45 protein-coding genes (2 of these 45 only partly in view) are annotated in these 57,671 nt (G+C 38.6%); 29 read left to right on the top strand and 16 right to left on the bottom strand.

Going from position 1 to position 57,671, the window contains the following annotated elements; translation table 11 throughout:
• Both AC570I_RS04685 and AC570I_RS04680 read left to right on the top strand, forming a co-directional pair.
• Positions 1-3,105 carry the 3' portion of an AAA family ATPase gene (locus tag AC570I_RS04685; RefSeq protein ID WP_497404575.1) on the top strand. Its footprint begins 1,485 nt before the window's first position, so the window shows 3,105 of its 4,590 coding nt (coding positions 1,486-4,590); its start codon lies beyond the left edge, outside the window; the stop codon is at positions 3,103-3,105.
• Positions 3,106-3,236: 131 nt separating this feature from the next.
• Positions 3,237-3,521, top strand: a complete 285-nt coding sequence (locus AC570I_RS04680) for a hypothetical protein (protein WP_497404574.1) — start codon at positions 3,237-3,239, stop codon at positions 3,519-3,521.
• Positions 3,522-3,566: 45 nt separating this feature from the next.
• Here AC570I_RS04680 and AC570I_RS04675 read toward each other — a convergent pair whose 3' ends face one another.
• Entirely contained in the window at positions 3,567-4,697 is a 1,131-nt protein-coding gene (locus AC570I_RS04675) for a DUF3800 domain-containing protein (RefSeq protein WP_497404573.1), read from the bottom strand.
• Positions 4,698-5,214: 517 nt separating this feature from the next.
• Between AC570I_RS04675 and AC570I_RS04670 the strand changes: the two genes are divergently transcribed.
• The 4 genes from AC570I_RS04670 to AC570I_RS04655 all read left to right on the top strand — a co-directional run bounded on the left by AC570I_RS04670 (position 5,215) and on the right by AC570I_RS04655 (position 10,518).
• Positions 5,215-5,679, top strand: a complete 465-nt coding sequence (locus tag AC570I_RS04670; protein WP_497404572.1) for a hypothetical protein — start codon at positions 5,215-5,217, stop codon at positions 5,677-5,679.
• Positions 5,680-5,865: 186 nt separating this feature from the next.
• Positions 5,866-6,513, top strand: a complete 648-nt coding sequence (locus tag AC570I_RS04665; protein ID WP_497404571.1) for a hypothetical protein — start codon at positions 5,866-5,868, stop codon at positions 6,511-6,513.
• Between the two features lie 394 nt (positions 6,514-6,907).
• Positions 6,908-9,445: a sacsin N-terminal ATP-binding-like domain-containing protein gene (locus AC570I_RS04660; RefSeq protein ID WP_497404570.1), complete on the top strand. Its 2,538-nt coding sequence runs from the start codon at positions 6,908-6,910 to the stop codon at positions 9,443-9,445.
• Entirely contained in the window at positions 9,442-10,518 is a 1,077-nt protein-coding gene (locus AC570I_RS04655; protein ID WP_497404569.1) for an AlbA family DNA-binding domain-containing protein, read from the top strand. Before AC570I_RS04660 ends, AC570I_RS04655 begins: the two co-directional genes overlap by 4 nt.
• Before the next feature lie 275 nt (positions 10,519-10,793).
• Here the strand turns inward: AC570I_RS04655 and AC570I_RS04650 are convergent, their stop codons facing one another.
• Positions 10,794-12,074: a hypothetical protein gene (locus AC570I_RS04650; protein WP_497404568.1), complete on the bottom strand. Its 1,281-nt coding sequence runs from the start codon at positions 12,072-12,074 to the stop codon at positions 10,794-10,796.
• A 91-nt stretch (positions 12,075-12,165) separates the two neighbouring features.
• On the opposite strand from AC570I_RS04650, the gene AC570I_RS04645 reads away from it, so the two are divergent.
• On the top strand, positions 12,166-12,855 hold the full coding sequence (locus AC570I_RS04645; protein ID WP_497404567.1) for a hypothetical protein: 690 nt from the start codon (positions 12,166-12,168) through the stop codon (positions 12,853-12,855).
• 170 nt (positions 12,856-13,025) lie between these two features.
• Here AC570I_RS04645 and cobA read toward each other — a convergent pair whose 3' ends face one another.
• Positions 13,026-13,805 (bottom strand): uroporphyrinogen-III C-methyltransferase, encoded by a 780-nt coding sequence (cobA, locus tag AC570I_RS04640; protein WP_497404566.1) that lies wholly within the window; start codon positions 13,803-13,805, stop codon positions 13,026-13,028.
• 264 nt (positions 13,806-14,069) lie between these two features.
• Here cobA and nirB point away from each other — a divergent pair, with 264 nt between their 5' ends.
• From nirB to AC570I_RS04605, 7 genes are read left to right on the top strand one after another with little or no spacing between them, the layout of a single operon-like run.
• Positions 14,070-16,577 carry a nitrite reductase large subunit NirB gene (gene nirB / locus AC570I_RS04635; protein WP_497404565.1) on the top strand — a complete coding sequence of 836 codons (2,508 nt, stop codon included), beginning with the start codon at positions 14,070-14,072 and terminating at the stop codon, positions 16,575-16,577.
• Between the two features lie 48 nt (positions 16,578-16,625).
• Positions 16,626-16,970: a nitrite reductase small subunit NirD gene (gene nirD / locus AC570I_RS04630; RefSeq protein WP_497404564.1), complete on the top strand. Its 345-nt coding sequence runs from the start codon at positions 16,626-16,628 to the stop codon at positions 16,968-16,970.
• A gap of 57 nt (positions 16,971-17,027) precedes the next feature.
• Positions 17,028-17,423 carry a hypothetical protein gene (locus AC570I_RS04625; protein WP_497404563.1) on the top strand — a complete coding sequence of 132 codons (396 nt, stop codon included), beginning with the start codon at positions 17,028-17,030 and terminating at the stop codon, positions 17,421-17,423.
• Between the two features lie 32 nt (positions 17,424-17,455).
• Positions 17,456-18,823 carry an MFS transporter gene (locus AC570I_RS04620; RefSeq protein ID WP_497404562.1) on the top strand — a complete coding sequence of 456 codons (1,368 nt, stop codon included), beginning with the start codon at positions 17,456-17,458 and terminating at the stop codon, positions 18,821-18,823.
• Positions 18,824-18,855: 32 nt separating this feature from the next.
• Positions 18,856-22,404, top strand: a complete 3,549-nt coding sequence (locus AC570I_RS04615; RefSeq protein ID WP_497404561.1) for a molybdopterin-dependent oxidoreductase — start codon at positions 18,856-18,858, stop codon at positions 22,402-22,404.
• A 7-nt stretch (positions 22,405-22,411) separates the two neighbouring features.
• Complete coding sequence (locus AC570I_RS04610) at positions 22,412-22,921, top strand: nitrate reductase associated protein (protein ID WP_497404560.1); 510 nt, start codon at positions 22,412-22,414, stop codon at positions 22,919-22,921.
• Position 22,922: 1 nt separating this feature from the next.
• On the top strand, positions 22,923-24,404 hold the full coding sequence (locus AC570I_RS04605) for a rubredoxin (protein ID WP_497404559.1): 1,482 nt from the start codon (positions 22,923-22,925) through the stop codon (positions 24,402-24,404).
• Here AC570I_RS04605 and mobA read toward each other — a convergent pair.
• The 4 genes from mobA to AC570I_RS04585 all read right to left on the bottom strand — a co-directional run bounded on the left by mobA (position 24,399) and on the right by AC570I_RS04585 (position 28,515).
• Entirely contained in the window at positions 24,399-24,983 is a 585-nt protein-coding gene (mobA, locus tag AC570I_RS04600) for a molybdenum cofactor guanylyltransferase (protein ID WP_497404558.1), read from the bottom strand. The two genes, AC570I_RS04605 and mobA, sit on opposite strands and share 6 nt — an antisense overlap.
• Before the next feature lie 3 nt (positions 24,984-24,986).
• Positions 24,987-25,667 carry a Crp/Fnr family transcriptional regulator gene (locus AC570I_RS04595; protein ID WP_497404557.1) on the bottom strand — a complete coding sequence of 227 codons (681 nt, stop codon included), beginning with the start codon at positions 25,665-25,667 and terminating at the stop codon, positions 24,987-24,989.
• 1,006 nt (positions 25,668-26,673) lie between these two features.
• The gene (locus AC570I_RS04590; protein ID WP_497404556.1) at positions 26,674-27,546 is read right to left on the bottom strand and encodes an RteC domain-containing protein; all 873 of its coding nucleotides are present in this window, start codon (positions 27,544-27,546) and stop codon (positions 26,674-26,676) included.
• 93 nt (positions 27,547-27,639) lie between these two features.
• Positions 27,640-28,515, bottom strand: a complete 876-nt coding sequence (locus tag AC570I_RS04585; protein ID WP_497404555.1) for a DUF8464 domain-containing protein — start codon at positions 28,513-28,515, stop codon at positions 27,640-27,642.
• Between the two features lie 579 nt (positions 28,516-29,094).
• Here AC570I_RS04585 and AC570I_RS04580 point away from each other — a divergent pair.
• From AC570I_RS04580 to AC570I_RS04565, 4 genes are all read left to right on the top strand, one after another.
• Positions 29,095-30,234, top strand: coding sequence for a hypothetical protein (locus AC570I_RS04580; RefSeq protein ID WP_497404554.1), 1,140 nt, complete (start codon positions 29,095-29,097; stop codon positions 30,232-30,234).
• Positions 30,235-30,347: 113 nt separating this feature from the next.
• On the top strand, positions 30,348-30,797 hold the full coding sequence (locus AC570I_RS04575) for a cyclic nucleotide-binding domain-containing protein (RefSeq protein WP_497404553.1): 450 nt from the start codon (positions 30,348-30,350) through the stop codon (positions 30,795-30,797).
• 78 nt (positions 30,798-30,875) lie between these two features.
• Positions 30,876-31,442, top strand: a complete 567-nt coding sequence (locus AC570I_RS04570) for a Crp/Fnr family transcriptional regulator (protein WP_497404552.1) — start codon at positions 30,876-30,878, stop codon at positions 31,440-31,442.
• Between the two features lie 389 nt (positions 31,443-31,831).
• The gene (locus AC570I_RS04565) at positions 31,832-32,167 is read left to right on the top strand and encodes a hypothetical protein (protein WP_265835946.1); all 336 of its coding nucleotides are present in this window, start codon (positions 31,832-31,834) and stop codon (positions 32,165-32,167) included.
• A 34-nt stretch (positions 32,168-32,201) separates the two neighbouring features.
• Here the strand turns inward: AC570I_RS04565 and AC570I_RS04560 are convergent, their stop codons facing one another.
• The 3 genes from AC570I_RS04560 to AC570I_RS04550 are packed head-to-tail and all read right to left on the bottom strand — an operon-like array spanning position 32,202 to position 37,384.
• Positions 32,202-33,560 (bottom strand): RagB/SusD family nutrient uptake outer membrane protein, encoded by a 1,359-nt coding sequence (locus AC570I_RS04560; RefSeq protein ID WP_497404551.1) that lies wholly within the window; start codon positions 33,558-33,560, stop codon positions 32,202-32,204.
• The gene (locus tag AC570I_RS04555) at positions 33,560-36,739 is read right to left on the bottom strand and encodes a SusC/RagA family TonB-linked outer membrane protein (protein WP_497404550.1); all 3,180 of its coding nucleotides are present in this window, start codon (positions 36,737-36,739) and stop codon (positions 33,560-33,562) included. The genes AC570I_RS04560 and AC570I_RS04555 overlap by 1 nt, the downstream gene beginning before the upstream one ends.
• Positions 36,740-36,754: 15 nt before the next feature.
• The gene (locus AC570I_RS04550; RefSeq protein ID WP_497404549.1) at positions 36,755-37,384 is read right to left on the bottom strand and encodes a thioredoxin domain-containing protein; all 630 of its coding nucleotides are present in this window, start codon (positions 37,382-37,384) and stop codon (positions 36,755-36,757) included.
• A 631-nt stretch (positions 37,385-38,015) separates the two neighbouring features.
• Here AC570I_RS04550 and AC570I_RS04545 point away from each other — a divergent pair.
• The gene (locus AC570I_RS04545; RefSeq protein WP_497404548.1) at positions 38,016-38,387 is read left to right on the top strand and encodes a helix-turn-helix domain-containing protein; all 372 of its coding nucleotides are present in this window, start codon (positions 38,016-38,018) and stop codon (positions 38,385-38,387) included.
• Between the two features lie 72 nt (positions 38,388-38,459).
• Complete coding sequence (locus tag AC570I_RS04540; RefSeq protein WP_497404547.1) at positions 38,460-39,191, top strand: LytR/AlgR family response regulator transcription factor; 732 nt, start codon at positions 38,460-38,462, stop codon at positions 39,189-39,191.
• Positions 39,192-39,208: 17 nt separating this feature from the next.
• Here the strand turns inward: AC570I_RS04540 and AC570I_RS04535 are convergent, their stop codons facing one another.
• On the bottom strand, positions 39,209-39,352 hold the full coding sequence (locus AC570I_RS04535) for a hypothetical protein (protein WP_497404546.1): 144 nt from the start codon (positions 39,350-39,352) through the stop codon (positions 39,209-39,211).
• Positions 39,353-39,441: 89 nt separating this feature from the next.
• Here AC570I_RS04535 and AC570I_RS04530 point away from each other — a divergent pair, with 89 nt between their 5' ends.
• The 3 genes from AC570I_RS04530 (at position 39,442) to AC570I_RS04520 (ending at position 43,708) form a co-directional block, all read left to right on the top strand.
• Entirely contained in the window at positions 39,442-40,551 is a 1,110-nt protein-coding gene (locus AC570I_RS04530; protein ID WP_497404545.1) for a sensor histidine kinase, read from the top strand.
• A gap of 466 nt (positions 40,552-41,017) precedes the next feature.
• Positions 41,018-41,467 (top strand): DUF417 family protein, encoded by a 450-nt coding sequence (locus AC570I_RS04525; RefSeq protein WP_497404544.1) that lies wholly within the window; start codon positions 41,018-41,020, stop codon positions 41,465-41,467.
• Positions 41,468-41,641: 174 nt separating this feature from the next.
• On the top strand, positions 41,642-43,708 hold the full coding sequence (locus AC570I_RS04520; RefSeq protein WP_497404543.1) for a GAF domain-containing sensor histidine kinase: 2,067 nt from the start codon (positions 41,642-41,644) through the stop codon (positions 43,706-43,708).
• Positions 43,709-44,291: 583 nt separating this feature from the next.
• Here the strand turns inward: AC570I_RS04520 and AC570I_RS04515 are convergent.
• From AC570I_RS04515 to AC570I_RS04500, 4 genes are all read right to left on the bottom strand, one after another.
• Entirely contained in the window at positions 44,292-45,458 is a 1,167-nt protein-coding gene (locus AC570I_RS04515) for a PepSY-associated TM helix domain-containing protein (RefSeq protein ID WP_497404542.1), read from the bottom strand.
• Entirely contained in the window at positions 45,458-47,929 is a 2,472-nt protein-coding gene (locus AC570I_RS04510) for a TonB-dependent siderophore receptor (protein ID WP_497404541.1), read from the bottom strand. The genes AC570I_RS04515 and AC570I_RS04510 overlap by 1 nt, the downstream gene beginning before the upstream one ends.
• 708 nt (positions 47,930-48,637) lie before the next feature.
• Positions 48,638-49,522 carry a hypothetical protein gene (locus AC570I_RS04505; RefSeq protein ID WP_497404540.1) on the bottom strand — a complete coding sequence of 295 codons (885 nt, stop codon included), beginning with the start codon at positions 49,520-49,522 and terminating at the stop codon, positions 48,638-48,640.
• Positions 49,519-49,914 (bottom strand): hypothetical protein, encoded by a 396-nt coding sequence (locus tag AC570I_RS04500; RefSeq protein ID WP_497404539.1) that lies wholly within the window; start codon positions 49,912-49,914, stop codon positions 49,519-49,521. Before AC570I_RS04500 ends, AC570I_RS04505 begins: the two co-directional genes overlap by 4 nt.
• Before the next feature lie 456 nt (positions 49,915-50,370).
• Here AC570I_RS04500 and AC570I_RS04495 point away from each other — a divergent pair, with 456 nt between their 5' ends.
• The 5 genes from AC570I_RS04495 (at position 50,371) to AC570I_RS04475 (ending at position 55,107) form a co-directional block, all read left to right on the top strand.
• Positions 50,371-51,390, top strand: a complete 1,020-nt coding sequence (locus AC570I_RS04495; protein ID WP_497404538.1) for a DUF4365 domain-containing protein — start codon at positions 50,371-50,373, stop codon at positions 51,388-51,390.
• A 199-nt stretch (positions 51,391-51,589) separates the two neighbouring features.
• Positions 51,590-52,504, top strand: coding sequence for a hypothetical protein (locus tag AC570I_RS04490; protein ID WP_497404537.1), 915 nt, complete (start codon positions 51,590-51,592; stop codon positions 52,502-52,504).
• Positions 52,505-52,650: 146 nt separating this feature from the next.
• The gene (locus AC570I_RS04485) at positions 52,651-53,349 is read left to right on the top strand and encodes a hypothetical protein (RefSeq protein WP_497404536.1); all 699 of its coding nucleotides are present in this window, start codon (positions 52,651-52,653) and stop codon (positions 53,347-53,349) included.
• Between the two features lie 96 nt (positions 53,350-53,445).
• Positions 53,446-54,183: a DUF2971 domain-containing protein gene (locus tag AC570I_RS04480; protein ID WP_497404535.1), complete on the top strand. Its 738-nt coding sequence runs from the start codon at positions 53,446-53,448 to the stop codon at positions 54,181-54,183.
• A gap of 9 nt (positions 54,184-54,192) precedes the next feature.
• Positions 54,193-55,107, top strand: a complete 915-nt coding sequence (locus AC570I_RS04475; RefSeq protein WP_497404534.1) for a DUF5677 domain-containing protein — start codon at positions 54,193-54,195, stop codon at positions 55,105-55,107.
• 120 nt (positions 55,108-55,227) lie between these two features.
• On the opposite strand, the gene AC570I_RS04470 is transcribed toward AC570I_RS04475, so the two are convergent.
• Positions 55,228-57,234 carry an FUSC family membrane protein gene (locus AC570I_RS04470; RefSeq protein ID WP_497404533.1) on the bottom strand — a complete coding sequence of 669 codons (2,007 nt, stop codon included), beginning with the start codon at positions 57,232-57,234 and terminating at the stop codon, positions 55,228-55,230.
• Positions 57,235-57,621: 387 nt separating this feature from the next.
• Here AC570I_RS04470 and AC570I_RS04465 point away from each other — a divergent pair, with 387 nt between their 5' ends.
• Positions 57,622-57,671: the start of a hypothetical protein gene (locus tag AC570I_RS04465; RefSeq protein WP_497404532.1), read on the top strand. The gene runs 304 nt beyond the window's last position; 50 of the gene's 354 nt are visible here — the first part of the coding sequence; the start codon lies at positions 57,622-57,624; its stop codon lies beyond the right edge, outside the window.

Here is a 57,671-nt window from a genome sequence, read left to right as displayed (position 1 = left end):
GAACTTTGGAAACAAAAAGTCACAGCCTTGCCAAAGGATGGTCCAAGGGGCAGGATAAAGATCAGGGCAATGCTTTATCATCTCTCAGAGCTGATGTTTACCCAGCAGCAGATCTCGGTCAGCGAATTTCAATTGGAAGATTATACTGAGGAGCTTAGTTATCTGGAGAGCGAAAGGTTGGTTAAGAAAGATGAATCCCAGATCCAGTTTTTTCACCAGACCTTTTATGACTTTGTTTTCGCAAAGCAGTCCATCGAAAAGGGAAAACCCTTGAATGAGTACATCAAAGAAAACGGACAGTCCATACTGATACGGTCAGCAGTGAAAATGATGATCGGCTATCAAAGAGACTATAGCCCTAAGGTCTACATCACCATGCTGGATAACCTGTTCAGTGACCCTGATATTCTCTTTCACCTTAAACATTTGGCACTCTCGACGATCCTGTTTCATGATCATCCAAGCAAATCAGAGGAGCTTGTGGTCAAAAAGGCAATAAGCGAATCTTATTATCTTTACGTTTTATTTTTTCAGCATGCCATTTCCAGCCAATGGTTCAAATTCTCCCTCGATCATCATTTACTTCATGCACTTAAGGGAGAAATAGGAACAATTATTCAAGCCCCACCTGTCGATCCCCGGGAACTACAGATTGTTAAAGAAGCTGCATTCTTCTTTCTGCGCAACGCCTGCCTGTCAAACCACCCAGGGGCATGGGAATATCTGTTGAATCATAACGATCAGCAGACTACAAGAAACATAGTCTCATTTAACCAGGATTGGAGTAACCCTAAATCATTTCAGGCCTTTGAGGAATGCATTAATTTCGAGGCTACTGCCCCATATGAGTACTATCAAACCTTAAACAGTATTGCGATGGTCAACCCTGATTATGTGTTAAAGCTTCTGGAGGTACATCTTAGAAATCACCACAAAAAAGAAAAGTCCGACCGGCAATATCAGGAACACCAGGTACTCAAAACACTGACGAAGAAAACACCCGAAAAACTCATTCCTGTTCTGCTGAACGCTATATATGATGACTTTGATCAGCCCTTCAATGATAAGATACTGGTTGGTGATTACCGGTACATGCAGGTAGACCTAACTGATAAAGATACCCTTAGCGGTAAATATTACCTATACAGGCTTCTGGGCGTATGTCTAAAAAGATGTGCAGCAGGCAAAGAAAGAGATTTCTTAATTTTCTTCAATCAATATAATCGCAGCCGGTATAAACCCATGCTAAGATTACTCATATTTGCGATGGAGGGTAATGAGGAAGAATACAATAAGCAGATTTTTGGAATGTTTGAATATCTCCTTGCATGTAACGAGGTTGGATATGATACCAGGCTTGCCATTATTTTCAGGAAACTCTTTGAAACTACGTTCCCTACATTTACTCCAGAGCACAAGCAAAAAATAATTGATTTGATCTCTCGGATGTCAAATAGCGAAGAATACATCCATTACAATAAAGAGCGAGAACCAGAAAAAAGACTATTCTGCAATCTGGGGATTTCCAAATTTACCTGGCTCCGAAAAATCCCTGCTGCTTATCTAAGGAAAGATCCAAAGCTCTGGAGAACTTTCACATGGATGGAGAGAAAATTCGGGCTGTATCAAGAGCAATTACCAGGAAGACCGCTAATGGCGAGTATGGTCGGAACACCAATTCCTTCCGGGGCATATCAAAAAATGAGCAATGAGCAATGGCTAGCCTCCTTTAAAAAATACGATGGCAGCAAACGCGAATATAAAAACAACCGCCTAAAGGGAAATATTTTTGAACATGCAAATGCATTTAAAGGCGCGGTAAGGCAGCAGCCAACCTGGAAAAGAAATGAGCTGATCAAACAGGCCTGGACGGATGCTGAAGTAAACCCACTCTATGCAATATATGGACTTTGGGGCTGGTCGGAAAGTAACGCCGATCCTAATGACATCCTCCCATTGTTCAAAGAAATCATCAGTAGCGGAATTCATGAAAGCCTTCTACGCGACTGCCTTTATGTGGCCAAAAATCTAATTGGAAATAAACATGATGATCGCTCGGTGGTAGAATTTCTATGTCAAAAGGCTTTAGACTTTAAGCACGAAGATCCGTTTTATGAGGATGAAGAGCGCGAGGAAAAGGAAACCTCGACAGGCGGCCTAATCTCCAGAGGCATCAATACCTCAGACGGAAGCGCTGCGGAGGCATTGGTACATATTAGCGATAAAAGCTATAGCGATTTGGTATTTTCCACACTGGAAAGCGTGTTGGCCTCAGGACCTAAATCAAGCAAATCCGCCGTGCTCTTTCATTTTGCCTACCTGATGAACATGGATAAGAAGCGTGCTTTTGATCTTTTTTTAAAACACTTGCTCATTGAAGATGATATCTACGTTATCGCATCATCCATATGGTCGCTGCAATACATGGGGAATTATGACTTTACCAGCCTAGTTCCAGTATACGAAAAATTGGTAAGTGCTAAAAACCTGGGATCAGACGATAGCCGTTGGCTCTTTACTATATTATATGGATCATATCTACATCAAGAACCCGAATCCGGGCGATTGATCAACAAATTGATTACCAACAATAAATATGCATGCAGAACCGCAATACACGATATCATGGACCACTATTATCTGATTGAAGGGACAAAGCAGCTGAACGATGAATTACTTGACTTTATCGTTTCCAAAGCGAGCGAAGAAGATTTTGAAAGCCTTTCATGGAACATCAACGCCTCCTCACAAGTTAAGCTCGAAGATATCAGCCCATTTTTAGATAAGTATATCCGCTCCCCTTTCTTTAAGATAACAGACGGTTTGATTGAATACCTTTCTTTTCAGTGCAGGTTATATCCAATGCTGGCGATACAAATGTTTGAACTTAGTCTGCAAAGCAATAAGTTTGAGAAAACAGGCAGATATGGCCTTTACACCAATGACTCGGGAACAAAGTTCATCATCAGCGCCTTTAATGCCCTGATCCACAATGATCAGGCGAGTAAACTGGAGCGGGAAAAATTAATGAAGGCGTTTGATCTGGTCTTGAAGGACTATAGGTTCCGCGCTGACACCGATAAGCTTATTGATGACTTGGCTTAAAAATAATCGGGTATTATAGCATGCAAAAGAGGGCAAAGAGGCCATCAAAATATCAGTTGACCGGAAAGTTAAATGTTTATAAGATACACTGACTTTTTTTGGTTGCCAAATATTTCATTAATTTAGAAATTTTGAGAAATATATCAACAAATATCATCGAAGAATTCGCCACAAAGCATTCCCGGAAATGCAATCATATCAATTTTAGAATTCATGTGACCGAATCCAACCGCAGTAACATATTGACTGAATTGACACCATTTCTGCCCATCGTTACCACAGGTTCAGATTTGAATATCTTTGGATCGATTGCCAGAAAGAATGCACCAAAATTAGCGAGGTTGACTGGACGCTGTTCATCGATGGACCAGTTGTACCGCATTTCCAGGCAGATGAAACCATCAGAGCTGGTCTGAACCATTGCTGGACTTCAAAGAACCTGTAGTGGGATGCCCTTAGAGTTATTTTTTGATTCTTTTATTATTGCTATTGAACTCCTCAACTTGCTTAAGCATGTGGTTCGCAAATTTTTTACCAATCCCAACGGTTGATTCACGAGAGAATTGGAGTAATCTGTTCAAGGCTGTTACGCCGAAATCAAATTCATGAGAGTACGGTTGTAAATAAACGTTAGGCTCAGGAATTATACAAAGATTATTTGGTGAAGGGATAAATTTATTCCAATGCTTTTTAATCTCGATGGAAAGATCATCATTTGGATTCTTTAATGTCCAATAAATTGATGATGCAAAAAGATCGGCCATCTGGAGTCCTTTAAGATCTCTGGATTTTCTAAATTCAAGTGGTTTACTCAATGAAAAATTCATTGCCGTTTCCCCATATCCAAAAGGATCCCAATATTTGATCTCTGCATCAACTTGGTGAAAGAGCATGTTGTCGGCAACAGCTTCCCTTAATGGCACCGATTCGTCGGCTATGACTTCTAAAGCGCCTTTTTCCATACTCCAAAGACAAAGCAAACCATGTAAGGCCGTCTGAGCTAGATCCAGTATCCAGTAATCAAATTCCCCATTGATTGTGATTTCGTTTAAAATTGTTTCCCGATGCAAAACAGTAAATTCCGCTATCATTGAAATCAAATCACCTGGGGTGTTCTTAGTCTTTAAAAATTGAAACAGGCCATTTTGGTTGTTTCCCCTGATCAGTTCCTGAAACGTCCAAAAGACATCTTCCGCTTTATTCTGGTTAGTTTCGAAAGCAACATATACCAAATTCGCGATAAACCGATGAAATTGAAACCGGTAAAATGCAGAATTATAGTCTGAAACCGTTGGTTCAAATACGTATTCATAGTATTTACAAGCTAAAGCATATTTCTTGTGGTGAAAAACAATTTTCACTTGATTTGAAAAACCTTCAAATAATTCAATTATGGCCTTTTTGCCATAGGGGCTGCGTACCCAGTTCGCTCCTTTAGGCTCACCTTGCAGCCGATATTTAGCTTTTGCCTGATCAATGAAGTCACAGGCATCCTTCTCCTCGATATCTAAGGCAGCATAAACAAAATAGGGTTGATTTTCTTCCAGAAGGTTATAACCGGTGTATCCAGCTTCATCACAATAGATGGGCATAATAGATCATCATAATTAGTAACAGAGTTTTTTTAAGGACATGAACTAATATAATCCGTTTTACTCAACCCTTCAAATTAAAAAAGAAAAAGCATCAGTGATCGGAAATTCTATGACATACCTAAATGTTCCAAGACATTAATAAAGTAAGTCATTGTAACATTAGATTATTATTGACATATAACCAAAGCAAAGGCATAAAATCTGCCATCAATCACATATTGAGACCGTTCACTCACATTAAAAAGAATGCAACAGCGCGTGTTGAATCATTTTAATGTTGACATGGTAATTAAATTCGTTAAACACTTAATACCTTTCTTGATACATTCTGCAATTCCGCAGAAATATACAGAAAAGACTAGGTTAACTTACCATATATCTACACGCCTTTCTAAGGCGCTCAGACGAATGGATAAGGGGATTTCTCAAGATAAATTTCTAAAGAAATCCGTTTAATCGATAATAGTGCTTTTCCAATTTAAATCCTTAAACTTGCAACACAACGCTCCCACACATGAACAAAACAATTATTGCCATCTATGGAAGACAGGCAGAGGGCAAATCCTCAACCATCAAGCTAGCCTTTCAATTTTTAACCTCTAAATACCCTAACGCTATCTTCACCAAGAACCTAGACATGTCTGGTGACATTTTAACGGTGGTAGACCTTAATGGAATTAAAATTGGCTTTGAAAGCCAGGGAGATCCCAATTCCAGAATAATCACACATGATACCTTGCGGCGACTTGCAGATCTGGATTTCGACCAGGAGATGGGAGGTTGCGATATTATCATATGCGCAACAAGAACAGAAGGCAAGACTGTAGAGAAAGTCGACCACATCGCAGCTACCTTTGATTATTTCACTTTATGGATGAGCAGCTTTTGGTCACCCGGACTAAATCATAAGATCCTAAATGAAAAGGCAGCATGGAATATCATCGATATGATTACCTCGCTTATGCTTGGTCAACTCTAGCAACATTTTAGAACTTATAATTTCGCAAGTAACTAAAGCTAAATATTGGATGGCATGCCCATTCCAATCATAACGTACCATTCCTCATTTGCGCTAAAAAAAGCTTCCATACAAGCAGATTAGCGATGCTTTGAAACGAAAAACTCCCAAACAACCTAGTACTAAAAAAATAATAATATTTATCCCATGTACGCCAAAAAATACCTAAACCTGATTCCCCAAGAGAGGGAACTTTGTCTCCAGGCTTCCTATCATGAGGCGGGACATGCCCTTGCTGCCTATCTCGTAGGATGGAAAGTCAAGCATTGCCGGTTGGATATAGACAGTTACGGCCTGCTAAAGCGTGGTGCAACACCATATATCAAGGACGAGGATGAAGATGTATTTCAAGCGGTATTGGATTATAAAGCTTATCCTTACCTATTTGATAATCTGTCACCAGAACAAAAAGAAACCATTAGCGAAGTAATTACCAAAAGATTGGCAGTGTTAATTTCAGGACCGGCAGCCCAGGTAAGGTATACAGATGATCGTGAGGTGAATTTTACCGACCTTGTAAATAGCGAAGGAGACTACAGAATCTTTCAGATCATAACTGAATTCACCAAGCTAAAGCCAGAATACAATGGTGATTCAATCGAAGAGATAATTAAAACGGCAAATACGATCTTCTCAGATCGAAAATTCTGGCTAAACATCTGCGTTCTCCAAAATGCGCTCCTTGAAGATGATGATCTTTATCTTAGTAAAGACGAAGTGGAAGAGGTATTCGAAGCCAATGGCCTATTTGAGATCATCGAAAATGTGGATAGGGAAAATGATGTTGAAGATTAATCCAATCGCCTTTGATCGCTGACATAACGGTCCAACCTCAAGATAGATTGAAGCTATTAAGGTAAAAAAAATGCTAATCCACCGTAAATGTCAAATGTATTTTAATGTGCACTTCCAAAATTCAGACCAGTTAAAAGTAAAACTGTAGAGGAGTAGTTCAAGATTTCTTGGAAGAGAAATTTCGATGTGAGAAAAATTAGCGTAATTTAGAAGAGAATTAACGTATCCTCAAAATGAATTGCCAACTGCAAACAAAATCCTGCATTTTTCTTGCACTGTCAACTGGCTTGCTGCATTCAGGTAACATCAAGCTGTCTATTCAAGATACTGTCAGTTCCAAACAGTCCCATTTTTAGTAATAGTTATTAGAATAAATTTAAACCGCTCCAGTTCAATGACCAGTTATAAGCAAAAATTACAAGATTCCGAAAACCGGGCTCACGACAAAAATACAGCAACTAAAATATCCAAAGAGCTTACAGATCTTCAATCAACAGCTGAGGAATCTCCGCTTACCCCAAGAAGATGGGTATGGGAGCTTATTCAGAATGCGAAAGATGTACATCACGATCAAGGGGTAAATATCCAAATTGATTTCAATCCACACGGTAAAGAACCTGCTCTGATATTCAGGCACAACGGAAAACCTTTCACAGCCGAAGACATCAGATTTCTTATAGAACAGACATCAAGTAAGGATCGCAAGATAGGCGAAAATGGCCGTAGAGATGTAACTGGGAAATTTGGAACAGGTTTTCTTGCCACTCACCTTCTATCTGAAATTGTCGACATTGAGGCGGTGGCGAAAGAGCCGGAACTTGATTACCGAAAATTCAAACTCAGGCTGGATAGGAGCAACTATAACGATATCGATTATATCATGGATGCAGTCAGAATTGCGCTTCAATCGGTAGCAGACCTGGACACCCTACCAATTCTGGAAAATTATGAGAAAAACGATCTCAATACCTCTTTTACTTATCACCTAATCGATCCCTTAAGTATTAATACGGCCAATAAAGGGATCGCAGATCTAATCAAAACCATTCCATACGCGCTTGCATTTGTAGCAGATATTGAATCCGTTGAACTCACTCAAACAGGAGACGTTTATCTGAATGAAAAACCAGAAAATCTGGATCTGGATACCATCATAGAAACCATAACCATAAAACATGTGGATTTTACTGGCTCAGTTGAAGAATACAAAATAGCAAAGCTTTCCAAGGGGCATACCAGCATTGCTATTCGCATTGAGGAAAAAGATGATTGCATCTACGTACGACCCTTTGAAGAAGGCATCCCAAAACTATTTTGCGACTTCCCATTAATCGGGACAGAGGTCTTCGAATTCCCGGCCATAATCAATAACCCCAACTTTACCCCAACCGACCCTAGGGATGGCGTATACCTAACACAAAACACTAAAGGATTACAGCACATTGAGGAGAATAAAGCTATTATTAAAGACGCTATCCAACTGTACTATCAATTACTGGACTTCGCTTCCAAAGCCAAATGGAAGGATATACACCTTCTGGCAAAAGTGAAGAGTGTTTCTGAACAGGTAAAATGGCTTTACAAAGACTGGTATAACCAGTTTGTGCTGGAACCGATCAGAGAAAAACTATTATACCTTCCGATCGTAAAAAACGCACAGCATGAACTCAAATCCATCCTGACGGAGGAAGATGGACACTACATGTGGTTCCCTTCCTCTTTAAAAAAAGAAATCAGGCAGCAGTTATGGGAGATTGGGTATTACTGGTTTCCAAATTGTCTACCAGAAAAATCCGAGATCGATCTATGGTACAATCTAATCTGGAAAGAATGCGGAAGGCTGACATTGGAACAATTGGCAAAGTTTATCAAAACCCATCAGACATTATCGCAGCTCCAAAAAGTGCTTACTGATATTGAGGCTACCGCATGGCTGAATCTTTTTTATGAACTGCTAAATTTAGATGAGAGCGAGAAATACAGCATATTGGATAAATATCCAATTGTTCCAGATCAAAATGGTGAGCTCACAAAAAAAGCCCTTTTATCAGAAGAGGTTGGCGATATCCCAGAAACATTTAAAGATATACTCTCATTATTCAGAAATGATATCCGTTCGGAGTTAAAACATCCTGAGGTAGAGATGGATCTGGATGAACGCGCTATTGATTTAGCACACGTTGTGATGTTAATAAACAAAGAAGTAGAGGAAAAAACCAATGATAGGGCGACTTCTAAAAATTATAGGGAAGCTTTCAACAAACTTCTGATCTACTTTAAAAATTCTCCTGAAACTGCCAGGACATTATTTCCACGACTTTACTCCAGCAAGCATATCCTTTATGACGATGAGCAGATTCTTGAAAATATCGATAAGGCAGAACAGCTTACCAACCTTCTGGCCGAATTCAACCTCGAATCCCCTGATGCGATAAGAGACATTCTGATTGCCCAACAGGGGCCATCAACAAGCTTTCCTATTTTACCTGTTACGCAGGAAATATTGGCCAGCATGGGAATAAGCTCACCAGAAGAATGGGCAATAGCGCTGCAAGACAAGGATATCAAAATGATATTTGATCATGAATCTGTCCCTACAACAGACATGTATCTCTGGGCCCAGTCTCACATCAAAAACGCAAAACGAAGTGTAGTGGACCATTTAGAATCTTTGGATGACTATGATTGTACCTTCATGGAAAATGAAACAGCCGATACGGTGCTATCGGGGATAATGAAGAACGGTAGGGAAATTTATGTTGTCTTCAGACCTGCCTACAAAGGAGAAGTGATTATCTATTCACAATCGGAGCGATCAACCTTACTTGAAATAGGTGCGGAACTGTGGGTTGATGATGGAGAGAGCGTTTTTGAGGTAACATTAGGCCAATTGATACATGCCACAGAAATTAAGAAGTTTCCCATCCTATGAACATCGATACATTAAATTTAGCAGAAACATTAGGTCAACCAGAAAGCGATCACCTGGCCTACCAAGCCGTTCTGCCACCGGCAAGAACATTGGCTAAAATCGTAAGCGCTTTCGCCAATTCCAATGGAGGCACTATTGTTTTAGGCGTATTAGTACATCCTAAATTTAGGGTTATCGGTTTAAGCGATGATTTCAGAGCCAATGAGGTATTAAAAAAGGCTTTAGGGATGCTTTCGTCCATGCCAGATATCAAATTTGGATACCGGGAATATGAGCAGGTACAGCTTTATGTGATTTTAATTGGGCGTTCTTCGCAGCCCATAAGCATTGATGAGAAAATCTTCATCCGTAAAGACCATAACATTATCCTTTCTAACCCTTCTAAGATAACACTGATTAGCGCCCATCCAAGCATTAAAGCATTTTCGCAAACGCTACTGGGATTTGAGCGATCCTGCTCAGATTCATTTTCCAGATTAATAGATCATTATAAAAGCGTGACGATCCTCTTAGCCGATATGGAAAACAAATTATATCCCAGTGGAATTGAAAACCTCACGGATAACAAAGAAGGCAAAATTCTAATCAAAATGCTGTTTTCCTCCTGTGCAGATAATTTTGAGAATTACCTAGCCGACTTACTCTATGAAATTTATCTGGGTAATTCATCGGTTCTTAAATCGGCTGACAATGTAGTTTCGGTAAAGGAAGTATTGGAATGTGAAGATATTCCGGACTTCATCGCAACCTTCGCCAGGAAAAAAGTAGGTAAGCTGCAAAGAGGAAATGTGAAAGGTTTTTTAACAGATACCAAACAGATCAGCGACCTGGAGGCATTGACAAAGATACAAATCAAGCAAATCGAGGAGATTTTACAAATACGACATCTCTATGTGCACAAGAACGGAATTGTTGATGACAAATTTTTGGAATATTTTCATGGAAAATACACGCTCCATCAACCGCACCAGATCAGTATTAAAACATTTTTATTTTATTTCGATTATTTGATAACAGTTGGGTACGATATCGACAAGGCCGCGATAAAAAAATACAACCTATCCAACAGTTAAAAAAACGCCATACACCAAGGCTATTTTTGTATTTACAAAAAAGCTTTGATCCAAATATCAGAATCAGCATGTCAGGTAAATAATAATAAATAACTTAAAAATAAACTGCAATCAAGTTCATTTATTAACAACATCAATGATGCAGAAACATTGCATTGAGCAGAGGAAAGATCCTAATTACCGGCCAACCGATATTACTGACCATTTTACTGACGAGTGAAAGGGAAATTAAAGATACTTCTCTAATGAGGCAGTCTATGGCCGCCTTGTTACTTCTAGGGAATGAAAGTCTTATCCGCAAGCTTCCAATAGCTCATGCCGGCTTTAAAAAGACAGGGTATCTGCTTATCCCATTGTGTTCCGGCACAGTTTTCCTCAATTAAATCAATGTTTTTAATTCTAGAGATCCTGTCACAAATCGGGAATCGGATACATTGTTTTTCTCCATTCTCTTCTTTCAATCTGGCATGAATCAGTTCCAGGGATAAAAGAATTCCTGTTTCCGTCAATGGCTTACCATCCCTACCCAAGGGTACCACTAGATCATTATCCGCTGAATCAATCGCCGGGTAGCTATAAAATTCCAGCAGTTCGTCCAGATCCTCTAGCTTACTCAAATCACGTTCATAAATAAAACCCAAAAGCGTCGAATCGCCCGCCTCCGCTTCGTACTTACAATTATCGATCACTTGGTTCATGTGCACCGGTCTATACCCTAGCAAGGCTTCCAGGCGTTCAATAAAATCATTCATCAGAATCTGCATCATCTTTGCATGAGTCATTTGCACACTGTTGAACGTTCTAGTATATTGAGTCATGTACCTTCGAAATAGTGGAATACCATGATCTTGCGCATCGACAGACCTGAGAATATCAAAAAACGCAACACCCGGATTATCAAAGAACAAAGCGATATAGCAGATCGAAATCAATAACTTTTTATTTTCTCTGATTTCAGGCCTGATCTCGTTACAGATTAACTGCGCCGCCTGGTAAGGGACTTCACTATGAGATAAGTCTGGATTGAAGAGCGATTGGACAAGGTGGGCCATGCTTTCCATTACACAGGTATACCCAAATTTGAAACCATCATTTAAAGCTCTTTGAAGCGTAAAATCGTATACACCGATATTAACCGAACAATCATTTGTTCTGGCTGATTCAATATCTGCAAGGTTGACATTTACCGCATCGACGCTGGCGTCCTGATAGAATTTGCTGCCGGCTTTGGCTTGTAATTCGTTTCTAAATTCAACCTCGCCCACCGCCGCTTCGTGCAGGACAGGTAACGAAAGAGTTGAATGGGAATCAACATAGCCTCGGTATAAAAACAGATTATTTAAAAAATACCAATTGGTTTTCAGACCATAGGGTGTGGTGATCTGCTGCAGATAGTGAATATACTCATGTATGAATGAGGCATGATCTCTTTTGTTGAGTTGTTTAAGTGTGCCATTCTGGACGGGGGAATGGCCTTTCAAATACATATGGAAGAACCTTGTTTCATATTTGTTGGTCCTCCCGTTAATCAGGCTATCATATTCGCTATTACTCATTTTTCAATTTAAAGATAATCTTAAAGATTTGCGGAAATTAACTGTTTTGTAGTAAAATAAAGGTAGAATTTTTAGCAATTTTGCTATTTGTATGGAAATTATCAAAAAGGAATTTGTCGGTGAAGGTGGTACACACTTTGTTTACCGATGCGAAGTGATTGGAAAAAATTATCTGATACCGTTAGTTTTGAAAATCTTTAAAAATCCTTTGAGTAGTAATGCCGACAATGAAATACAAAGTTACCAGGCGATGAGAGATCTTGGCATGCCTACACTTACCTTATTGGAACAGGTCCAATTTAAAGGAGGGCCTGCATTAATTGGCCAATACCTCAACAGTGGCGATTGGATTTTCGTATCGCCAAACCACGTCATCACAGACACAGACCGACGATTGGACGAAATGTATCCAGGCAAACTAAGCAAACAATTCAAAGTTGTGGCCGAACAAGAATTGTATGACAACAAACTAGAGGGCATCGAAAACCTTAAAGAATTCATCAAGACCTTGCTCACCGAAATAAAAGCTGCCAGTGAAGCAAAGTATCACCTCAATTTTGACAGTTACTTTTTCGGTGTAATTAAAAATCGAAAAAACTCTCCACTACGTTATGTCGTGGGGGATTTCGGCGACATCAATCACTGCCCGGACTGGACCACTGATGAGCTTTATGAAAATAACGTATCGCAGATCAAAGATGCATTATTAGCATTTGGGATGCATTTCATAGTAGAAAAAAATCGAAAAGAGTATGAAGGTCAGATCAAAGCATTTGCCTGATTTAACGGATGAATTAAGCCTAAATACTTTCTTCAATCCTCCATATATATTTAAAAGCTATTTGAATCAATTTTGTCTATAATAGATCCATAAATTTATTTTGTCCTTGAACATATAAGATGGCATATTCGTTATCAAATAATAATTGTTAAAGCTGTCAAAGAGGTTATTTAAGCACTATATAGCATTTCCAAACGCTGTGCGCTTTGTTGTTGAGCGGCTACAATTTCCCTTGCCCTAACCACATCTCCAATAATGATAATGGCAGGATGTGCCAACCCTTCTTTTAAAGCCATTTGCTGAATATCTTGAACCTCGCAGATGCCTTGCCTCTGCTGTGGCAATGTAGCATGTTGAATAATTGCTGCCGGTGTTGTTCCTAACCCCGCGAGCTTATATGCTGAGGAAATTTCTGCCAGTTTTTTCATCCCCATATAGATCACAACTGTTGCCGTAGTTTTCATGGCGCAGGCTAGATCTTTCGAAAGGCTTCCGTCTTTTTTCGTTCCGGTAATGATCCAAACACTTTCACTAATTCCACGATGGGTTAAGGGAACATCAATGAAACCTGAGCCTTGCATGCTACTTATGCCTGGAATATATTGCACTTTAACGCCATGTGCTTCTGCAAACAACAATTCTTCAAAGCCCCTTCCAAAAATAAAAGGATCGCCACCCTTTAAACGTACCACCACCCGGTGAGATTGAGCATATTCAACAATTAGTTCATTAATTTCTTGTTGAGGCGTACAGTTTTTGTAAGGTTTTTTCCCAACATAAATCATTTTACATCCCTTTGGCGCAATTTCGAGCAATTTCGCATTACTTAAATTGTCATAAAGTACAACTTCTGCACTTTTTAGCACATTATATGCTTTTATCGTTAACAATTCTGGATCCCCAGGGCCCGCCCCCATTATAAACAGCTTAGTATCGTTTATTTTATGCATGTTTTCGATATTTATTTCATTAATAATAAATAAAAGTGAACAAAAATTATCAAATACTAGAATATTTTATGATAAAAATCATATTTAAATTGATTTTATCATTTTAAAAAGTATATTTGGATATCTAAAATCATATAATTATCAGTAAATGTTAATTTTTAAGCCATATTTACTTAAATAAATAGACTATAAAACTTAATAGACACAGAAAACGAATAAAATTTCAAGAAAAACAAGGTAAAAGTTCATAATCACTAAAAAACCATGAATAAAGTAAAAGTTATCGTTATCGGAAATGGAATGGTCGGCTATAAATTCTGCGAAAAGCTTAAATCCAAATCAGATTCATTCAAACTAATTGTTTTTGGAGAAGAACCCAGAAGGGCTTACGACCGTGTACATTTGAGTGAATATTTTAATGGGAAATCGGCTGAGGATTTATCGATGTCAACATCATCCTGGTATGAAGAACAAGAGATCGATTTATATTTAAATAATCCTGTTACCGGCATTGATAGAATGGCTAAAACAGTTTCTACTTTATCAGGAGAGATTTTTGATTACGATTTTTTGGTATTTGCTACGGGTTCTGCTGCGTTTGTACCTAATATTAAAGGAATAGAAAAGGAAGGTGTGTTTGTGTATCGAACAATTGATGACCTTGATTTAATTGCAGATTACTCAAAAAATGCAAAAAGAGCTTCGGTTATTGGCGGAGGTTTATTAGGACTGGAAGCTGCAAAGGCTTTGATTGATTTGGGAATCGAGCAAACCAGCATCATTGAATTTGCACCCCGACTGATGCCCAGACAGATCGATCTGGCAGGAAGTGAAATGCTGAAATCCATGTTAATCAATCTTGGTTTGCAAATCCATCTAAATAAAAACACAAGCAGCATAGAGGGCGAGGCTAATATCAGTGGATTAAAATTTAGTGATGATACTGAAATGGATGTTGATATGCTTGTAATCTCAGCTGGAATTAAACCAAGAGACGAACTGGCTAGGCAATGTGGAATTGCAGTTGGTCCCAGAGGAGGAATTGTAGTTGACACTGAAATGCAAACCAATGACCCTTGTGTTTTCGCGATTGGTGAATGTGCACTCTATGAGGAAATGATTTATGGTCTCATCGCTCCAGGTTACGAAATGGCTGAAGTGCTTGCATCTAATCTTTGCGCGCAACCTAAATCATTCAAAAGCTTTGATATGAGCACAAAGCTTAAACTTATAGGAATTGATGTCGCCAGTTTTGGCGATCCATTCATCAATGAGCCGGATTGCCGGACCATTGTTTTCGAGAATAAACATAAAGGAATTTATAAAAGAATAAACATTAGTAATGACGGGCAGTATCTTTTAGGAGGTATTTTAATTGGTGAGGCAACAGCATACAACATGCTGTTGCAAACCAGTGTAAACCGAATTGTGCTAACTGAAAATCCCGAAGAGTTGATTTTAGGCACCCGGGGCGGAGAACAAACTGGTGCGGGGATAACGAATTTACCAGATGATGCCTTAATCTGTAGCTGTGAAGGGGTAACAAAAGGCGATATCTGCAATGCGGTTAGCGGGCTGGGCTGCGAAACGCTGGACGGACTGAAGAAATGTACCAAAGCGGGAACCGGTTGTGGTGGTTGCGTGCCGATGGTAAAAGATTTAATGCTCGATAGTTTGAAAGCGCAAGGTAAATATGTTAGAAATGTGATTTGCGAACATTTTAAGTATAGCCGTCAGGAGTTATATGACTTAATTCACATTCACGGACTAAAGAGCTATGATGAGGTACTAAGTAAGCTAGGTGAGTCTGATGGTTGCGAAATATGCAAGCCTTTAGTATCCTCACTTCTGGCAAGCCTTTGGAACGAGATGATCCTTAAAAAGGGTAATGATACCGCTCAGGATAGCAACGATAGATTTTTGGCCAACATCCAGAAAGGCGGCTCCTATTCTGTTGTTCCGCGAGTACCGGGAGGGGAAATTACGCCAGAAAAGCTCATTGTCATTGGCGAGGTAGCCAAAAAGTACAACCTCTATACCAAAATTACAGGTGGTCAAAGAATCGATATGTTCGGTGCGCACTTGAATGATTTACCTGTGATATGGGAAGAATTGATTGCTGCAGGTTTTGAAAGTGGTCATGCGTATGGCAAAGGACTAAGAACGGTAAAAAGTTGCGTGGGTAGTACCTGGTGCCGGTTTGGACTGCATGACAGTGTTAGTTTTGCCATTCGTATTGAGGAAAGATACCGCGGCATCAGGGCACCGCACAAATTCAAATCTGCAGTTAGTGGCTGCATTCGTGAATGCGCTGAGGCGCAAAGCAAAGATTTTGGGATCATCGCCACAGAGAAAGGCTGGAACCTCTATGTATGTGGTAATGGAGGCAGCAAGCCGCAACATGCCTTACTGCTGGTTTCAGATGTGGATAGCGAAACCTGTATCAAATACATCGACCGCTTTCTCATGTTCTATATTAGAACAGCCGACCCTTTAACACGCACGGCAACCTGGCTTAATAAAATGGATGGCGGAATTGATTACCTGCGAAATGTAGTGGTAAATGACAGTTTGGGCATGGCAGAAAAATGGGAAGCTGAGATTGAAAAGCTGGTCGAAACCTACAAATGCGAATGGAAAGAGGCCGTCGAAAATCCAGCAATCAGAAAACGCTTTTCTCACTTTGTCAATGCACCCCAAGAAAAAGACCCGACAATTGAATTTGTAGAAATGAGAGGACAGAAACGTACTCCAGAATGGAAAGCAATCTAACCAAATATAAAATCAACCAAGAATCATCAAAACCCTGAACTAAAAATTATGATAGAAAAAACAAACAATTGGTTAGCCGCCTGCCAGGTTGAGGATGCAGTAGAGAATGGGGGCGTGTGTGTAAAACACGGAGAAGAGCAAATCGCACTATTCTATTTCACCAGAAGAAATGAGTGGTATGCCACACAAAATGAATGCCCACATAAAAAACAGATGGCCTTAAGCCGCGGCATGATTGGAACTCTTACAGATGAACCTAAAGTAGCTTGTCCTTTTCATAAGAAAAACTTTTCGCTAAAAACAGGTGAATGTTTAAGCGGCGATGAGTGTGCGATTAAAACCTATCCTGTCAAAGTTGAAAATGGAACGGTTTACATTGCGATAAACTCCTGAGCATTTATAAAGCCTTAAACCAGCAATTAACAAGCTAACAAGCTAAAACCAAACTTAATGAAAATCAAAAAACATGCAGCTTTTTTAAGCTGCCTTGCTATTGCTATGCTTTGTTTCCAGGCTAAAGCCCAAACCAATGTCAGCCTGTTCGATGGAACGCTCGTTGCAGGATATGTAGATCACGGTGCTTATATCAATTGTGTTGGACCTAATGTAAAGTTCACTAAAAAGCCTCTTTCAATTTCTGCAGGCCTGCTACCATCGTTGAGAATCAAAGAAGATAAAGTAACGCCTGGGGCAACAAAAAACAGCTTGGTTACACCCAATCTCGGTTTTGGTTTAACCGCTGTAATCCATCACCTGGCCATTCAGTTGCCTTTTTATTATAACACCAAAACAGCGGCAAAGAATGGAGAGTGGAATCTAGGCCTGGGCCTAGGATATAAATTTTAACACGAAGTAATTTAAAATCTAAACCAATTCACATGACTGCTCAAACTACAAATAAACCACTTGAAAAACTCAACATATTTTCATTAAAGGGTGTTCAGATGAAAACTTTTCACATCACCTGGCTTACCTTCTTCTTTTGCTTTTTTGCATGGTTTGGGATGGCGCCGTTAATGAAAATTGCTAGAGAACAATTACATTTAAGCAAAGATCAGGTTGGAAATATCCAGATCGCCTCTGTTTCGGCAACGATTTTGGCCCGCCTTTTAATCGGGAGATTGATTGATAAATTTGGTCCTAAGCTGATTTACACCTGGCTTCTGGTACTTTGTGCAATTCCGGTCTTGCTCATCGGCACAAGCCAATCGTATACCTCATTTTTAATTTTCAGATTAGCCATTGGCATTATTGGAGCATCCTTTGTGATCACTCAATTTCATACCTCAATTATGTTTGCACCTAACATTAAAGGAACTGCAAATGCCACCGCAGGTGGTTTTGGTAATGCAGGAGGTGGTGCAGCGAATGTTTTTATGCCACTTATCGCATCAGCGCTGACAGCGCTGGGTTTCTGCAGTTCTCAGGATAGCTGGCGTTTGGCGATGATCTTCCCCGGAGTAATGCTTTTAGTTTGCGCTTTTTTATATTATCGCTACACGCAGGATAGCCCGCAAGGAGATTTTAAAAACCTGAAAGATGAAACCGTTAAAAGTAGTAAAAACACCTTCTTAATTGCTGCCAAAGATTACCGCACCTGGATTTTAACGATTGCCTATGCAGCCTGCTTTGGTGTGGAAATTACTGTTGATAATTTTGCCCCTATATTTTTTACGGATTCTTTCGGCGCAACCATCGCCATTGCCGGTTTAGTTGCAGGAATTTTTGGCTGGATCAACATTTTCGCCAGGCCAATGGGTGGAATCGTGGCCGATAAAATCGGAAAAACCTGGGGTTTTGATGGAAAGACACTTTTACTTTCCATCTTATTACTTATTGAGGGTATTGGCTTAATCTGGTTTGCAAAATCAGGCAATATTGGCTTGGCCATTTTCATGATGTTCGTTTTTGGTTTAAGTTTAAAAATGGCCAATGGTGCTACCTATAGCCTGGTACCCTTCATCAATCCTCTTGCAGTGGGTAGCGTTGCCGGAATTGTTGGTGCGGGAGGAAATATTGGGGCCATGCTGATCGCTTTTATGTTTAAATCAGAGGCGAGCCATTTGACAAAATCGGTAATTGAAAATGGTCAAACCGTTCAAAAAGACTTAATTGATTATACCCCAGCCTTTACCCTATTGGGCTACATCATCCTGGCGATAGGAATTGCGGTATTTATTTTCAGAACGGTAATGGCGCAAAAACGATCAAAAGTAGAAGAACTTTCACTAGCAGCCAGTAATTAATTTCTCAATCATTATTTAATACTGATCATCCGTTGGAAAAGGAGCACAATACATTAGCCAATAACACCACAACCTGCTGCTACTGCGGTGTAGGTTGTGGTATTGTACTCAGCAAAGATAACCAGGAAAGAATCACAGTTGAAGGCGACAAAAACCATCCAGTAAATAAGGGCATGCTTTGCAGCAAGGGTATGAATTTGCACTACACTGCAAATGACAAAAGTGATCGTCTACTTTATCCAGCCATGCGCTATAACAAAAACATGCCGCTACAAAGGGTAAGCTGGGATAAAGCATTGGAGCGGACCGCTATGGTTTTTAAGGCTTTGATGGAAAAACACGGCCCCGATAGCGTGGCTTTTTATGCTAGCGGGCAATGTTTGACCGAAGAATATTATGTTGTTAATAAATTAATGAAGGGTTTTATCGGTAGCAATAATATCGATACCAACAGCCGTTTATGTATGAGCAGTGCAGTGGTTGGCTACAAAATGAGTTTGGGGGAAGACACTGTTCCAATAAGTTACGACGATATCGAATTGGCCGATTGCATTTTCGTGGCCGGCGCGAACCCGGCCTGGTGCCACCCGATTTTATGGCGGAGAGTTGAAGCTGCGAAAGCGAAAAACCCGAATTTGAAAATCGTTGTCAGCGATCCGCGCAAAACACAAACCTGTTCACTGGCAGATGTGCATCTACAACTCAATCCTGGCACGGACATTACCCTTCACCATGCCATCGGAAGGTGTTTAATTGAAGATGGAAAAATTGATATTGATTTTATCTCAGCAAACACCAATGGTTATGAAAAATATCGTTCGAGAGTCTTTGAAACCTCATTATCAAAAGCTGCCGAGATTTGCGGTATTCAAGAAAGCGATATTCGCAAGGCTGCATCATTTATCGCTCACGCGAAAGGTTTCATATCCATGTGGACCATGGGGCTCAATCAAAGCGTGGTTGGCACCAACAAAAACCTTTCGCTCATTAACCTAAATCTGATTACCGGCCACATTGGTAAACCTGGAAGTGGTCCTTTCTCTCTTACCGGACAGCCAAACGCTATGGGCGGCAGAGAAGTAGGCGGATTGAGCAACTTGCTTCCCGCGCATCGCAATCTAGCCAACGAAAATCATCGCAATGAGGTTGAAAAATTCTGGCAAATCCCCTTGGGAAGTATCCAGGCCAAACCCGGCCTTACCGCAACTGAAATGTTTGATGAACTGAATTCCGGAAAATTAAAGGCCATCTGGATTCTCTGCACCAATCCGCTCATCAGTATGCCCGATGTACGCAAAGCTGAAGAAGGTTTGAAAAAAGCAAAGTTTGTAGTTGTTCAAGACATTAGCAACAAGGTCGAAACATTGAATTACGCTGATGTGGTACTACCAGCAGCAGCCTGGGCCGAAAAAGAAGGCACCATGACCAATGCTGGCCGTTATATTTCGTATTTAAGCAGCGTAATACAAGCACCGGGCGAGGCGTTACCGGATGCAGAAATTATTTGCCGGTTTGCGCAGAAAATGGGTTATGCTGGATTTGATTTCAAAGATTCGTCGGCAATATACGATGAACATGCTGCCTTAACCGAAGGCACTAATATCGATATCAGCGGGCTGAACTACGAAATCCTGAAAGAAAAAAGAGCGGTTCAGTGGCCATATCCTAAAAATGAGAAAGCACTTGGAAGATCCAGATTATTCGAAGACCACAGGTTTTACACCCCAGATGAAAAGGCAAACATTTTGTCCTTTGATGATCAGAATCAATCCGAAGCCCTAACCCCGGAGCACCCGCTTATTTTGACTACTGGACGAATAAGAGATCAATGGCATACCCGCAGCAAAACCGGGAAGGTGAGTAAGCTCAACCAACACATCAGCGAATCTTTTCTGGAAATTCATCCCCAAGATGCGGAAAAAAGGAATATAAAAGAGAATGAAGTGGTTGAGATGTGCAGCTCCAGGGGAAATGTAAGGCTGAAAGCGAAATTTTCAACAGATATTAAACCTGGCGTAGTTTTTATGCCGATGCATTGGGGCAAAATTTCAAAAAGCGATTTAAACCGGGCAAATAACCTGACCAACAACCTTATTGATCCCCTAAGCAAGGAGCCCGATTTTAAATTTACAGCGGTCGAGGTAAAAGCCTATAAAAAGCCCCGTCAGAAAATCATTGTGATTGGTGCTGGGGCCGGGGCTTGCGGTTTTGTGAAAAGCTTCAGGGCTTTAAATCTGGAGGATGATATTGAAATATTCAGCCGGGAAGATCTCCCATTTTATAACCGCGTGCTTCTCCCTGATTATGTAATAGGCACCCTATCCTGGCATAACCTCATCAAAATGACCGAAAGTGAAGAAATTGATTACAGAATCAAACTTCACCGAGGCACAGGAATAGAGAAGATTAATAAAAATGATAAAACTGTTTTGGACAGTAGTGGGATCAGCCACCATTATGACATCCTACTTCTAGCTACAGGAAGCAGGGCTTTCGTGCTTAGGGATCTTCCGCACCTTAAAGGAATTTTTACGATGAGAAGCCGGTATGATGCCGACAGTTTTAAAAAGCATGCACTTGATACTGGTGGTAAAGTAGTTATTGTTGGTGGCGGTTTGCTTGGAATTGAAATGGCAGCCTCATTATCAGACACAGGCTCAAAAGTGGTCATCATTCAGCGGATTTCCAGGTTGATGGGTAGACAGCTCGATGGTTTAGGGAGTCAATTATTGCACGAAGAACTGATTAGCAAGGGCATAGAGATTTTCTACAATGATGAGATTGATCGGGTGCTTGGAGAAAAGAATCTTTCTGGAATACGCTTAAAAAGTGGTTTGTCTATCGATTGCACCTCATTGATTATAGCCATTGGTACGGTACCAAATACAGAATTGATCAAAGATGCAGGCATTGAGTGTAAGAGAGGCGTAGTGGTAGATGAATACTTAAAAACCAGTGAAGAGGATGTTTATGCCATTGGCGAAATCGCTGAATTTAATGGCCAGATGTATGGCATTACCGCTGCCGCCGAGCAACAAGCAGAGATTGTCGCAAGATATTTATGCGGCGACATTGCTAAATTTTACCAGGGCAGTTTACTGATGAATATCCTTAAAATGCATAGCCTGGAATTGTGTTCAATCGGCTTGGCTGAAATGCCGCAAAATGACCCAGCATACGAGGAAATTACTTTTATAGATAGAGCACAGCGTTATTATAAAAAATGCATTGTACACAACGACAGACTTGTTGGGGCAATTTTAATTGGCGATAAAAGTGAGTTTCTGGAATTTAGAAATCTTATTGAAAATAAGATGGAGCTGAGTGAAAAAAGGCTTCAGCTTTTAAGAAGCGGGAAAACTGCCGAGGCTATTATTGGTAAAACTGTTTGCAGTTGTAATAACGTTGGGGAGGGTAATTTAATAAATAAGATAAAGGAAGGTTGCAAGGATCATTTACAGCTTTGCCAGCTAACCGGTGCGGGAATGGGCTGTGGAAGCTGTCGCCCGGAAGTTAAAGCCATTCTTGACTCTTTTGTGAACGTATTAAAAGCAGCTCCCGAGGCTGCATTAGCTGAATAAACCTAAAATGATGATGAAAGTTACAATTGAACCGTCCGAATTTATCAACCTGAAAGGAATTGAATACTTCAAATTTGAAGAAGATTTTATGGAAGAAAATGTGCGCTGTATCCCGATGGTGGTTCGCTTTAAAATGGATTTGGCAGGCATAAAATTAAAATTGGGAGAATGGGGCCGTTTTATGCCATCGGAGCGAATTGAATTGGCACTACTTCCCATAACCAATGCGCTAAAAACTGAGTATTACCGCAATTATCTGAATTCCCTTGTTCTAAAACATACCGGAAAATCTGCTACTCCACTTACCATAGACCAAAATCCAGAATGGAAAAATCTGGCCCAGGTTCCGCAGATGCTTAAAGAAAAATCTTCAGAATTTCGCTTAGACATTTCCATAGCTAAATGGCAAAGCCTAACAAATATCCAGCGTTTTGCTCTTTTAAAACTCTGCAGAACGGGACATGAAAACAAGAATTTCCCAAAAGCTGCAATTGAATTTGGTTTAATGAGCGCATAGTATGGAGCAAACCATAATCATCAACTTTCCTGGCGGGATCATTTCTCCCGGTAATTTGTATAACATCCTTGTGGCTGCAAGCAAAGCAAAGATTCAGTATGTTCGTTTTGGACTTAGGCAGCAACTATTGATCGATGTTGCAAATTATAATCTTTCAACTCTTACCAGCGAATTGGATCAGATTGGTGTTGCTTTTCAGATGGATAAAAACGATGCACCAAACATCATCAGTTCCTATCCAGCAGAAGAGATTTTTATCCGTGGAAGCTGGCTAACGGGTGGCATTTATAAAGATATTCTTGATGATATTGATTTCAAACCCAGCGTTAAAGTAAACATCTGCGACAGCAACCAGAGTTTCACACCTATGCTTACCGGCAACATCAACTGGATCGCAAGTGCACAGGCTGAACATTACTGGCATCTAATTATTCGTTTCCCAAAAACCAATATCATTTATGAATGGAAACAGCTCTGCTACACCAATCATATCGCTAAACTGACCAAAATCATAGCTCAAACAATCACAGAAAACCCTGCGGCGTTTATTGATAATGTATATGCCAGCGGGGAAGCACTTTTTGCGCAAATAAATGAACAAGATTTTGTACTTAAATGCGCTGAAAATCCGGCAGCACTCTCCTCTTTCAACCTACCTTATTACGAAGGCTTAAATCGTTACAATAATAAATACTGGCTGGGCATTTACCGCCGCGATGAATTATTCAGCATTGCGTTTTTAAAACGTTTGTGCCAGTTGTGTCTGAATACCAAGCTTAGTCAGTTTTGCTGCACTTCATGGAAAACCATTATCATTAAAGGAATCGAGGAAAACCATAAAAAACTATGGAATGATTTATTGGAAGAATTTGAACTGAATATGCGCCATGCAGCAAACGAGCTGAATTTTCAGGTGGAAGATAATTGTTTGGAAGGCCTGGCATTAAAAAACTTTCTGGTAAAATATTTAAGTGAAAACGACATCAGAACTTTTGGTATTTGCTTTGGCATTAAAACGCGGAGAAAGAGCGAGATTTTCAGTAGCATATTGATCCGCAGACGTTACCTGATCAATTTATGGGCAATTAAACTATTCCCGGTTTATGATATACTTTGCGCAAAAGATTTTAACCCAAATGAGCGCACAGGCGAAACATTTAGTCGCGGAAATCCAAAACTGATATTGCCCGAACAGGTTAGAAGAGCCGTATACCTTTTTTATAAACAGCGGCAAAACATGATTTCAAGCAATAAGATCCTCATACCATCTAAACCTGAAGAGATTTCCTCCAAAGAGAATTTTTTGCTTTATCAATGCAATAATTGTTTAACGGTCTATAGTGAATCGCTTGGAGAAGAAGAAAACAATATTAAAGCAGGCACCTTTTTCAATGATTTGCCAAATAATTATTGCTGTTCGCTTTGTGATGCCGATAAAAGCACATTCACGAAAATTGACCCTGCAACACTTTTGTTGTTATAAGCCATCAATTTCTGCAGGAGAATTAAAATTTTCAAATAAGCGGTAATCCTGATGCTCGACTTTGATCTGGCAAACATTTAGCTTGGATAGCATAAACTTCATGCTATGCCTGGTCAATTCGCCTGTTTGAAGAGCTGTAAATATTTTTTTTAAAGCTGCTGAAGTGTAAATTCCACACAATGGTTCCTGCTGACCATCGCGGTTGTAAATGTAAACCTCAAACGAATCATCGGCCTCCATCCCCTCCTTCAGCTTTTGTAATAGTCTACTCTCCATCAGCAAAAGATCGCAAGCCAGGAGAAACAAATCTTTGTCAGGATTTTCAAGATGTGCTGATAGCACCCCAAGCAAGGGGCCTTTCAAATCCAAAGATGAATCATCAACAATCAACTGCACCTTCTGAAAATGAGTGAGATATTTTTCCTGCTGATGTGGATTAATGGAAAATTTAATTTCCGTCCCAATTGAGCGCAATTTATCTTCTGCCAGTTTAGCCCAAAGCTTATCCTGATGACTCAACAGGCCTTTATCAGTACCCATTCTTACGCTCTGCCCGCCGCATAAAACGATTCCTAACATCGGTTATTTGTTACTTAAATCCACTAATCCGGATTCATCTAAAATACCAATCATTTTATCTTTTACATGGATAAGTTTTTCTGCAAGCAATTCGTTCATGGTTCTAAAAACCGTTTCGTAGGTGGCACCGGTATAGGCTGCGAGATCTTGACGCGATAGGGCTAAATTTAAAAAGCCGTCCTGGCTCAGTCCAAACTGGCTTCGAAGATTTAGGATGGATACAGCTAATCTGCTTTTTACCGACATTAACGCCAGTTCACGCATCTTTTTCTCTGAGGCCTGCAATTCATCTGCATAAAACATTAACAGACTGTATGCAAAATCATGATTTACTTTTAGTGTAGTCTTGAAGAATTCTATATCCACATAACAAAGCGAGGTCTTCTCTAGTGCAGTTGCAGAAATTGGATATGAGTTTTGAGAACCGATACCGCGATGCCCCAATATTGCACCAGGATTTGCAAAACGTAAAATCAACTCTTTATCTCCCCAGTGTTTATGAACTTTTACATTGCCCGAGGTTACAAAGTAAACGCCGGTAACCGGATCTCCCTCTTTGATAATCAGCTCTCCTTTTTTTACAATGATATTCTTTCTATGGCTTTTTATTGCGGGAAGCCACTCGGGTAGCGTGTTCTTACATAAAAAACAAGTTTGAAGATCACAATTATCATTTTTTTTCATAGCTAATTAATTCCCACAAACATAATATTTTCAACCCACAAAGAATCCTCTACAACCATATTAATACTCCCATCTCGGTAAGTCTATCCAGAACAAGATATGTATTCTACCATGAAATTATTTCTTTATCTAATTGATACAAATATTGACCAGAGAATTTACTTATATTTTTTTTTTAGATACAATCAGATTATTCAAAAAAATGTCTATTTATAGGTTCTATTATCTCTCTTCAACTTCATTCATTAATGGTATTATCCTGTAGCTAAACATTGGATATGGATAGTAACTTGCAAGAAATAGCTTAAAATGTTTTGCGGCTTGACCCGTATCTAATCCTAGATAATAGTGGCGGACTTCTGGTTTAATTAATCGTCTATAATTGGCAAAAACATGGCATCAGATAATTCATATTGTTAATAATATCGAAGTAGATGTTTATCAACGAACGAACCTAAAAGACTGATGCTAACAAAAGATACTTAATCTCCGTTTTTCGGGATTTAAGGACTGATCAAAACCCGTTACAGTATGATGTTACTGTCATGCAAACTAACTTGTTGCAGAATTACATTTCTCTAACCAATTCCCTACCGAAATATCGTTCTCAAAGAGTCGAATTAACAAATTCTACCATATTAATAAAAACAAGTATTTCCAGAAAATCCCTGAACAAACCGCACTCACTTTCCTCTTATTATACATAATTTGGATAATAGTCAGAATGATCCCATGCTATTTTATTCATCATCAATCAAGGCAGCCCAGTTTTCTTGTTAGAAATTTGTATCGGTTACCTTCCCCCCTGACCGTAATACAAAAGATCTGCCACCTCATTAAATTCGATGAGTCTATTTTCAGTAAATAGCTAGATGAAAATGGGCAAACTGAATAAACCATTGGGCTCATTGCATTACTAATTATCATGGAGAGAAATATTTGCTTACCACGCAAGGCAGCAATTGGAATTATGAGCTGACTGATACTAATTTCATCAGTTATAGCCTTATCCTTTTAGCGACCTGGGAACATACTGGTTCTTTTCTGAAATATAACCAACAATCTTTTCACGCATCCTATCCAAGAACTTCGTATAACTTAAGTTCTTTCTTCTGCCTATTGAAATAAACTTTCGATAAGCTACACCAAGATCAATATTAAGGCTTTCCTCCAGCCACGATACCACATCTGCAATCTCAAGCTTGCCGTTATTAATGGACTGAGATAGATATATGCCATAGGCTAGCTCCACAAGATCAACTTTTTCCCCTGTCCATTTCATCCTGCTTTTTGGTATTGAATCTAGAGAGAGTTTGGGTTCTGGACGGAGATTTACCAACCTAATTCTTCCTAGTATGTAGTGCTGCAATTTCTCGAGTGCCCTGAATTTGGCAAAATTATAATCCTGGTTAGTAGTGAAACCGTCATCACTAATGCAGGGAAAGCCAGTTCCGACAACATCGGGATGCAGTAAATTTAAATTTCGACGCAAAAAGAAAGAATGATCCATCTCCTCTTCTTCACGCGTGAAATAATTATAAATAAAACTATGCTGAGAAAAAAAACGCTTAATAGCAGAGAGTTCAGAGAGATAGTAGTTCCATACCATTTCATCTGTGCCGACGGGAATTGCGGAGAGAAGATTATAGAGCTCCACCTCGTATATATAAAGCATGTAGAATCGCGGCTTGAGATACTTAAAAAAATAAACTTCATCGCTATCACTTAGAGAAGCGATGCCAAGTATATATCCTTTGAGCTCTTTTAGCGAAGAAGAAACAGCAGCTAGCCGAGCAGAATACGACCCAAGAGAATTCCCCATTCCAATGAGCTCTCCCTCAAGTGTATTATATAAAGTATTAATAAACTTAATATCCATAAAAAAAATTTAACAGATCAGAAAATAAACACAAAAAATAGATTAAAGCGTAAACATCAAAGACAAGGCTGAACAAACATGGAACCAGGCGCATTACCTTTGCAGGCTGTATGAGTTGCCAGAACGGTTACTCTCTACCGCATTCTTTTGCAATTTAAGCCCCGCAACGAGCTTCTCATTATAATCCTTGAAGCCAGAATAAACCCAGGAACAGTCCCTACTCAATTCAACGTCCGCAACGAACTCACATGTTGCCGCCCTCCCAGCCTTATCGTGGTCGAAATACAGCTCAACAACATCAAATTTGGCTGCCCTGGCTTTCGCGGTCTGTAGCAGTGAGAGTGAATTGAGTACCAGAATCGAAGAAGGATCATTATTGTGCTCCACCCTCCAGCTCAAAAAATCAAAATAACCCTCAAAGACACAAAGCCTTTTAGCAGATCCTTCTAAAAAGCTCACACCCTTATGCCCAAGGCAGCCCTTGAAATACTTGTTCCTTACCTCCCATCCCCCATTTTCATTTGGCCAGCCAGAAGCAAAGAAATTGCGAGACCTGTTCTTCTCGTCCAGAACAGAGTAGTACACCTCATAAAGATGCCCCTTAGCTACTGGGCCGATTCCCCTGCTTTCCAGATAACCCGTTATTGCAGCATTACTTCCTAGTTCCTCCATTCTTTCGATTTCATAACGCGGAACCTTGGCAGGCCGCTCACTCTGAACCTGGGCAGCAGACTTGCTCTCTGGGGAATCAATGCTGATATTGGCATACTCCACAATCTTATGCAATACTTCAGGAAAACTAGACGGATACCAATACGCCATAGCAAAATCAATTACACTACCGCTCCTGATCCCCGAAACCCCTGCTCCACCGTGATCGAACCAGACACCGAGTCTATCATTCACACAAAGTGAAGCTGTATACTCTTCCCGCAGCATACTCAGAAAAAAGTGCTCACCTCCAGACACCTTTTGCGGAACATAACCTAGATTCCTTAAAAGACCAAGCAGTGAAACCTTCTCTTTAATCTCATTGACATTTAGAAAAACTGACATAATATTTAATTAATCGTTAAAATAATGGCAAGAGAAACCAATTACTAACATCTACCAAAGCGTTTAAACGATGGCAGATATATCTATATCAACAGTGGTTTAAGCTCACCAATTCAAATCTGTTAATTCGAAGGAAAACAGATTGACACTATGTCCATAGTGCTAAGGATTTTTCTTTACAAGCTATAGCAGCCTTTTAAATCCATGTCAAATTCCCCCTCATTAAAATTAATTTATCTAGCTAGATGTAATTTTATCCGCAAATTGACGGAATCTATGATCAAAATCAAGTTGTAGAAAGGTTGCAGAAATCCTCAACCCGTTAAGAGACCTCAGATTCCAATTAAACATCAAGAATATTCAAGCTAAAAACCGAGACTTTAAAAGAGGTTAGTCAGACCTGGATACATCTCGGTGTAACCAGTATGGTTCCCGGTGTAAAAGTCTTCCATGCAACCATAAATCAGTCTAAATTAATTCAAAAATCAAGATATGAATTATCAATTGACCTGGTTTGAGGAACATCTTCAGAACCTGAAGAGTAAGAAGAGCTTCGCGAAAAACTATAGCACTGAATCTAGAAAAAACATCGAAAGAGAATACCTCAGGCTAATCAGAGTGTTCAAAGATATCTCTGTACAACTCAATAATGAGACAAAAATTAGGGAGTATTTCAATTTTCACCAGAGGTCCCTGGTCAACTTAATGGACGAGATAAATATGGAAATCATTCATCTGCAGGACCAAACAAATAAAAAGCTTATCGAAAACGAGCTAAACTTTCTGGAAGAAAAAATAGAGGCACTTCTGGATTGGATGAGGCAGATGTACACCAGAGTATTTGACTACAGCGCGCAGGCTCCCATAAGAAAACTAAAGACTGAAAGATCAAAAATTCAGGAAATTTTGAACGCTATTCATGGAGAACTCAAAGCTAAGGGCATCGAAGCTAAACTATCAGAATTAATTAGTTCAGTACTAAATCCTGAAAAGATAAACACCTTCCAAGACATTAAGTACTGGCAAAAAGCAGCCATAAATATGCATAATAAATTCATTTATAGTTCAGAAACCGATGAATTCGGAATAATAAAAGTCCTACTGCAAAATGGGATAAACCATAGTGAGTGTTTTAACTATACTAAAGCATTTATTTTGAAAGAAATAAAGAAAAATAGCGCACTTAGCGATCAGATCTCAACCATCTGCACCTTCAGAAAAGAAATTCGAATGCTATTAACAGAAAATAAAGCGAGACAGTTTCCAGAACAGCCCAATATCGGCAAGCTGATTAAGAAATTCATCAGAGAAGAGCTCCTTTTACTCAGGGCTTTGGAATTTGTCAACCATGAAACAGCCGAAGCTGGAATTATGAATGCAAATTACAAGGTATCATTTTCCGTAAAGCAACTGGCATTTTTTGTGCACCTTCAAATGGAAACTGGCATAATTATATGGCAACGGGCAAAATTTGCGCATCAATACATTGCCCGCCATTTCAGTACCATTGAACGCGAATCAATCTCAGAAAAGAGCGCAAGAAACGCACACTATACCCATGCAAGCGAAGATATCAAAAAAGTTATCGCAAAACTAAGTGAAATGCTGGCACTCGCCCAGGAACGATATTAATATTAATCAGTAAATCAACCCTCATGGACATACAGAAAGGGGTTGCATTCGGCTAAATTTTCTGCAACTTGACAAAAACATAAAATCACCGTTCTTTATCTCAAAAAAAGAACATGAGCGCAGAAGATTACGTACTACAATTGGGGGTTTTCCATCCACTTTCACCGGGACTAAGAGCATATATTATAACCATCGCTAAAAAAACGGATTATCAGAAAGGAGAAACCTTATTTTTCAAAACGGAGAATACCTTTTTCCCCTTGGTTGAAAACGGAAAACTACAGGTGCTTGCCGTTGATATCAATACAGCACGGGAAATTATCATCGGAACATATCGGACACAAGATTTTTTATATCACTTTGTTAAACCAGCTCCCGGAGCGGAATATGAGCTTTATGTTAGATTCCTAGAGGAGTCCTCGCTAATCACTATTAGTGAAAAGCACTTCTCTAATCTGATTAAACTATTTTTTGATGCGTACTTGCTGAACCTAAATTACACATCATTACATTTTGGCAGATTATTTAAGCTCCTCCTAAACAATATACAAACCAGCACATGATTCAAAACTAGGCACAACTGATGAGAAGCATCAGACAATTGCATCAACATAAAAAGTTAACCCAAAAATATCATTCAAATGAAACTGCTCATCGAAAAACTCCAAAGCCTACAACACGCAAATGAACATCTTGTAAGTCAGATTGTAGAATTTTCTATTCCAAAGTTCTTTAACAAGGGATTACTTCTCAGTACCCCAGACCACTCCTATCCTGAACTTTATTTTATCGACGAGGGACTGGCAAGAGGTTATTACATACATGAGGGCCAGGAACATACCTCATGGATTTCAGCTCAAGGATTTATTTTACCCACAGCTTCATTTTTCTCCTACAGCCGGTCCGTTGAATATATAAATTTTCTAAAAGATAGTTCAGGTTACGCCATAAACCTGACCAAGTGGAGTGAACTTGGCAAAGAAAATCCTGTACTTATATTGATGCTTCTTGAAATTTATGAAGAAAACCTACAAAATATAAAACAAAGAGAGCAAATGCTTAGGGTAAGGCATGCGGAAACAAGATTTCGGTACTTTCAACAACAACATCCAGAGCTGGTAAACCTTCCCATTCACAATATACTTGCATCGCTTCTTTCTATCGAACCAAAATACCTCTTTAAGATCAAGCGTAAATATCGCAAATAATTAATTGTCTTTCATACTAATACACAAAGATGTATCAAATTATTATAGCTATTTAGGGGTGCAAAAAGAGCAAAAAATACCGAATTAGTCTAGTGATTCTTAATTCTGTTGTTGCGAACTTTAATTTACAATCCAATGGTTGTCAGAAAGGGTAAAAATGGATGCAGATATCTATAGCGAACTCGTTTTTCAAAATGAGTCTAAAGCAATCTCCAAGGTTATATAGACCAACAAACTGCAAATACTTTCTTTTCAACCATCAAACAAAAAAGAAAGGAGGTTAATAGGCACAGAACACTTTTTAAGCATCAATCCATACTAGGGCAAAAGCCCAACCTTTAAACTAACTTTTTCATTGGCTTTTTCAATGTAAATAAGCCATAATAACCATGAATAAATTACTAAAACCAATCACCTTTGGTGCGATAGCGATCGCCTTAGGAGGTACATTATTTTTAACTGAAAGTGCTTTTACAGCACCAAAAACAGTAACGCTTAAATACCGTTACAATTTGAATACTGCAACTGGCATCTCAACTGCCTCCAATTGGACGGATGTTTCGGACCAGCCAAATCCGTCAGGATGCGGGGGTGAGGAAATCCCATGTTTGGTACAGTTTGATAGCAGTGAATATTCAAGTATCACTGCTTTTCTGTCAGCAAACCCCACAATTCCAGATATGGAAGAATCAGAGAGAGTTGTGAGCCATAAGGATGAACAATAGTAATAAAAGGGGGCAGAATCCCTGCCCCCTTTTATCAATATAGATTTTGCGTCACATTACTCGATTGTATAACTTCTTCGGGAATTGGCATTGCGAATCGCTTGCTACTCGCTGGCAAAGAGTAGGTAGATCCGTTTATACTTCTCAAAAGAGATATTCCGGCACCCTCAATATTTTGCCTTTTAATATCCATCCATCGTAGTCCTCGCAAAAGCAGTTCTTTTTTTCTTTCATTCAAGATAGTTCGCAGCAAACCTGCTTGACTAACATTTACATATTCACTGAATGTCCCAGTTTTATATCTCTTCCTTAACAGAGCATTTAGATCTGCCATAGCGGGTCCAATCCGCCCCATCCTGCACTGTGATTCAGACCTTATCAATATCACCTCATCTGAGGCTATTCCACTAAATGGAGCTGCAGAACCGTCATAGCTTCCCTTAAAGCCGAAGGTTCCATTATTATTGTTTCTAAAAAATATCGTTTTTCTCAAATCATTTTCCTCAAAGCTATTGTAGAGTTCCGGAACTATCTTCGCACGTGTATTATTGAGAGTGGCTAATATTCGCATCTTGCTTGCGTAAATAACCTCTCCATTAAATTGGGCAAGTGGATAGGTCGCGGTTGGAATTAATGTGTTGTAATCTATTAAAGTGTTTTTAAGTTGAAGGCAAGAATCGGCATATAAATACGCGTTTTGATAGTCTCTCATAAAAAGATAGGTACGGGCAAGTAACCCAAATGCAGCTGGTCTGGAAGCACGGACAACATGCTTTGAGGAAACCGGCAAAAGTAAAACCGCTTTTTTTAGATCAGCAATGACCTGCACATAACTATCCATTAAATTGCTTCTTGAGGATACTTCATTAAAATTTGTATTAAGTTTTAATACTATTCCCTCTGTGCTATAATTATTATCATCCAAAGCCAATGCAAACAAACCCAAAACTTGACTATGGGCTTTAGCACGGATGAAGTAAGCCTGTCCTATTACATCGTTCCATTGACCCCGGTTCTGATCAGAAGCATCTATTTTAAGCATTCCCTCAATTACTGAATTGGCATAATAGGTCTGCCGATAGGAAGCCGCCCACTCATTATCAGCTGGCGTGTAAACATTACTATTTCTCCAGGTATACATCCTTTGTTCACTCTCTGATCTGTTTAGGAAATCTGCGTCAGTTAAATAGGTATCTCCTGCACTGATTTCACCTGAGCAGGGATCATTTTCATTTAGCGTTGTGTATTGATCGAGCATCGATTGAAAATCAGCAATCGTAACAGGTACCGCAAGACTGGCACTTGGTTTTGCATCAAGGTATTTTTCGCATGAAGAAAAGCCCAGGATTACCATCCCAAGAAAAACAGAATATTTTAATAAGTTCAATTTCATCACAAATTTATTTTTAGATTAAAAGAATAGGTTTTTAGAGGTTTGGAGATTGGAAAATCAGGATCAAGACCATACCCATTTGAATTGTAAAGTAATCCAAGATTGGATGAGACAGCTCTTAATGAGATAGATCGAAATGGCAGAAATCGGAAATTTTCTTTGAGAAAGTTATAGCCAAAGGAAACATACTGGAACCGCACATGGTCGCCGCTCAAAACTGTAGCCTCCGAGAAGTTGTAAAAAGCATCGCGGTTACTGTTGGCAGGATAAACTAGCGACGGCACATTGGTATACAATTCATCTCCTGGATTCTGCCATCTTTGAGCAAAATCAGCATTTCCATTACGCGTGCTAAACAGATCTGTGTAGCTAATAGATGGCCTTCTGAAATAAAAGCCGAACTTGCCGGTAATCCTGAAGTCCAAATCAAAATTATGGTAGGAAAAAGTATTGCCGAGGGATAGGCTTGAGGTTGGAAAAGCCGGACCACTATAGGCCAAATCAGTAATCATAGATTTAGTACCAGTTATTGTTAGGTAATCTTCAGAAACGACACCATTTACAAATCCCATTGGATTACCGTTTTTAGGATTCAGGCCGGCCCATTTATATGACAGTATTGAGTATGCAGGCTGTCCGATAATACCAGAAACGTTTGAGTTTCCGTTCACATAATTATATCCGTAATCGTTGTTCAGATAGTATTTGTCAACCCTGTCTTTATAAAGATTCACAAAAAAATTAGTTTGCCATCTCAGCTTACCAACTGTGTTAAGAGCGCTCAGTTCGATATCAAGTCCTTTAACCGTTATCGCAGCTGTATTTCTCGTTACCCTACTTCCGATTCCAGCGGTAATGTCTATACTTTCCGTACCGATAAGGTCATCAGATTTTTTGACATAGTAATCCACGCTTGCAGATATCCGCTCACCAAGAAATTTGATGTCTGTTCCAAGATTTAATGTTCTAACTCTTTCCCAGCGGAGGTCGGGATTTGCATAATTGGAAAAGCCTGCATACGGGGACTGTGTATACGGATTAGTACCACTAAAAGTTATTGTCGTCACAGCGGCTAGCTTGGAATTCGCATTACCACTCGCTCCGTAGGTAGCCCCAAGTTTCATGTATGGGATTAAGGCTTTTGGAAACCACTCCTCTTTTGATGCATCCCATGATAGTCCTACGGACCATAATGGATTCCATTTGTTATTAGTTGATACCCCAAATAGATTAGATGCATCCCTCCTTATGCTACCTGATATCGTATAGCGTTCTCTAAATTCCACCGCAGCATTTCCGAAAAAAGATATATACTTATTTACAATTCTTCCATAACTGTCAATATTTGGAATGATCATATTGGCACCAGTTAAAATATTCTTGTAGAAGTTGAGATAATCTACTGTTGAGGTTTGCAATGTATTTCCGTTAACCCCATAAGATCTTCCCGAGTGAGAATCCGTTGTGGATTGCCGCATTTCTGAGCCAGCAATTGCACTAATTGAAAAAAAATCAAAAGTTTTATCATAATTTATTTGACCCCTGATATTGTTTACATTTATATCATTTATGTTTTCATTCCAAATTTCACCTAATGGGATAGGCCTAGTTATATTTCCGACATTTATCTGGCTGAACTGATTAATTATGTTTCTAACCGAGTAGCTATTTTGCGAAGCTCTTGTTCCACCTTGTGTGTTTTGTTTTTCAAACTGATAATTTGCTGTCAATCTTAGCCCAGGCAAAACGGAATATGAGGCTCTCAAATTCCCTAAAAAATCAAATACCTCAGAAGTGGTTCTCTCCTCTTCTCCATTAGTAAGGGGATAATAGCTCCAGTCAAGCAAATTGGCATTCCCTAGCGAGAGAAGAGAACTTGCCCGATAATCCCTCATAACCGGAAGTGGATTTCCCGTTGCACTAACGAAAGATGTATAAGGTGGGAGTGCACCATTCGATGCATTTAAACTAGAAAAGTCGGTCTTGCCACTTTTTGAATTGGAAATATTCATTAGCAATGAAGTACTAAATTCCAATTTTGTTCCAACCTTGAAGCTGTTGTCTACCTTAACATTGAACCTGCGGTAAATGGCTGACAAGGCATCTTGATTGTTATCAAATCCAGAAAAGATCCGCCAGTTTTGTTTTTCGCCACCAGCTTTAAGCTCGATAGAGTATTGCCTATTGACCGCATTACTAAAGAAACTATTTGAATAATTATCAGATATATTATTCAACCTCAAAAGCGCAATTTGAGACTGTAAATCTTGAGAACTAATTTTACCATCACGATTGGCAACTAAAAGCTCCACTAGTGGCGTTAAGGGAGCCTTGTCAAAAGAGTTTTCTAAACTGGTGTAATAGCCTTTACTAAAGAGCATTTGTTCGACATCAATAAAGTCATTTGTAGATATAGGTCTTAGATAATTGAGATCAGGCTTTCCGGATATAATCTGGCTTGCCGAAACCGATATACTTAGCGGCTGATTAAACTTTGCTTTCTTTGTATTGATAACAATAACACCATTTCCAGCCTTCACACCCCAAATTGAAGACGCCGCCGCATCTTTTAGAATGGTGACATTATCAATATCGTTTGGATTTATGTTATTAATGTTTCCTTCATATGGATAGTTATCTAATACGATAAGAGGACTCCTGTCTCCTTGAAGCGTACTGAGGCCCCTGATCATAATTCCCGGCGAATTGGTTCTTCTATCAACAGTCAGCGCTGGAGTTATACCTTCTAGCCTTTCCACAACATTTGTAGTAATCTGCTGGTTGAAAGTTTTATTATCGATAAGACTGAAACTTCCTGTAGCTCGCTCTTTGGGAATATTCTGATAACCAGTACTGACAACTGTGACATCATCAAGCTGTGTTTCATTAGGTGAAATAAGGATAGTGAATTCGCTATTAAATGGATCTTGGATAACGAGCTCCTTTGATACATATCCGACCATCGAAATTTTGACAACATGTCTTCCCTTAGGCAACTCAAGAACAAATTGCCCATTTTTTCCGGAGACAATTTTTTTAGCGTTTCCTTGAACCTTTATAACGGCATTTTCAATAGCCTTTTTTGTGGTCGCATCAAATACCCCACCAGTAACTTTCTCTTGTGCGCTCACACACCATACAGAAAGCACAAGAAATGCAAGTAATAAATATATCTTCATAATATGCTTTTTGATTTACTTCTTATTGTTTTTCTCACTAATTGTTCTGAGAATCTCTTTAGTAAAGAGATCTCCTTCAGTGATTGCGATTATTCTGGATGAGGGATCGATCCACACGTAGTGAGGTAGCAAGTAATTAGGAAATGATGATAGCAAAAACTCGTCGTCCAAGATTACTGGCACATTCCTTTGCAGATTTGGATATCGAACCGTATCAAGCTTTGATTTAATTTGATAAAGCTTATCTCCGGTGGTGATACTATTTACCAGTAAAAATTTTATTTCCCCTTTCATCGAGACAGAATCTATAAGCGGAAACTTCTTAAGACAGGAACCACACCAGGTTGCCCAAAAATCCAGAATAATAAATCTTCCTTTAAATTGCGAAAGGTCTTCCAGTTTGGTCTTTCCCTGAAAATAGATCTGGTGTTTTTTCACCCAAAATTCGGCAGGTAGCTTATCCCCTACTGTTAATTTTTTAGTGGATTGTTGAGCATTGGAAATGAATACAGTTATGCAAAACAGAAACGTAATTGTGTATTTTAGTCTGTTTATGAGCGGTTCAGTTACGCAGTAAGTTGATTCCCTTGCCCATAAAAAAAGGCATAGCAATGCCCTACCTACAAAAAATATTATTTTTTTCATGTTGGTTGGTTTTTAGTTAGTTGATTCGGAAATTAATTGAGAATTCTCAAATATTGAAGAAACTAAGGCAGGCGCCTTATAAAGAACCTATTTTATTATTAATCAGAAAGTGACCTGCCTTGGCATGGTATCTTATTCTGGAGAACAGATTACCAAGCTAATAAGAATTATAAACGCAATACCAGTGATAATAAATTTTTTCTTCTGGAAAATTTCGGCACAACAATTCTTACCTTCTTTGTAAGTAAGTGGCATTCGAAGAAACAAATTGTCAACTTTGTATTTCACGTCTTTCGGTTTGTGCCAAAAAACCTTCAAAAAACAAGGGCCGCCCTTAGCTTTTCTGAGACGAAGGTGTAGGACCACCAACCGCTTTGCAGCGGGCGAACACAGAATAGCAGGCGACCCAAGTCCTTATGCTATGCAAAGATAGCACAGGATTTGAGTTTTCACCTACTGCTTGTGTTCAAACGTCCTACTTTTCGTCACAAGGTTTTTCAGTAATAAAAAATCAAATCTTGCAGTTGTTAATAATTAACCTACAATAAATTCATTATGCTAATATACGAAAAATAATTACTTCCACATGCACCTGTGATAAAAATTCGATTTAATTGTTTCTTGCAAAAAGATGCAAAACAAAGATTCCAACTCAGAGATTGCCAAAATTGAAATTTCCCATTTGGATTATTTATTAATTGTAAATGTTAAAAACTTAAGATTAAATCAAAGGATATCTCAAGTTTCGCTTACACAAAAGATGGGACTGTCTGAGGGTTTTGTAGGAAAAGTTGAATTATACACCGAAAGAGCAAAGTATAGTATAAGACATATTCATTTATTAGCGAGCGCTCTCAATTGCAGCATTCAAGAAATCCTCCCTGTAGTACAACCTGAATATGACATGGTTAGGTTAACTTTAAAGAGGACAAAAAAAGTTAACAAGGATGGTTCCTTATCCCAAAAGAAAACCACTGAGGTGATAAAAATTGAACCTATATAGTATCCAACGTTAATTTTCTTATGCAAAGTAATTGAGAGGTCTAATAGGACTAATTAACTTAAGCTTTGACATATGGAACAATTACGTTGCGTCGTTATAGACGACGAGAGACACTCTATCTCTATTTTATCAGATTACATCGAAACAAACTCAAATCTTTCTTTGATTAAGAGTTACCTAGACCCAGTGATTGCCCTATCAGAAATTAGCATAAAAGATAAAATTGACTTTATATTTCTTGACATAGATATGCCAGATATTACAGGAATTGAGCTGGCAAGAAGACTAGTAAACCGTGCAAGATTTATTGTATTTACTACGGCATTCACAAAATATGCAATAGAGGCATTTGAGGTAGATGCATCTCGATATCTAGTAAAGCCGATATCAAAGCCCAAGTTTATAAAAACGGTATGGGATATACTTGAATCGGAAAAGAAAAAATTAGAAAAGGCAGAACGTTCTGGTAAAAACTTCTTCTTTGTAAGTATTGGCGATAGAGGCCAGAGATTGAAGATCAAGAAGTCCAAGATATTGTTTTTCGAAAGCGAAAAAAACTACATCAATATTGTTACCGAAAAAACAAAGTACATGGTCTATTTGACAATGAAAGAAGTCGAAAAGGACTTTTGGGGAACACTTTTCTACAGGGTACATAGATCTTTCTTTGTGAATGCAGAGAAAGTCGAAAAAGTCATTGGCAATACGCTAAAGATGGGTTCTTATGTAATTCCAATGGGTAACGGCTATAAAGAGAGTTTTAATGAATTTTTAGAAAGAAAAACTTTGAGATCCGGCCGGTAATCTCAATTGTTTTTAGTTTACTTTTTAAATCCGATCAATGTTTCCGTTGCAATAATGGTAATACTTGTATCGGTCGGATCAGTAGATGCCGAATGAGATTTCTTCTGCGATTTAAAAACAAACGCTGTTTTTTTAATCAGTTTTTTAGGGATTTGCTTCATGTTTTTATTTTGAAACTAGCCCTATCGGAAATAATAAAAAAAGTTATTACATCATGATGTAATGGAGTTACACGAATACACTTAATAGCATGACAAAGATTTTTTTTAAATGGATAAAAACTCAAAAAATCCACTTTATAGGATGGTCGCTTTTCATATTTCTGGAAATAACTCTTATAGGTTTGGCGGCTGGCGCATTTGGCAAGCCACTTAACTATTTAATTTTTTACACTTTAAATATTATACTCTTTTATACCAATGCACATCTTGTACTGAAGAAAAGTTTTAAAAACACAAACCCGTGGATGGGGATTTGCTTATTGACGTTGGTCGAAATTGGGTTATATATATTTCTGAGATACGTCCTTAGCTATATTCTATCAGATTGGGCCAAAGATTTCTGCGTATCTCACGTTGCAAAAAATTACAGCAGTTTTTTCAAGTCATTATGGAGAGGACTATTCTTCATTGGCCTTTCTTATTTTTACTATCTGTTCATTGAATACAAAGAAGAAAGAACTAAACGCGAGCAGTCGGAAAAGCAAGAATATATTAACAAGCTAAAGACCCAAGTTGTACAGAACGAATTAAATATTGCTAAATATGAATATTTAAGAGCACAGATCAACCCTCATCTTTTATTTAACACATTGAGCTTCCTTTACGACAGCATTAGAAAATATAATGAAGACGCTGGGCAGGCCGTTTTGAACTTGGCCGATTTAATGAGGTTTAGTCTGGAGACTCGTGAATCTTCAGAAGAATTCCCGAAGCTAGAAGAAGAATTGAATCAGATAAATAACTTGATTTCACTCAACAAAATCAGAAAAGATAAAGAACAGTTTATTGATTTATCTTTTTCTGAGGAAATAAAAAATTTTCGCTTTGTACCCCTTGTCATTATTACCCTGTTAGAAAACATGCTTAAGCATGGAAATCTGCAGAAGACTGACCAACCTGGATCTTTACGGCTGACTCTTGACAATAATGGTTTTGCAATTTATACAAGCAATCTCATCAATACCCGAATTCACAATTCAGGATTCACTAAAGGCATGGATAACATCCAGAGAAGGCTGAAATTGGCCTATGGAGATAAGGTTACAGTAGCGTATGGAACCCGGGATAATATCTATTTTGATGTTGCAATTAAACTAGAAACATACGGAATGATATTTTCCTATGATGTTAATGGATGATAACCTAAATAATACTTTAAAAGTATCATCTTATTTATCACAATAAAAATTTAATATCAAGTATATATCTATAGACCTATTGGCGCTTTAAAAATTTGTTTCTAATTCCTGCGATTAAATTCCTGATGCAAGGAAAAACTGTCATACCTAATTCTTTATCGATTTTATCAGATGTGATTTTGGAAAATATTTCGGTGTTGTTTTCAACATTTAAATGATATAAGATTGATGTACAGGGCTAAAACTGGCGACGTACCCGTTTTGCAATGTAATATTCATGATGTCCTTTCCTGGTTAAAACTTAGATTTTTTGGTGGATCAAATATTGATCATTTATGATATGCACATGCTATTTTATCATTTTTACTTTTTATTCTGCTCTTTCATAGGCTGTAATTATCTTATACAGTTATAATCTTTAAAATCTTTGTAAGGTTTATCCATTTCTATCGACCAAAGAGATAAAATGAGAACGAATATGGATTTAAAAAAATCAGGGTATACTCTAGGAGTGATTTCTGTAGTAATTGTACTTTTTTGGATTGGATTATTAAAATTCACGCTAGCTGAAGCTATGGCGATAAAAGGGTATGTATCTCATAGCATTTTTATGAATTGGCTCTATAGCATCACATCAGTACAGGGCGTTTCAAACATTATCGGTATATATGAAATCATTACAGGCATACTATTAATCGGATCATTCTGGAACCATAAAGTTGGAGCTATTGCGGGATATCTAACAGCAATTATTTTTTTAGCAACGTTGAGCTTTTTAGTGACAACTCCAGGGATATGGAAATTTAGTGATGGAATCATTGTAACAGATTTTTTTATCGTAAAAGATATTGCGTTTTTAGCTGTTGCATTACAAGTGATTGGAACAAACCGGGAGGCGAGAATCCTTAATAAATAAAGCAACAATAAGTTAACGGCACAATCGATCAAGTACTAAGGCATTCATTCTAAAAAATTGTTTTTCTCTAGCGGAGAGTATGAGACTGATTTTTTTTATATCATATCTTCTAAACAAAAACAACTTGCCATATTAAACGTTTGGTATTCGCAAAACCCCAGAGCAGCTAATTTTATGACTTCAAATAGTAGTTTACCGGAAAAGAAAATTTTTGCCGATACTGAAATGGCCAGTCTAATCAAAACATATCAGTGGGAAAACACCGCAATTGGACACATAGATGGCTGGACTTCTACCCTATCCTTCAATGTAAACAGAATCCTCGACGCAGGTTTTCCCATGGTAATGTGGTGGGGAGGTGAATACCATCAATTCTCTAATGATGCATGCCATAGATTAATAATGAATAATCCAACCTTTACCGGGTTTGATCTTATTGGTATTGCCGGGGAATCAGCGTGCCAGGCGCTATGGCCTCATGTTAAACGAAAACTCGATACAGTATATCAGGAGGCTAGATCAGTATATGTAGAAAACGAATTAATCTCCTTTGAGGATAACGATACACATAGCAATATTTACTGGACTTGCAGTTTCGATCCACTACGAGATGAGCATGGGAATATAGCAGGTGTTGCAGCCTCTTTCAAAGAAACAAATACAATATATCGCAAGCTAGAGCAAAAAGAAAAGGAACAAACCTTTTTGCTTGACCTTAACGATCAGCTTACACTTCACCAAAATCCAAAGATCAAAGAATCAATTGCTTTATCAATGCTAGGTCGCGTCTTAAGTCTAGATAGAGTTGGCTTTGCTGAATTTAATCAGGAAGCTGATATGATTGTTGAGGAATGTTACACCAGAAATGGGATAACGGCTTTTTCAGCACAGGAGTGGCTAAAAAAATATAGCGAGGAGTTAATTTCACACTTAAAAAGCGGTGAAACTTTCTTTTTAGATGATACCTCCATTTTGGAAGGTCAAGAAGATCTCCCATATTCTAACATGTGTGATCTGGGGATTGGTGCAGTGGTAAATATTCCGATTATAAGAGCTGGAAAACTTGTTTCTATATTATTCGCGCATTTTACTGCCGCACATCATTGGAGTGAGCAGGAACTTTCCATCTTGAGCCAGGCTGCAAACCGCATATGGGATTCCCTTAGCCTAGCCAAGGCAGAACGTGAGGTACTATTTTCTGAAAGGCGCTACCGAACGCTCTTTGAATCACTTGATGAGGCATTCATGGTCATTGATTTCGTTTTTGATCCAGCCGGACGGCCAGTGGATTATAAGTTCATTCAGGTTAACAGTGCCTTTGAGAAACAGACTGGCCTGAAAGATGTTGTTGGCAAAACGATATATGATATCATGCCGGAGATTGAAAGTACGTGGATTGAAAAATATGGAAACGTCGCGGTATCACGAAGTCCTATCCGATTTGAAGAGTATAACCAAGGAACGCAGAAGTGGTATGAAGTGTACGCAGTGGCTATGGATGATAGTCTCACAGAGGTGGTTGTTGTATTTAAAGATATAACAGATCGTAAAATGGAAAAAGAGCGCAAGGAAAATTTTCTTACCATCGCCAGCCACGAGCTTAAAACTCCGTTGACATCTTTAAACGGCTATATTTTTATGCTTAAAAAAATGGCCACAGCGCAAAATCAAGCTGATATGTCCAAAGTCCTTGACAAGGCAAATTTGCAGATGGGAAAAATGCTCTCACTTATCAATAGCTTTCTCAATACTGCCCTGCTTAATAGTGGCAAAATCGAACTGGATAAAGAAAAATTTGACCTTACTTCACTTATCTATGAGATTTTAGATGAGCTTCTGCACCAAAACAACAGCTTAAATATAGAGTTGGACCTGCCTGCGAAAAATTTGATCTACGCAGATAGGAACAAAATCGCGCAGGTAATGGACAACTTTTTATCCAATGCAATAAAATATTCACCTGGAAAAAACCGAATTAATGTTAAAAGTTCATTGAGCGAAAATTACCTTAAAATTATGGTCGAAGATCAGGGCATGGGACTAAAGGAAGAGGAATTTGAAAGTGTTTTTAAACGGTTTTATAGGGGAATTGGCACCAAATCTTCTACTATATCGGGCTTTGGTATCGGGCTTTATATATGCAAACAAATTATCAAACTTCATGGAGGCGCTATTGGCGTTGATTCTGAATTTGGTGTCGGTAGTACCTTTTGGTTTACCCTGCCAATAAGAAACATTTAATGCTCGCTGTAACTTGAGGAAATCATGTCAATGAAGAACAGTTGTGGCTTGACTTGACACTTAAGGCGGAGTCAGTCTAAGTCGCTATTATTTTATCACCATCCCCTCAAGCCTATAAGTATATAATAGAAGAAATAACGCCCTGGATAAACCTGAAAGGGCTTTTTTAAGTTTAATATGAGATTTAATGGTGCGCATAAAGAAGTTGTTTTGGTTTCAGGGGGCTTCGTATATTGGCTCGCTAAGCCCGATGTTATATCGAAGGCGAATATTTTTTCATCCTTTAAGGCCCATAAGAAATCTGTAGATGTCTTTGCTGTTTTCCAATTAAATAGAAAACCGATAAGGCAGCGAAGTTCACTATATATAAATAAGCAGAATGCGAGAAAAATAAGCTATAATCAAGGTTTACTATTCATTTCATTTTGATAACTATAGAAAACATTTTCACAGCCTGTATTGTGCTGATCTAAAAATAAATAATCTCCTACCAAAGTGATATATGCAGCCAAAGCTAACATAACGATAATTTTCCAAAGCAAATGTCCAAACCAACAGAAACATTTTGGAATAAGCATGTTAATCACTTGATATTTTTAGCTTTACTCTTTTTCCTCTTACCCCACCAAATTAAAAATCCAGAAACGGGAAGTGAGGCACAAATAAATGAAGCAAAAAATGCCAGCAACTGACTACCAAAACCGTAAATCCTTCCCGTATGTAGTTCCTTATTTGAATTTCTCCACTTTTGTCCCAGTGTCTTTTTATCATGGGCTAAATCACTAATAAATTTGCCGGTCCTTCCATCGTAAAAATAATAGCTGACTCCGCGCCAGGCATCATGATTACTTTCAATGGATACAAAAGAACTCGAGAGCTTATTTTTCTCATCAGGTATGCCAAGTCCAATTTCGGTCCAGTCTCCATTAAGTTTTTTTAGCAGACTATAGTGAATAACATCAATTTTATTTAGCGTTGAATCTCCGGCGGTGATGAGGGGAAGTGTTTTTGTGAAACCTGCTTTGCCTTTATCGCCGAGAATCCGATAAATCCCTGTTTCCCACCATTTAAAAGACCAAACCAGACCCGTAATCGCGATGAACATAGCTATAGGTAGCACATAAAAGCCGAAACTGTTATGAAGGTCATAGTTTATCCTTCGCCATCTGGCATCCCACTTCACGGTAATACTTTTCTTAAACTGCCTGTAGTTTTTAGGCAGCCATAACACGAATCCGGTGATAAGCATTAATAGAAACAATAATATGCAGCTACCAACAAGTATGCTTCCAACAGGTTTAACCAAAAGCAGTTGGCGGTGGAGCTGTTCAACTATATTAAAGAATTCATAGCGGACATCGATTACACCGAGCACAGTGCCGGTATACTGGTTAATATAAACATCATCCAGGTATTCAAACTGACTGAAATACCAAAGGTTAATTTTCAGACGCGGGTTCACTTTGAATCCTGAGAAAACGTAGCTTTTGTTATCTGCACTGATTTTTACGTTAGACAATACCTTTTCCTCGCCTACAGCTTTTTTAGCTAGCTTCAATAATTCAGAAACCGGTCTTGCTGGACCGGTTTTCTGAACATAAACAATATCGCTATGTAATTTATTAAAGATTTCCTCTTCGAAAACATAGATGCAGCCAGTGAGCGAGACAACAAACACGACGATTCCGGTAAACAATCCGATCCAAAGATGGAGCCAACCAGTTACTTTTTTAAATCTGCTCTTAGCCATTAAAATGAATATCCTACGGTTAACATATAGTTTTCGGGCTGACCTGGGAATAACCTTAGGTAATCATATCCTCCAACCCAATGTTTTTTATTGCCAATATTATTTGCATTAAGCTGCAATTGTAACTTGCCTATATTGTAAAACAGGGCGGCATTAAAAAGGGTAAACGAGGGAATTGTGATCTGATTTTCTGGGCTAAACCGAGCATCATATATCAGGTTTCTTTTATCCATATAGTTTGCGCCAAAGCCAATCCCCAAACCTTTAATCCCTCCTTGAATAAAGGTATATCTAGTCCACAAATTTGCTGAATTTTTAGGCGCATTTGGTTTTTGTATACCCACTTCCCCTGCTGTTCCACTTTCCAGAATCTTCGCCCTATTGTATGAATAAGAAGCAATAACATTCCAGTTAGGCATGATTTTACCGATAACATCCATCTCAAATCCCCGAGACTGTTCATCACCGATCTGCCTTAGCACATCAGCAACGCCAGGCGTTGCATATAGCGCACCGGTTTGCTTAATCTGGTAGGCGGCAAAACTGATACTTAGCTGATCCCTAAACCAACTTGTTTTAGCACCCAATTCCACCATATTGCTTTTCAAAGGGTCGAAAGGTCCGCCGGCGTTGGGATTTGAAATGGTGGCTGAAGTCTGCGGATTATAGCCCTCTACGTAACTACCATACAAATTAATATTTGAGTTTATCGAATAAACTGCACCCAGGCGTGGTAACCAGGCATGAGAGTTTGCTTTGGCTTCAGTCGGGGTTTTGTAGTTCGCGAAATCTGTATAATACTCGTATCTCACTCCAAGCAGAACCTGCAAATCACCAACCTTTAGCTGGTCCTGAAGATAAACTGAGTTCAGGTAATAATAGGCCGGAGCAACAACAGATTGAGCGAAGAAGAGCTTACTGTCATCCTGCATTCTTTGAGAAGAAAGTGGATCGTTTAAGTTAAAATGCGGAACGTTTGGCACTGGGTTTCCAGCTGCATCCAATAAATATCTCGCTTTATTGGCAACCACATAGGTTGCTATTGAACCATTGTTGGCCGCATTCCGGTAACCTGCAGCCGTCAATTGTGAACCTCCAACCGGAGTTTTCTCACTTCCGAAATCATAGCCCGCAACGATTTTATGGGAAATAATTCCTGTGGTAGGCGTATAATTGATGTAGCCTGAAAAATTATCGATGAAGCGCTTACGCTTTCTGATCTGAACGTTCATGCCCGCTAGGTTGTTTATTGGAGAACCACTTCCATCCACACCATAAGCATTTGAAGTACGGTGCTCATTCAAATCCTCTGAGTAGCCTGTTTTCAAATATGATGCATTTAGGCTAAGTACATCGTTGATTTTGTGGGAGACAGAAACCGTTGCATTATAAGTGAGCTCATTTAAGTAATCATTGGTCGTGTTTAAAGACAGCGACTGTGGCGTGGAGTTTAAGTCAAAACTACCGAATATTGGCTGACCTCTGTCCAAGCGACTTTTTGAATCCGTATAAACCAGATCAAAATTAATTCTTGTACGATCTGAGGGAACAAAAGTTAAGGAGGGTGCAATAACAACATTTCTGTCAAACATCAGGTCTCTGAAACTCTCTGCGTTTTCATACCCGACATTCAATCGGTAAAGCAGCGTGCTGTCTTTGCTTGCAGGTCCTGTAAAATCCGCAAGGCCGCGGAAAGTATTAAAACTACCCAGCGACATACTAACTGATCGCCTGGTTTCATCGAGGGGTTTCTTGGTTACCCGGTTTACCACCCCACCCGGACTTGCGTTTCCGAATAAAGCAGAAGATGGACCTTTAAGCACCTCAACTCTTTCCAGGTAATTTGCCAGAGATTGTTTCCAGAAACCGGTACTTGTGCGAAGACCATTAAGCAACTGGGTATTACTTTGTCCATTGACACGAAACCCTCGTATGGTCAAATCATCATAAAAACTGAACTGGTTCACCCCACTAAAGTTTTTTACAACTTCACCGACTCTCATTAATCCCTGATCTGCAATAAGCTCTTTACTTGCATATGAGATAGATTGAGGAACATCTTTAAGTTCACTTTCGATTTTGCCAATAAAAGTTGCTTTGGTTTTATAAGCTTTCTCCTTTCTGCCGGTAATTTCAACCTGCTGAAGGGCATCGGCAGATTCCTGAAGAACAACATTTTCTTCTCTATCACCCGAACTGAGGTCGATTGACTTTATAGCCTCTTTGAATCCTATAAAATTAAAGTGAATAATAGCTTTGTCCGCATTGATCTGAAGTTTATAATTCCCCTTATTATTTGCAGAGGTGACAGCATTGGTCCCTTCCACACTTATGGTGGCTCCGGGAATGGCCCTGCCTTGGTTGTCCCTTACAGTACCCTGAATAGTGTTTTTTTGTTGAGCTACTGCACTTAGGCAAAAAAATCCAACGAAATTTAAGAACATTAATACTTTGGTAAAAGTTATTTTCATGGAAAAATTGTTAATACTTATTTAGACTGATTAAATAGAGCGGCGAAAATAGCAGTACTATATGATAAAACAAAACTATTTATAATAATTCTAAATAATAATTTACTATTCTGTCCAGCTAGGGGTATATGGACTTGAAGACGTAAGGGTAAAGCCAAACCGAATGATAGCCTGTTGCTATTTAAAGAAATGATCAGTAAAGAAATTAGTAAGCGCGCTTGCTTACTTCCTATATTTGTATCAGCCCAGTCAGTTCAGCTTTCTTGTTAGAAATTCGGCCGCCGGAAGCGAAAACAGTTTCTGATGATCTACCGTACTAAATGATTATTTTACTTTTTCAGTCGTATTGCGCTCATTTCTATTTTGGAACAAAAAGCTATAGCTTTTAGATCACATTGCAAAAATGAATTAATGTTTACACCTTCGCGAGGCAAGGGGTGAGAGCCTTGCATTAATCGTAGATTGAGGGCGTTAATTTAGATGAGGGATGCAACAGCGGTTGTTGCATCCTTTTTTTATCAAAGTGCGCTAGATCTTAATTTAAATAGCCTTTCAATTAAGACTAAAAACCTTAGTTTAGTCTTAAGTCACTTTCCATATCAGAGCCTGTGCAGGGGAACGGTTAAGGCTGTATTATTTTCTCTAGACAGAAAACCGAAAAAAAATTGACCAGCCAAGAGAATGGAAGATCCTCCGATTTGGAAAGTTTTATAGCTTAATCTTTAAGCTCAGCGCATGATAGGACTGGGACAAAAAGTTCTGCGTTGGATCCTCCCCTTTTACATAATCAAAACCAATCTGAACCTTTTTCTTATCCTCAGCGCCAAGAATATTGTAATTCAGCGAAGCAGTAAAATATTCATGCTCTTTTGCCGATATCTCCAGTACACTTTTGGCAAAATCCCTGCGGTACTGATAATCAACCGAAAATTCGAAGTAGTGCCCTTTAGCATTCTTACCTGGCAAAAATGCCAAAACCGGATTGATCCTGAAATACCAGCGGTAGATATGCCCCTCTGCCTCTTGCTTATCTGCTGAAATCCTATTCTCGCTTTCCAGTCCCAAATAAGGAGTATAATTTAAGCTAAAAAACTTCCCAAATAAATCAAGTTCCTGATTGGGGGCAACCTTCTTCCAACCATCGCTAAGCAAGCCACCTGATTTTAGGCTAAAGGTGAAGCTACTGCGAAGAGATTTATTGTCCTTTTCCTGATCCTCGTTATATTTCCCGCTTGCTAAAAGAATAGGAACCCATCGATGCTTCTCAACAGATGATACATCCCATCTGAAAGCAAGGCCTGCCTCCCGGCTATCTTGCCTTTTATCCACGAGCGTATTCTTATGATATTCAAGGTAAGGAGTGAACACATAGCGCCCAAGGTCAAAATCATAACCGACACCAAGGTTGGCAGCCCATGAAGAACGCGTAGAATCCTTCGCTTTAGTATAGATAAGCGAGGCAGCTTCCGCAGTCTCTGCTACAGAGAGAAGGGATTTTCTGATCTTCAGGCCTTTCAATATGCCTGTCTCCTGCGCCAATGACATCATTGGTAGCATCATAAATACTATAAGTAACCTAGCTCTACTTCTCATAATTTTCCCTTTATAAGTTCAATACAAGAAGAAAATGTCTCTAACGCTTCACAGGCAGCATTCGTAATTTTTACATCACTGTCAGGTTTCAAAGCCAAAAGGATTTGCTGAAAGTAGGGCCTTAAACTGCGCCTGCTTTCAGTGCCTAGCCTGAAATCAGCCTTAAGACTTTGGGTATCGGGGTCTGCAGCAAGTGCTATGACCTCTGCAAGGCTAAGGATACTGACCTTATCAATGGCAATGCACACCTTTTCCCTTATGAAAGCCTCGTCGTCCGTTGTTCCAATTGACTTTTCAAATTTAGCCAACAGGCTGGTACTGGCATTTTCTTTAATGATTTTTACCAGCTCGCCTAGATCGGCATCGCTGAGTTCGAGCGTAATTTTTTTCATTGTTGTTTGGTTTAGATATATTAAGTAAAAAGATAGCGATTAACGCTAAAACATTCTGCCTCATAAAGATACCTCTTACCAGCCTGATTACCTATACTTAATAACAGGTATTTCTAGCAGACAAAAAGTGGTTGTACTCATCTAAATTCAAGCGGGTATTTATACATACCCCCTTTTATGACAAATGGGGATTTCACGTATTCTCTAGAAATTCTGATTGTAATCTTAGGATTTCGTTTAAGCTATCGGTTTTAATAACATCCGCAAATCAAAACAGCTAAAAGAAAATAATACTGGAAATCCATATGCATTGTGCAGGTTTAGTAAATTTTAATTATGTTAGTGCTATAGACTATTAAAACCAGAGATTTAAAAATTCGCTAGCTAAAGACTGTTAGCGACAACCTTGGAACCTAAGTTCTATGCCAAACGCTCACACACATTATAACCAAACTAATGGACTTTCCACAAAGGGACATCACTCATATCATAGAAAAACAAGCTCTTGAAATCTTAACACAGCAGTTGCCTAAGGAGTGGATAGTTCGTGAAATGACCGAAAGAGATTACGGGATTGACTTATATGTAGAAATCATAAATGAGGATAATCAGGTCACCGGAGATCTAATTGCAATTCAGGTAAAAGGAAAAGCGAAAATAGAAATCAGCGTTGACGGGACATTTACTTTTTACACCATCAAAAAAGCAACATTAAATTACTGGCTTCATCTCCCTGTTCCGGTTTTTTTTGTGGTGGTATGCATAGAGACCAAACAATGCTATTGGTGCAATGTCCGTGATGCAAACAGAACAGAAAAATTTATAGCTGGTGCATCTGAAACTTTCTATACTAAAATATCGAAAGACCAAAACCTATCAAAAATCGGACTTACACTTTTCAAATTTTACTACATCAGGGAAAAACGATGGGGTGCTGTTGAAAATGCCATGGAACATTCTCTTATGTTATTCAATTCTTTCGGGCCGTTTATCTTAATGTGCAAGAGAAAACGCGACGAAGAATTCTGTTCAACGACCGTTCAATATATCCTTCTTCAACATTATGAATATTTTTATCTGCTATCGCGTTACATCCTTGGAAAAAAGCCAAAAGCGATTCCAGATTGGTATGACTTAAATCTTACTGAACTGCTAAAAGAACCAGGCCATAAAGGCTTCACGTTCTCTTACAAAGTAGTCAAACAGGTTATTTTATACTTTGCATCAGATTACCGGGAGGCAGTTCGACAGGCCAATTTATTGGTAATCAAACATTATCCTACTTACTATCAGAAACGGTTCCCATATTTGTATCTGCACCTTAAAGTTCGCCCATTGGCATTTGTCGCTTCGGACTGGTATGCAAGATACTATAATGACGAGTATGAAAACGACACCAGGCAAATAGAGAAAAAATACTTTGAGGAGTTCACTGAGTATGACGATTTTGACCTGATAGATGACCTGAATGTCTAAACAATCTAAATTCTGCAGGTTAAGTATAGACAAGCTGACTGAGGATTATAATTTAAAAACACCTCTCCAATAGGGGATTTTATGTACTGTAATAGTCCGTGACTGGTTAAGATTAATTTCTGAAGCAACATTATGGTTAAAATTTCCAAGATAAAGAAATATGTTCTGCTAAATTGCAGGACCAGCAAAAACAATTGAAATGATGACATTTAAATATAATATAAACGACACTAAAAATATCCCTGGGCTATCCAGACCATGGGATGCAGAGGTACCTTACTTGACACCTGTATTTTTCGACATCCATGTTTTAGTGAGATATTTTTATGACCCCAGATATATGTGTGAGTTTAGCAGCGAGACTTACGGCACGATTATTTGCCCGGAAGACCCCAATTATGAATTTGACTCTGATTTTCCGTTTGGAATCAATCCTAATGATAAAGTGATCGCTTGGCTGGGTGACATCGAAAAACTTGAGCCAAGTGAAATTCAATATTTGAAATCACATAATATTGATTCAGATGGAAATATCAGGTCTGAATTTTATGACGCGCAAATCAGCGCTGATTTTACTGATCCGATAAGAGAAGTAGAACTTGTCTTATTCAAAACAAAGCTAAACAAATTGACCGCTGAACGATTCGGATTTAGTTTGTACAAAACAGCGGAAGAGAATATTTCAGACATCATTGGTTTATGTAGCAAGTTTAAGAGAATTGTTTTCAATTCTGAGGACGACATTAAAAGATTCTTGAGCTACTGGAATGAAGAACTCATTGAAGATCTTAATGTAGATGGGCTGAAGACTGTTTTGAAAAATAACGGAGTTGATTTGGAAAAAGGCAACAAAGGATTAAAGCTTTTAGAAAAGTTCATTAAAAACATTTTAAAAGTAGAAGAGAACATCATTGCACCTCTTTATTATTTGTACGAGTTGCGACTTTGGGCTGATCATAGCAAGATGCAATCTCATTACGACAATGTGCTGATAAAGTTGAAACTCAGACCAGATGAGGCTTTTTCAGTAGTCTATAAAAAAATGATTGCTGAAATTTATGGACTCTACAAGATCCTGAACGATAGGCTTCTGGAAAACAGCAGCACTGAATAACAGCGCACGGCTGTGATCGGATTCGCCATGGAGGCTGATAAGCAGCGTATTTATCTAAAATAAGTTATTATTCTTGTTTTTGATGAAAACTGTTGAGGTGAGCTTTCGAAGTCATTAAATATGCCAAATACATAATATCTATACCTATGACAGATACAGGAATTCAAACGATCATAGACTGTTTCAACAGGCCCAATAAAAAAACAATTATTATCTCGCAGCCAATAGGCTATAATATTGATTATGGACTGGTATGGACGGATATTGATCATCACAGGCTGGGAGATGTTTCACCTTACAAATTTTATTTTATTAAAAATGATAAACTAAAGTGTATAGGCGCAGTACTTGATATGAAAACTGATTTACATTGGTATGTTTCTCCAAAGAGCAGAAAAAAAGGTTTTTTAACAAATGCTCTAAGATATGCAATATTACCGCATCTCTCAATGTCAAGGAAAGAGCAGCGTATCACCATAAACGAAAATGATATTGGCCGGGAAAATTTTGAAGCATCTCTACACACAGCAAAGCAAACTGGATTCAGATGTGAAACAGAGAAGGGCAATTATATAGAATGTTTACAAAAATTAGCCCAGTATAAAAAAGTGCCTGTGGTTCCTCTCTTTCAAGGAATGGATTTTGAGAGGATGGGTGAACTCCGAAAAAAATTGAACGTTATTGTAGGCAGTCTGTGGATGATAAAAGCAGAGATGGAAATGAAACTTGGGCATTCAAGCTATACGAAATACCTAAACAAAACCATTAATGAGTTAGAAGATTATAGGATATATAAGATGGATGATGCTCTCCATGAATTTCTCGAACGAAAGAATAACTTATAGAAGATCCATCATTATCAAATCAACTTAGCGATAGTAACAACTTTAATATTTAACCGATCTCAACATTCAAATATGCGCTTGATCAAATTTACTGGAATGAATAAATACTTGCTGACCAATATGGAGCAGCATCTAATGAATTTTAATAATGTATTTAATTTCAATGACCCCTTTGAGGGAGCATTTAGGTACAAAGCTTATTCCGATTATGATGAATTCAAGAATTTTTATCTCAAACATTTTTCGGGCAAACCAGATCTGTTGAAGCATTATTTTGAAAACCCTCAGGAGTTTGAAGCACTGATGAACAGGACAAATGTATGGAGATGGCAAAACAATGCAGTAAGTTGTTTTTCAACAATTGAAAATGAGTGCGACGTTTTGATGTGGTCACATTATGCCCGGTCTGAAAACGGAAACTACCATGAGGGAATTTGCCTGGTATTCGAAACGGATGAACTTGAATTCTTCCCACAGACACCCATAGATAATGGCGTAATGATCGGCTCGGTAAGCAAGCCATTAATGGTTAATTACACCGACATTTACTTAAGCAGTGATCCGCTAACCAGAGAACTCAATTCCCATACTTTTTTGACAACGAAGTTTACACCTTGGGCATACGAAAGGGAATATCGGTACATTGCGCCCAGATCAGGTCGATACCATTTTAAAAAAGAGGCCTTGAAAGAGGTCATATTTGGCGTGAGGTTATCCGAAACAGATCGCAGCGCGTTTAAGGAAATTTTTGATAAAAATTATATTAATGTTAAGCTAAGCATGATACAAATAAAATCAGATCATTTTGCTTTCGAAAAGATTGATTATCGATAATCCATAAAAATGACACTACCAATTGAAGGGTTACATCCTGTAAATCATCAAGCTCCAGATCGAATGCGGGTATTTGAGCATTATGCCGAAATGATTGAGGAACTTGTAAACTTTGGAACGCACATCCTTAGCTGGGATGTCGATATATCAAAAGGCAGTGATGAGCATATTCCTGTATTTTTAATATTCAGAAACATTTTAGAGAATTTAGATGCAGTATCAATTTTAATTAAACAATCATCAGTTCAGCCCTGTAAGAACTTGCTTCGGGTTATATTCGAATCATCTTTAAATCTGGAGTATTTGCTAGATGCAGATACTTTCAGGCGATCGCTTTCTTTTTTAGTCTGCAGCTACCACAAAGAATTGTCTTTCATAGATAAAATCACAGATGGCAGTGATGCCCATAAACAAATGTCGCAGAAGATCAAGGCAGATAAGCTCATGCCCACAGGTCTGCCTATTTCAGCGATTGCTGGAATTGATGCACAATCAAAATCAATTAAAGCCATCTTGGATCTACCATTGTATCAAGAAGCGGAAAACGAATATCGAAAATTAGTTGCCACGGGAAAAAAGAGGCCCGCCTGGTATCAATTTTTTGGAGGTCCTGCGAACCTAGAGCAGCTGGCTGCGAGACTTAATCGGCAAGGTATGTATGAGATTTTTTACCGCGCCTGGTCTGGATCTGTTCATGGACAAGCAGTTATCAAGGGCAATCTGATCAGAGGAGCTGATGCGGGTATTGTGCAGATACGAAACCCTAAAGACGTTCAAGAGGTAACATTACATGCACATAATCTTATTTTGATACTTTATCATCTCTTCCTTGAAAAGCGCTTGCCTCAAGAAATGCATAAGTTTAAATCCTGGTATAAATCCATCAATCAAAACTTGCTACAGCTGAGAGCTTTTGAAAGTTGATATCACCTACAAAAGGAAATCGTTATCTATATATGAAATTAAGGAATGGGATTCATTGGAGATTAGAATTTTCCATGGCATAATAAGGTCAGATGGAAAACTTTCCTAAATTGTTATTCATCAAGCTTTTATTCCAAATTTCTGCGACAAATAAAAAATCTGAAGAAGCTTATCTGCAGGTTCATCATTTTCTTTCATTGCTATTATATGTGTACCTGATAGTATAGGATTTCCTTCAAGGTTCTTTATAATGCTATCTGACAAGCTTGAATCCAAAGTCTCGTCCGAAAGGTAGATAGATGTAAGTAGCGCATTAATTTTATACAAAATCAGCTGCTTGTGGTAAAATATGTCTAGGCCTATTTTTTTTCTGAATGGCTCTTGAAATGCGGAATCTATTGCCTCAGATAAGCCAGCAATACTCAAATTGGCCTCTTTCCTGGAAAGCCTTATTATTGATGAGTCCTGAAAGGACTTATCCGCACAAAGTTCTTTAAGGTATTTTGTACTGGCGATGCTAGCAGTACGGACTTTATCTTCTAGCTGCCTGCTATCCCATATTGGAAAAATAAAGGAAGCGAGCACGGCTATAATACAGCCGATAATGGTAAACAGTAGCCGGTACTGAATGATAACATCATAATGTCCATGATAAACGCTTAAGCTTAAGATGACAGAAATCGTTATAAAAGCTACACTGAATGAATAACTTAACCTATTGAAACTGTAAAAACCCAAAAGACATATCACCGCAATGCCAAGTAAAACAGGATTGCTCTGGATAAAATAAACAATAGCAAATCCGATAATTATTCCCCACAGGCTTCCACTAATACGCTGCAGGTTCCTCTTCCAAGTGATCGTAAATTTGGGTCTGGCAACGAAAACTATTGTTAGGAATAACCAATAGGCATATCTGCTTAATGAAAATTGGTAAATGATTAAGAAGCCGAGAAGGAAACAGATGGCCAATCGAATAGAGAAGCGAAAAACTGGTGAGTTGAAATTTAAATGGCTCCATATGGAAGCACTTTTCCTGGTTAAAAAATTTTGGTAATTAAAATGATGCAGCTTATCCCCTGTTCTTTGAGTCTGATTAAATTCATTGTTACGGAGCATCAATAATATTTCGACAACTCTACAGGTATTATCGTTGAATGCATCCAAAATCTCTTGCTGATCGGCATCAAGGCGATCACTGGCGATTGATATTGCTTTTAGCTGGTTAAGGCTATCTTTTGGTTGCTTTAATTTTGCCGCAAAACGCCCAAGACAAATGGCTCCGGCAAAGGCTTCAAGGTCAAGGGCCAAGAGCTCGATCACTCTTTTCATCTCCTGAAGACTTTGTTTTCCTGCGAAAGACTTTCTCAACTTCGCGTAATCATAATGGACAGCGTTGAGTAATTCATATAAATCAATCAATAGAAAAGTTCGTCCTATGAACAGCTTTCCTTTTTTACTGCCCGGATGCATCGCAGATTCATCAGTCAATAATAAATTCCTTATGGTTTCATGATTAGCATTAACCTTGCCATGCAGCCGTATTACTTCCTTTTGCGAGGAGTCGAAAACCTGGTTTGCATCATAATTCTTGGCTTTAGCCTTTAAAAATTGTGCGCTGCTAACCAGACACTCAAATACGGCATGGTGCATGGAGCGGTATGGAAATATCCAGATCTGCACCAGACTATTTAAATAATACCAAATCCCGCCAAAGAGCATATAAATACTAAACAGAAACGGATGATCGGGATGCAAACCCATTACAAAAGTACAAACAACAATAGCCATTGTACCGATTATTGCCATTCTGTTTCCGTAAACTGCGCACATTGAGAAACTGAACGCAGCGATTACCATAAAAATAGCAGTCAGCACAAAACTATGCAGAACAGCTGACATGATGATTGTAGTTACGGAGAATATAACCAAGCCATACAAAGCTGTTTTAAATTTATTTAATCGGTTATCCGGAAAGTCAGTAAGGCTTATAAGCATCGCACCTACTCCCATCCCAACACCCAATTGTGGTTGGTTAAAAAAATAGAAGAGCATGATGGGCACTACAATGGTGAGTGTCGTGCGAAGCGCATCAGAAAAATATTCTCCAAGAAAAAAAAAGAGCACTGATGGAAGAAATGACTTTTTATTTAAATAACGCAAATGAATCTTTAATTATTTGTCAAAATTACATTTTAAACCCCAATAAATATCTATTTAACTAAAATGGTTGTATAAGAGGAACCAAATTCGAATATCTACAATTTAATAGAAATAAATTTACCGAAGAATATTATTCGATATCAAAAGTATCTCTTAAAATAGAATCAGCAAAATAGATCGGGTTGTATGGAATTTAGTTTCAATCCGGTTTGCCCAAGTAAATTAAAGGGTTTATTGCCATATATCAGGTATCAGACCTGCAGTCCATACCCCAAAGAAACCATCGCAATTATATAAGAACTTTTTAAAAAAACTTTAATAAAAATCATAATGAAGTTTTATTTTGGCCCTATGAATTTGCCAATAAATTACCTCAGATACCTCAGGGGTGAGCGATATGC

The organism is Pedobacter sp. A2324 (assembly GCF_059693705.1).
The sequence above is the reverse complement of the archived record's forward strand: the minus strand, read 5'-3'. Positions and strand labels throughout refer to the sequence as shown.

Coding starts and splice junctions, on each gene's coding strand:
- AC570I_RS04675 (WP_497404573.1), bottom strand. CDS start 4,697: ATGCCCATCTATTGTGATGAAGCTGGATACACCGGTTATAACCTTCTG.
- AC570I_RS04670 (WP_497404572.1), top strand. CDS start 5,215: ATGAACAAAACAATTATTGCCATCTATGGAAGACAGGCAGAGGGCAAA.
- AC570I_RS04665 (WP_497404571.1), top strand. CDS start 5,866: ATGTACGCCAAAAAATACCTAAACCTGATTCCCCAAGAGAGGGAACTT.
- AC570I_RS04660 (WP_497404570.1), top strand. CDS start 6,908: ATGACCAGTTATAAGCAAAAATTACAAGATTCCGAAAACCGGGCTCAC.
- AC570I_RS04655 (WP_497404569.1), top strand. CDS start 9,442: ATGAACATCGATACATTAAATTTAGCAGAAACATTAGGTCAACCAGAA.
- AC570I_RS04650 (WP_497404568.1), bottom strand. CDS start 12,074: ATGAGTAATAGCGAATATGATAGCCTGATTAACGGGAGGACCAACAAA.
- AC570I_RS04645 (WP_497404567.1), top strand. CDS start 12,166: ATGGAAATTATCAAAAAGGAATTTGTCGGTGAAGGTGGTACACACTTT.
- cobA (WP_497404566.1), bottom strand. CDS start 13,805: ATGCATAAAATAAACGATACTAAGCTGTTTATAATGGGGGCGGGCCCT.
- nirB (WP_497404565.1), top strand. CDS start 14,070: ATGAATAAAGTAAAAGTTATCGTTATCGGAAATGGAATGGTCGGCTAT.
- nirD (WP_497404564.1), top strand. CDS start 16,626: ATGATAGAAAAAACAAACAATTGGTTAGCCGCCTGCCAGGTTGAGGAT.
- AC570I_RS04625 (WP_497404563.1), top strand. CDS start 17,028: ATGAAAATCAAAAAACATGCAGCTTTTTTAAGCTGCCTTGCTATTGCT.
- AC570I_RS04620 (WP_497404562.1), top strand. CDS start 17,456: ATGACTGCTCAAACTACAAATAAACCACTTGAAAAACTCAACATATTT.
- AC570I_RS04610 (WP_497404560.1), top strand. CDS start 22,412: ATGATGATGAAAGTTACAATTGAACCGTCCGAATTTATCAACCTGAAA.
- AC570I_RS04605 (WP_497404559.1), top strand. CDS start 22,923: ATGGAGCAAACCATAATCATCAACTTTCCTGGCGGGATCATTTCTCCC.
- mobA (WP_497404558.1), bottom strand. CDS start 24,983: ATGTTAGGAATCGTTTTATGCGGCGGGCAGAGCGTAAGAATGGGTACT.
- AC570I_RS04595 (WP_497404557.1), bottom strand. CDS start 25,667: ATGAAAAAAAATGATAATTGTGATCTTCAAACTTGTTTTTTATGTAAG.
- AC570I_RS04590 (WP_497404556.1), bottom strand. CDS start 27,546: ATGGATATTAAGTTTATTAATACTTTATATAATACACTTGAGGGAGAG.
- AC570I_RS04580 (WP_497404554.1), top strand. CDS start 29,095: ATGAATTATCAATTGACCTGGTTTGAGGAACATCTTCAGAACCTGAAG.
- AC570I_RS04575 (WP_497404553.1), top strand. CDS start 30,348: ATGAGCGCAGAAGATTACGTACTACAATTGGGGGTTTTCCATCCACTT.
- AC570I_RS04570 (WP_497404552.1), top strand. CDS start 30,876: ATGAAACTGCTCATCGAAAAACTCCAAAGCCTACAACACGCAAATGAA.
- AC570I_RS04565 (WP_265835946.1), top strand. CDS start 31,832: ATGAATAAATTACTAAAACCAATCACCTTTGGTGCGATAGCGATCGCC.
- AC570I_RS04560 (WP_497404551.1), bottom strand. CDS start 33,560: ATGAAATTGAACTTATTAAAATATTCTGTTTTTCTTGGGATGGTAATC.
- AC570I_RS04555 (WP_497404550.1), bottom strand. CDS start 36,739: ATGAAGATATATTTATTACTTGCATTTCTTGTGCTTTCTGTATGGTGT.
- AC570I_RS04550 (WP_497404549.1), bottom strand. CDS start 37,384: ATGAAAAAAATAATATTTTTTGTAGGTAGGGCATTGCTATGCCTTTTT.
- AC570I_RS04545 (WP_497404548.1), top strand. CDS start 38,016: ATGCAAAACAAAGATTCCAACTCAGAGATTGCCAAAATTGAAATTTCC.
- AC570I_RS04540 (WP_497404547.1), top strand. CDS start 38,460: ATGGAACAATTACGTTGCGTCGTTATAGACGACGAGAGACACTCTATC.
- AC570I_RS04535 (WP_497404546.1), bottom strand. CDS start 39,352: ATGAAGCAAATCCCTAAAAAACTGATTAAAAAAACAGCGTTTGTTTTT.
- AC570I_RS04530 (WP_497404545.1), top strand. CDS start 39,442: ATGACAAAGATTTTTTTTAAATGGATAAAAACTCAAAAAATCCACTTT.
- AC570I_RS04525 (WP_497404544.1), top strand. CDS start 41,018: ATGAGAACGAATATGGATTTAAAAAAATCAGGGTATACTCTAGGAGTG.
- AC570I_RS04520 (WP_497404543.1), top strand. CDS start 41,642: ATGACTTCAAATAGTAGTTTACCGGAAAAGAAAATTTTTGCCGATACT.
- AC570I_RS04515 (WP_497404542.1), bottom strand. CDS start 45,458: ATGGCTAAGAGCAGATTTAAAAAAGTAACTGGTTGGCTCCATCTTTGG.
- AC570I_RS04510 (WP_497404541.1), bottom strand. CDS start 47,929: ATGAAAATAACTTTTACCAAAGTATTAATGTTCTTAAATTTCGTTGGA.
- AC570I_RS04505 (WP_497404540.1), bottom strand. CDS start 49,522: ATGAGAAGTAGAGCTAGGTTACTTATAGTATTTATGATGCTACCAATG.
- AC570I_RS04500 (WP_497404539.1), bottom strand. CDS start 49,914: ATGAAAAAAATTACGCTCGAACTCAGCGATGCCGATCTAGGCGAGCTG.
- AC570I_RS04495 (WP_497404538.1), top strand. CDS start 50,371: ATGGACTTTCCACAAAGGGACATCACTCATATCATAGAAAAACAAGCT.
- AC570I_RS04490 (WP_497404537.1), top strand. CDS start 51,590: ATGATGACATTTAAATATAATATAAACGACACTAAAAATATCCCTGGG.
- AC570I_RS04485 (WP_497404536.1), top strand. CDS start 52,651: ATGACAGATACAGGAATTCAAACGATCATAGACTGTTTCAACAGGCCC.
- AC570I_RS04480 (WP_497404535.1), top strand. CDS start 53,446: ATGAATAAATACTTGCTGACCAATATGGAGCAGCATCTAATGAATTTT.
- AC570I_RS04475 (WP_497404534.1), top strand. CDS start 54,193: ATGACACTACCAATTGAAGGGTTACATCCTGTAAATCATCAAGCTCCA.